The 57671-nt window shown below is 63.1% G+C and carries 51 protein-coding genes (2 of these 51 cut by a window edge); 33 read left to right on the plus strand and 18 right to left on the minus strand.

What is annotated here, in order from left to right; genetic code table 11:
• The 4 genes from glyA to P7F60_RS12525 form a co-directional block, all read right to left on the minus strand.
• On the minus strand, positions 1–902 hold the 5' portion of the coding sequence (glyA, locus tag P7F60_RS12510) for a serine hydroxymethyltransferase (protein ID WP_277918052.1). It extends 391 nt beyond the left edge of the window; only the first 902 of its 1293 coding nucleotides appear in the window; its start codon is at positions 900–902; the stop codon falls past the left edge of the window.
• A gap of 177 nt (positions 903–1079) precedes the next feature.
• Positions 1080–2411, minus strand: a complete 1332-nt coding sequence (locus P7F60_RS12515; RefSeq protein WP_277918053.1) for a L,D-transpeptidase family protein — start codon at positions 2409–2411, stop codon at positions 1080–1082.
• 327 nt (positions 2412–2738) lie between these two features.
• Positions 2739–3248: a MarR family winged helix-turn-helix transcriptional regulator gene (locus P7F60_RS12520; RefSeq protein ID WP_277918054.1), complete on the minus strand. Its 510-nt coding sequence runs from the start codon at positions 3246–3248 to the stop codon at positions 2739–2741.
• Between the two features lie 132 nt (positions 3249–3380).
• Positions 3381–3821, minus strand: a complete 441-nt coding sequence (locus P7F60_RS12525; protein ID WP_277918055.1) for a DUF6163 family protein — start codon at positions 3819–3821, stop codon at positions 3381–3383.
• Positions 3822–3953: 132 nt separating this feature from the next.
• Between P7F60_RS12525 and hemB the strand changes: the two genes are divergently transcribed.
• The 4 genes from hemB to P7F60_RS12545 all read left to right on the plus strand — a co-directional run bounded on the left by hemB (position 3954) and on the right by P7F60_RS12545 (position 7431).
• A complete protein-coding gene (hemB, locus tag P7F60_RS12530; RefSeq protein WP_277918056.1) occupies positions 3954–4970 on the plus strand; it encodes a porphobilinogen synthase in 1017 nt (338 codons plus the stop codon).
• A gap of 102 nt (positions 4971–5072) precedes the next feature.
• Positions 5073–5534 (plus strand): RDD family protein, encoded by a 462-nt coding sequence (locus P7F60_RS12535; RefSeq protein WP_277918057.1) that lies wholly within the window; start codon positions 5073–5075, stop codon positions 5532–5534.
• Positions 5535–5737: 203 nt separating this feature from the next.
• The gene (locus P7F60_RS12540) at positions 5738–6538 is read left to right on the plus strand and encodes an arginyltransferase (protein ID WP_277918058.1); all 801 of its coding nucleotides are present in this window, start codon (positions 5738–5740) and stop codon (positions 6536–6538) included.
• Between the two features lie 2 nt (positions 6539–6540).
• Complete coding sequence (locus tag P7F60_RS12545) at positions 6541–7431, plus strand: DMT family transporter (RefSeq protein WP_277918059.1); 891 nt, start codon at positions 6541–6543, stop codon at positions 7429–7431.
• Between the two features lie 51 nt (positions 7432–7482).
• Here the strand turns inward: P7F60_RS12545 and parC are convergent, their stop codons facing one another.
• Positions 7483–9735: a DNA topoisomerase IV subunit A gene (gene parC, locus P7F60_RS12550; RefSeq protein WP_277918060.1), complete on the minus strand. Its 2253-nt coding sequence runs from the start codon at positions 9733–9735 to the stop codon at positions 7483–7485.
• Positions 9736–10022: 287 nt separating this feature from the next.
• Between parC and P7F60_RS12555 the strand changes: the two genes are divergently transcribed.
• On the plus strand, positions 10023–11216 hold the full coding sequence (locus P7F60_RS12555) for a DUF945 family protein (RefSeq protein ID WP_277918061.1): 1194 nt from the start codon (positions 10023–10025) through the stop codon (positions 11214–11216).
• Positions 11217–11347: 131 nt separating this feature from the next.
• On the opposite strand, the gene aspS is transcribed toward P7F60_RS12555, so the two are convergent.
• A complete protein-coding gene (gene aspS / locus P7F60_RS12560) occupies positions 11348–13135 on the minus strand; it encodes an aspartate--tRNA ligase (RefSeq protein WP_277918062.1) in 1788 nt (595 codons plus the stop codon).
• A gap of 226 nt (positions 13136–13361) precedes the next feature.
• Between aspS and P7F60_RS12565 the strand changes: the two genes are divergently transcribed.
• From P7F60_RS12565 to P7F60_RS12585, 5 genes are all read left to right on the plus strand, one after another.
• Complete coding sequence (locus tag P7F60_RS12565) at positions 13362–14603, plus strand: MFS transporter (RefSeq protein WP_277918063.1); 1242 nt, start codon at positions 13362–13364, stop codon at positions 14601–14603.
• 87 nt (positions 14604–14690) lie between these two features.
• Positions 14691–16082 (plus strand): multicopper oxidase family protein, encoded by a 1392-nt coding sequence (locus P7F60_RS12570; RefSeq protein WP_277918064.1) that lies wholly within the window; start codon positions 14691–14693, stop codon positions 16080–16082.
• A gap of 93 nt (positions 16083–16175) precedes the next feature.
• Positions 16176–17321, plus strand: coding sequence for a ribonuclease D (rnd, locus tag P7F60_RS12575; protein ID WP_277918065.1), 1146 nt, complete (start codon positions 16176–16178; stop codon positions 17319–17321).
• Positions 17322–17434: 113 nt separating this feature from the next.
• Positions 17435–18496, plus strand: coding sequence for an adenylate/guanylate cyclase domain-containing protein (locus P7F60_RS12580; protein ID WP_277918066.1), 1062 nt, complete (start codon positions 17435–17437; stop codon positions 18494–18496).
• 95 nt (positions 18497–18591) lie between these two features.
• The gene (locus tag P7F60_RS12585; RefSeq protein ID WP_277918067.1) at positions 18592–19947 is read left to right on the plus strand and encodes an esterase-like activity of phytase family protein; all 1356 of its coding nucleotides are present in this window, start codon (positions 18592–18594) and stop codon (positions 19945–19947) included.
• A gap of 44 nt (positions 19948–19991) precedes the next feature.
• Here the strand turns inward: P7F60_RS12585 and ppx are convergent, their stop codons facing one another.
• The 4 genes from ppx to P7F60_RS12605 form a co-directional block, all read right to left on the minus strand.
• A complete protein-coding gene (gene ppx, locus P7F60_RS12590; protein ID WP_277918068.1) occupies positions 19992–21515 on the minus strand; it encodes an exopolyphosphatase in 1524 nt (507 codons plus the stop codon).
• An 11-nt stretch (positions 21516–21526) separates the two neighbouring features.
• Positions 21527–23731 carry an RNA degradosome polyphosphate kinase gene (locus P7F60_RS12595; RefSeq protein ID WP_277918069.1) on the minus strand — a complete coding sequence of 735 codons (2205 nt, stop codon included), beginning with the start codon at positions 23729–23731 and terminating at the stop codon, positions 21527–21529.
• A 64-nt stretch (positions 23732–23795) separates the two neighbouring features.
• The gene (hdaA, locus tag P7F60_RS12600) at positions 23796–24506 is read right to left on the minus strand and encodes a DnaA regulatory inactivator HdaA (protein ID WP_277918070.1); all 711 of its coding nucleotides are present in this window, start codon (positions 24504–24506) and stop codon (positions 23796–23798) included.
• On the minus strand, positions 24499–25641 hold the full coding sequence (locus P7F60_RS12605; RefSeq protein ID WP_277918071.1) for an AI-2E family transporter: 1143 nt from the start codon (positions 25639–25641) through the stop codon (positions 24499–24501). Before P7F60_RS12605 ends, hdaA begins: the two co-directional genes overlap by 8 nt.
• Before the next feature lie 249 nt (positions 25642–25890).
• On the opposite strand from P7F60_RS12605, the gene purM reads away from it, so the two are divergent.
• The 3 genes from purM (at position 25891) to P7F60_RS12620 (ending at position 28611) form a co-directional block, all read left to right on the plus strand.
• Positions 25891–26964 (plus strand): phosphoribosylformylglycinamidine cyclo-ligase, encoded by a 1074-nt coding sequence (purM, locus tag P7F60_RS12610; protein ID WP_277918181.1) that lies wholly within the window; start codon positions 25891–25893, stop codon positions 26962–26964.
• Positions 26961–27629, plus strand: coding sequence for a phosphoribosylglycinamide formyltransferase (purN, locus tag P7F60_RS12615; protein ID WP_277918072.1), 669 nt, complete (start codon positions 26961–26963; stop codon positions 27627–27629). The genes purM and purN overlap by 4 nt, the downstream gene beginning before the upstream one ends.
• A 67-nt stretch (positions 27630–27696) precedes the next feature.
• Entirely contained in the window at positions 27697–28611 is a 915-nt protein-coding gene (locus P7F60_RS12620; RefSeq protein WP_277918073.1) for an omptin family outer membrane protease, read from the plus strand.
• Between the two features lie 4 nt (positions 28612–28615).
• Here P7F60_RS12620 and P7F60_RS12625 read toward each other — a convergent pair whose 3' ends face one another.
• On the minus strand, positions 28616–29215 hold the full coding sequence (locus tag P7F60_RS12625) for an NUDIX domain-containing protein (protein ID WP_277918074.1): 600 nt from the start codon (positions 29213–29215) through the stop codon (positions 28616–28618).
• On the minus strand, positions 29212–31347 hold the full coding sequence (locus P7F60_RS12630; RefSeq protein WP_277918075.1) for a molybdopterin oxidoreductase family protein: 2136 nt from the start codon (positions 31345–31347) through the stop codon (positions 29212–29214). Before P7F60_RS12630 ends, P7F60_RS12625 begins: the two co-directional genes overlap by 4 nt.
• A 62-nt stretch (positions 31348–31409) precedes the next feature.
• Between P7F60_RS12630 and P7F60_RS12635 the strand changes: the two genes are divergently transcribed.
• From P7F60_RS12635 to P7F60_RS12645, 3 genes are read left to right on the plus strand one after another with little or no spacing between them, the layout of a single operon-like run.
• Positions 31410–32261, plus strand: coding sequence for a 23S rRNA (adenine(2030)-N(6))-methyltransferase RlmJ (locus P7F60_RS12635; protein WP_277918076.1), 852 nt, complete (start codon positions 31410–31412; stop codon positions 32259–32261).
• A gap of 12 nt (positions 32262–32273) precedes the next feature.
• On the plus strand, positions 32274–33038 hold the full coding sequence (locus P7F60_RS12640) for a ribonuclease (protein WP_277918077.1): 765 nt from the start codon (positions 32274–32276) through the stop codon (positions 33036–33038).
• 16 nt (positions 33039–33054) lie between these two features.
• Positions 33055–33651 carry a glutathione S-transferase gene (locus tag P7F60_RS12645; RefSeq protein WP_277918078.1) on the plus strand — a complete coding sequence of 199 codons (597 nt, stop codon included), beginning with the start codon at positions 33055–33057 and terminating at the stop codon, positions 33649–33651.
• A gap of 81 nt (positions 33652–33732) precedes the next feature.
• On the opposite strand, the gene P7F60_RS12650 is transcribed toward P7F60_RS12645, so the two are convergent.
• The gene (locus tag P7F60_RS12650; RefSeq protein ID WP_277918079.1) at positions 33733–34377 is read right to left on the minus strand and encodes an outer membrane protein; all 645 of its coding nucleotides are present in this window, start codon (positions 34375–34377) and stop codon (positions 33733–33735) included.
• Between the two features lie 353 nt (positions 34378–34730).
• Here P7F60_RS12650 and P7F60_RS12655 point away from each other — a divergent pair, with 353 nt between their 5' ends.
• The 5 genes from P7F60_RS12655 (at position 34731) to P7F60_RS12675 (ending at position 39134) form a co-directional block, all read left to right on the plus strand.
• Positions 34731–35498 carry an SDR family oxidoreductase gene (locus P7F60_RS12655; protein ID WP_277918080.1) on the plus strand — a complete coding sequence of 256 codons (768 nt, stop codon included), beginning with the start codon at positions 34731–34733 and terminating at the stop codon, positions 35496–35498.
• Entirely contained in the window at positions 35495–37528 is a 2034-nt protein-coding gene (gene uvrC / locus P7F60_RS12660; RefSeq protein WP_277918081.1) for an excinuclease ABC subunit UvrC, read from the plus strand. The genes P7F60_RS12655 and uvrC overlap by 4 nt, the downstream gene beginning before the upstream one ends.
• 293 nt (positions 37529–37821) lie before the next feature.
• Positions 37822–38409: a CDP-diacylglycerol--glycerol-3-phosphate 3-phosphatidyltransferase gene (gene pgsA / locus P7F60_RS12665; RefSeq protein WP_277918082.1), complete on the plus strand. Its 588-nt coding sequence runs from the start codon at positions 37822–37824 to the stop codon at positions 38407–38409.
• Between the two features lies 1 nt (position 38410).
• Positions 38411–38665: a molybdopterin converting factor subunit 1 gene (gene moaD, locus P7F60_RS12670; protein WP_277918083.1), complete on the plus strand. Its 255-nt coding sequence runs from the start codon at positions 38411–38413 to the stop codon at positions 38663–38665.
• 4 nt (positions 38666–38669) lie between these two features.
• Positions 38670–39134 carry a molybdenum cofactor biosynthesis protein MoaE gene (locus P7F60_RS12675; protein WP_277918084.1) on the plus strand — a complete coding sequence of 155 codons (465 nt, stop codon included), beginning with the start codon at positions 38670–38672 and terminating at the stop codon, positions 39132–39134.
• On the opposite strand, the gene P7F60_RS12680 is transcribed toward P7F60_RS12675, so the two are convergent.
• Entirely contained in the window at positions 39135–40031 is an 897-nt protein-coding gene (locus tag P7F60_RS12680) for a branched-chain amino acid ABC transporter permease (RefSeq protein ID WP_277918085.1), read from the minus strand. It lies immediately after the preceding gene.
• A gap of 65 nt (positions 40032–40096) precedes the next feature.
• Here P7F60_RS12680 and P7F60_RS12685 point away from each other — a divergent pair, with 65 nt between their 5' ends.
• Both P7F60_RS12685 and P7F60_RS12690 read left to right on the plus strand, forming a co-directional pair.
• Positions 40097–40648 (plus strand): CGNR zinc finger domain-containing protein, encoded by a 552-nt coding sequence (locus P7F60_RS12685; protein ID WP_277918086.1) that lies wholly within the window; start codon positions 40097–40099, stop codon positions 40646–40648.
• Positions 40645–41154, plus strand: coding sequence for a hypothetical protein (locus tag P7F60_RS12690; protein ID WP_277918087.1), 510 nt, complete (start codon positions 40645–40647; stop codon positions 41152–41154). The genes P7F60_RS12685 and P7F60_RS12690 overlap by 4 nt, the downstream gene beginning before the upstream one ends.
• A 71-nt stretch (positions 41155–41225) precedes the next feature.
• Here the strand turns inward: P7F60_RS12690 and ndk are convergent, their stop codons facing one another.
• Both ndk and P7F60_RS12700 read right to left on the minus strand, forming a co-directional pair.
• Positions 41226–41648 (minus strand): nucleoside-diphosphate kinase, encoded by a 423-nt coding sequence (gene ndk / locus P7F60_RS12695; protein ID WP_277918088.1) that lies wholly within the window; start codon positions 41646–41648, stop codon positions 41226–41228.
• 181 nt (positions 41649–41829) lie between these two features.
• Positions 41830–42522: a glutathione S-transferase family protein gene (locus P7F60_RS12700; protein ID WP_277918089.1), complete on the minus strand. Its 693-nt coding sequence runs from the start codon at positions 42520–42522 to the stop codon at positions 41830–41832.
• 132 nt (positions 42523–42654) lie between these two features.
• Between P7F60_RS12700 and P7F60_RS12705 the strand changes: the two genes are divergently transcribed.
• The 6 genes from P7F60_RS12705 (at position 42655) to P7F60_RS12730 (ending at position 50080) form a co-directional block, all read left to right on the plus strand.
• Positions 42655–43182 (plus strand): DinB family protein, encoded by a 528-nt coding sequence (locus P7F60_RS12705; RefSeq protein ID WP_277918182.1) that lies wholly within the window; start codon positions 42655–42657, stop codon positions 43180–43182.
• A 114-nt stretch (positions 43183–43296) separates the two neighbouring features.
• Positions 43297–44346: a GGDEF domain-containing protein gene (locus tag P7F60_RS12710; RefSeq protein WP_277918090.1), complete on the plus strand. Its 1050-nt coding sequence runs from the start codon at positions 43297–43299 to the stop codon at positions 44344–44346.
• A gap of 71 nt (positions 44347–44417) precedes the next feature.
• On the plus strand, positions 44418–46301 hold the full coding sequence (locus tag P7F60_RS12715; RefSeq protein ID WP_277918091.1) for an ABC-F family ATP-binding cassette domain-containing protein: 1884 nt from the start codon (positions 44418–44420) through the stop codon (positions 46299–46301).
• 106 nt (positions 46302–46407) lie between these two features.
• A complete protein-coding gene (locus tag P7F60_RS12720) occupies positions 46408–47253 on the plus strand; it encodes a polysaccharide deacetylase family protein (RefSeq protein ID WP_277918092.1) in 846 nt (281 codons plus the stop codon).
• Between the two features lie 110 nt (positions 47254–47363).
• Complete coding sequence (locus P7F60_RS12725; RefSeq protein WP_277918093.1) at positions 47364–48290, plus strand: Gfo/Idh/MocA family oxidoreductase; 927 nt, start codon at positions 47364–47366, stop codon at positions 48288–48290.
• A gap of 86 nt (positions 48291–48376) precedes the next feature.
• Positions 48377–50080: an alpha/beta-hydrolase family protein gene (locus P7F60_RS12730; RefSeq protein WP_277918094.1), complete on the plus strand. Its 1704-nt coding sequence runs from the start codon at positions 48377–48379 to the stop codon at positions 50078–50080.
• A 33-nt stretch (positions 50081–50113) separates the two neighbouring features.
• On the opposite strand, the gene P7F60_RS12735 is transcribed toward P7F60_RS12730, so the two are convergent.
• Positions 50114–50563 carry a DNA polymerase III subunit chi gene (locus P7F60_RS12735; protein WP_277918095.1) on the minus strand — a complete coding sequence of 150 codons (450 nt, stop codon included), beginning with the start codon at positions 50561–50563 and terminating at the stop codon, positions 50114–50116.
• A 2-nt stretch (positions 50564–50565) separates the two neighbouring features.
• A complete protein-coding gene (locus tag P7F60_RS12740) occupies positions 50566–52056 on the minus strand; it encodes a leucyl aminopeptidase (protein ID WP_277918096.1) in 1491 nt (496 codons plus the stop codon).
• A 227-nt stretch (positions 52057–52283) separates the two neighbouring features.
• Between P7F60_RS12740 and lptF the strand changes: the two genes are divergently transcribed.
• The 4 genes from lptF to P7F60_RS12760 all read left to right on the plus strand — a co-directional run.
• Entirely contained in the window at positions 52284–53456 is a 1173-nt protein-coding gene (gene lptF / locus P7F60_RS12745; protein WP_277918097.1) for an LPS export ABC transporter permease LptF, read from the plus strand.
• Positions 53453–54538 carry an LPS export ABC transporter permease LptG gene (gene lptG / locus P7F60_RS12750; RefSeq protein WP_277918183.1) on the plus strand — a complete coding sequence of 362 codons (1086 nt, stop codon included), beginning with the start codon at positions 53453–53455 and terminating at the stop codon, positions 54536–54538. Before lptF ends, lptG begins: the two co-directional genes overlap by 4 nt.
• Before the next feature lie 56 nt (positions 54539–54594).
• On the plus strand, positions 54595–56868 hold the full coding sequence (locus P7F60_RS12755) for an LPS-assembly protein LptD (protein ID WP_277918098.1): 2274 nt from the start codon (positions 54595–54597) through the stop codon (positions 56866–56868).
• Between the two features lie 188 nt (positions 56869–57056).
• Positions 57057–57671, plus strand: the 5' portion of a protein-coding gene (locus tag P7F60_RS12760) for a peptidylprolyl isomerase (protein WP_277918099.1). It continues 321 nt past the right edge of the window; the window shows 615 of its 936 coding nt (coding positions 1–615); the start codon lies at positions 57057–57059; its stop codon lies off the right edge, out of view.

The raw sequence follows: 57671 nt of genomic DNA on the forward strand, positions 1-57671 counted from the left end.
AGCGTGCGGGCATTCTTGACGATCTGCGCGGCATAATCCTTGAAGTCGGGCTGCAGCGCCTCGCCGAAGGCGACGGCCTTGGCGGCGATGATATGCATCAGCGGGCCGCCCTGCAGGCCGGGGAAGACGGCCGAGTTGATCTTCTTGGCAATATCCTCGTCATTGGTCAGCACGACGCCACCGCGCGGGCCGCGCAGCGACTTATGGGTCGTGGTGGTGGCGACGTGGCAATGCGGGAACGGCGACGGATGCTGGCCACCGGCGACAAGCCCGGCGATGTGGGCCATGTCGACCATCAGATAGGCGCCGACTTCATCGGCGATCTCGCGGAAGCGCTTCCAGTCCCAGATGCGGGAGTAAGCGGTGCCGCCGGCGATGATCAGCTTCGGCTTGTGGGTGCGGGCCTTTTCGGCGACGTCGTCCATATCCAAGAGGTGATCGCTTTCGCGCACGCCGTAGGAAACGACATTGAACCATTTGCCCGACATGTTGACCGGCGAACCATGGGTCAGATGGCCCCCGGAATTCAGGTCGAGGCCCATGAAGGTGTCGCCCGGCTGCAGCAGCGCCAGGAAGACGGCCTGGTTCATCTGCGAACCGGAATTCGGCTGGACGTTGGCGAAATTGACGCCAAACAGCTTCTTGGCGCGTTCGATCGCCAGCTCTTCGGCGATATCCACGAACTGGCAGCCGCCGTAATAGCGCTTGCCCGGATAGCCTTCCGCGTATTTGTTGGTCATGATCGACCCTTGCGCCTCCAGCACGGCGCGGGAGACGATGTTTTCGGAGGCGATCAGCTCGATTTCGTGACGCTGACGGCCGAGTTCCTTCTCGATGGCACCGAAGATATCCGGATCTGTTTCGGCCAGCGGGCGGGTGAAGAAAGCATCGGTGTTCGACATTGCGGAAGGCTCCCTGAACTGGAATGGCGCGCTTGGCGTCTTAGCGGGCCGGCGATGCGAGGGCAATACGACCAGCGACATTTGTAGCGCAAACAACGATCGTGGTCATCGCCGGATGCAAAAAGGCCGGGCGATGGACACCCGGCCTGTCGAAACGCCATGCTGGCGGCCTGCGGCTTATTGCGGCAGGGCATCCTCCTCGGTGGAGAAGGAGCCGGCCGGCTGTTCCTGGCCCGCGGTCGTCTGCAAGGCCAGTTCGGATGCGCCATCCATGTTGTAGATGTCGTCGCGGAACTGCACGACGCCGTCGTCGGCCGACCAGGCGGTGATGTAGACGAAATAGACCGGCAGTTCGACCGCCAACTTGATCGGCGTGTTGACGCGGGCGTTGATCACCTTCTCGATCTGCTGGCGAGACCAGCCGGGGGTGTCCTTGAGAATCCAGGTCGTCAGATCGCGCACGTTCTGCACACGCACACAGCCGGACGATTCGAAACGCATCAGCTTGTTGAACAGGCCCTGCTGCGGCGTGTCGTGCATGTATTCGTTGTTGGGATTGTGGAAGTTGATCTTGGTCGACGCCATGGCGTTGATCTTGCCGGGATCCTGACGGAACATCAGGTTCGGGGCCTTGGGCGCATGCCAGTCCACCGTCTCGGGCGAAACTTCCTGGCCCTGCGCGTCGAACAGGCGGATATTGTTGCGCGACAGATAGGTCGGATCCTTCTGCATCAGCGGCACGATGTCCTTTTCGACGATCGAGCGCGGCGCGGTCCAGTAGGGATTGAGAATGACCTCATAGATCTTCGAATTGAGGATATGGGTCGGGCGGCTGGCGCGGCCGACGACCGCCGTGTGGCGCAATGCAACACGTCCATCCTCGACGGCCTCGATATAGGCGGCCGGGATGTTCACCATCACATAACGGCGACCGAGATCGCCCGACATGGTCTGCAGGCGGATCAGATTGGTATTGAGCTGGCCGAGCCGGGTGGTGGCCGGCACGTTCATCGCCTTCAGCGAATAGTCGCCGAGGACGCCGTCCGCCGGCAGGCCATGGCGCGCCTGAAAGCGCTTGACGGCACTATCGACATAGGAATCGAAGGAATTCGACATGCCGGCAGAGCGCGGCAAGTCGCCTGCCACCATCAGGCGCTGGCGCAACGCCTGAACGGCGGGATCGGAAACACCGATCTGCAGCTTCTGCGCCGACTGCACGGTCGGCCAGCCGCCGCCGGACACGATCTGCTGGTATCGGGAAATCGCCTGCTGGATGTTCGGCACGGCGCCGTTTCCGAGGATGGGATTATTGGACACGGCCGCGTTGGCCGTGCCCGACGCCGCGGCGTCGAACTGGTCGTCCCAGTTGCCGCGGCGCGGCGCATTGATCAAATCATCGAGAGCCGATTGCGCGAATGCCGGAGCCGCCATGGCGGCGGCGCCGACGGTTGCCGCCGAGCGCAGGAAAGCGCGGCGCGAATAAGCTGCAATTTCGGTTTTCTTCGACATTATCCCTACCATCGTTTACGTACAGGCACCGGAAGAACAGGCCATACCATCCCATGGTTAACAAAGCGCCTCACGCGCCCCTGGCCCTGCTGTCCCGCCGCTGACATAGCAATATGGCTCATTTGTGTCGATCAGCACGTGCCGAGCCGCCGCAGCGGCATGCCCAAAAAGGCGTAACTATGCAGGATTATTGACCTTTTGCCGATCAACCGGCTTAACGGGAGATGGCTCAGGCGCGGGGTCACATTGCGCTGACAAAGCCGTGAAACGCGCTGCGGCCGGAAACGCCTGACGCGCCCGGCCGCAGATCGGGAATGGCTCTTTCGCTTACAGACGATACATGATCGTGTCGTTCCAGAAGCGGTCGAGACGCTGGAGGAGCTTGTTCATCTGGGCGAACTCGTCATTGCCGATGCCGCCGACCTTTTCGATGGAGCCGATGTGGCGATCGTAGAGTTTTGCGACGGTCTCGGCGATCTCCTGGCCGGCATCGGTCAGGCTGATGCGGACCGAGCGGCGATCAATGCGCGAGCGCTGGTGGTTGATGAAGCCGAGATCAACCAGTTTTTTCACATTGTAGGATACGTTGGAGCCGAGATAATATCCGCGCGAACGCAGCTCGCCGGCGGTCAGTTCGGAATTCCCGATGTTGAAGAGCAGGAGCGCCTGCACGGCATTGACGTCGTCGCGGCCCTGGCGGTCGAATTCGTCCTTGATGACGTCGAGCAGACGGCGATGCAGGCGTTCGACGAGGTGCAGGGATTCGAGATAGAGCGAGCGGATGGGGTCTTCATGCGCTTCGACGGCAACGGCCTGCGGTTTCACTTTGGTGTTCATGACTGCCTCACTGTTTTGTTTGGCGGTGTTTGTTCGATGTCTTCCCGCCTTGTGAGGTCACCCTATCGAATACCCATAAAATTCTACTTAAACCGCAGCCTTAACAGCGCCTTACCGTTTGCCACCCTTGTCTCAGGGTAAATCAACTCCTACCAGCCTCTGGCGTCCGCGGCGTTTTTCGCGCCACAAGACGATGCGGAAAACCGTATAGAGAAGCGCCACCAGCAGGTGCAGGACGACCACGACGAGGTTCTTCCCGAAGATGTCCGGCCAGACCGAATACATCAGGATCTGGCCGCCTGCCGCACTCGCCCAGATCACCGGTCCCCAGGAGACCGTCAGCCACAAGCCAAGTGCGGCGACCGGAAAAGCGATGGCGAGGCCGGTCGCGGCCGCCCTCCAGGGCAGAGTCAACAGGTCGAAGCGGCCATGGCCGGCGAGCGAATAGCCCGTCAGCATCGCCCAGTATTGCAGCCCGAACCAGAAGCAGGAGATCGCGATCAGCCGCAGGAAGATCACGAACAGCAACTGCGCCAGCGTGCGGTGCGGCACGGAGGTGGAATCACGATTCATGGCCGCGAGAATACGGCTCCGGGACGATTTGTCACCTCTTCCGTGTTGGGCAAGCAGGGGTTAGCCGGTATACAAGGCATCGAGACAGCCGTCAGTGACGGTGCGACGAACGGAATGCGAACAGAGGCGATCATGCAGGACAAGACTCATCTGGTGGACCAGATCACGGGGCATCGGCGGATGCGGCGCAACCGCAAGGCCGACTGGACGCGGCGCATGGTGCAGGAAAACCGGCTGACCGCCGACGACCTGATCTGGCCGATCTTCCTCGTTCCGGGCAACGGCATCGTCGATCCCATCCCCGCGATGCCCGGCGTCAACCGCATGAGCATCGACAAGGCGGTCGAGGCGGTGAAGGAAGCCGCCGATCTCGGCATCCCCGCAATCGCCACCTTCCCCAATATCGAGATGGACCTGCGCGACGAGACCGGCTCCAACAGCCTCGCCGCCAACAATCTCATCAACCAGGCGACCGCCGCCATCAAGAAGGCGGTGCCCAACATCGGCATCATCACCGATGTGGCGCTCGACCCTTTCACCAGCCATGGCCATGACGGCATCCTGCGCGGCGAAGAAATCGTCAACGACGAAACGGTCGAGCAGGTGGTGCGCGCCGCCGTCATGCAGGCCGATGCCGGCGCCGACATCATCGCGCCCTCGGAAATGATGGACGGGCGCATCGGCGCCATTCGCCGCGGACTGGACGCCGCCGGTCACCAATCGGTCGGAATCATGTCCTATGCGACGAAGTTCTCCTCCGGCTTCTACGGTCCGTATCGCGAGGCGATCTGTACCGGCGGCCTGCTGAAGGGCGACAAGAACAGCTATTACATCAACCCCGCCAACGGAACCGAAGCGCTGCGCGACGCCGCCCTCGACGTCGAGGAAGGTGCCGACATGATGATGGTCAAGCCCGGCCTTGCCTATCTCGACATCTGCTGGCGCATCAAGGAGGCCTTCGGCCTGCCGACCTTCGCCTATCAGGTCTCGGGTGAATACACCCAGATCAAGGCCGCCGCCCTGAACGGCTGGATCGACGGCGAGCGGGTGATGATGGAAACCCTGCTCTGTTTCAAGCGCGCCGGCTGTGACGGCGTGCTCACCTATTTCGCCGTCGAGGTGGCGAAAAAACTGGCGCGGCAAGGTTAAGGCCTTCCGGCCCCTTTGCATTTTCGCGCCGCCACACCATATCAGGGAAAGACACACTTTTCGGCGAAGCCGCCGCCAGCGGCTTTCCACAGGAGACCAGGAATGAGCGTCAATCCCAACCCGCCTCTTGCCGCACCGGAAGACTGGCGCGCCTATAGTGGCGTGCTGAGCCGGCGCGTCTTCGCCTTCGTTCTCGATTACATCGCGGTTGCGCTGCTGTGCATTCCCGCTGCTGTCGTCGTGTTCTTCCTCGGCCTGGTGACGCTGGGGCTCGGCTTCTATCTCTATCCCATTCTGTTCTTCGTCGTCGCGGCCCTCTATTTCGGCCTGACCGTCGGCGGGGAGGCGCAGGCTTCGCCCGGCATGCGCTTCATGGGACTGGCGATGATCCGACTCGACGGCCAGCGCATCGATTTCCTGACCGCGCTGGTGCATCTGGTGCTGTTCTGGATCCTCAATTCAGTGTTGACGCCGCTCATCCTGCTGGCCGGCCTGTTTACCGAGCGTTCGCGCCTTGTCCATGACCTGCTGATCGGCACAGCCGTCATCCGCCGGTCCTATTGAGGACCGTCGGAACGGCCGGCGCGGTTCATTCCGTGCCGGCAGGCGGCCTCAGTCATAATTTCAGCGCGAAACTGTTGCTTTCTGGCACGAGGGCGGGAGCGGAATGCCTCGCTTCGCAATCTTTCATGGCGCATGGTTGACGTTTTTTAATCTTAGGCCATGGTATTAGAGATCAGACAATTCCAGGAGCCTTTTCTGCTGCAATGAATACCCAGGCCGCCCCTTCTCCGCAGTTCTACCTGACGGCGCCGGCTGCCTGTCCCTATTTGCCGCACGAAATGGAGCGCAAGGTCTTTACCCATCTCGTCGGCCCACGCGCGGCCGAGATGAACGACCTGCTGACGCAGGGCGGTTTCCGCCGTTCCCAGAACATCGCCTATCGCCCTGCCTGCGAGGCCTGTCGCGCCTGCATCTCCGTGCGCATCCTCGCCGACGAATTTTCGCCGACTCGCTCCATGCGGAGGGTGCTGACGCTGAACGAGGATCTGGTCGCCACCGATTACCCAGCCCAGCCGTCGACCGAACAATATGCGCTGTTCCGCCGCTATCTCGACAGCCGCCACCAGCGCGGCGGCATGTCGGACATGTCGGCGCTCGATTATGCGATCATGGTCGAGGACACCCATGTCAACACCCGCATCATCGAATATCGCGTGCGCGCCGAAGGCGCCGGCGTCAATCCGCTGGCGCGCGGCGAACTGGTCGCGGCGGCGCTGACCGACATGATGAGCGACGGACTGTCGATGGTCTATTCCTATTTCAATCCGACGCTCGGCCACCGATCGCTCGGCACGCTGATGATCCTCGATCATATCCGCCGCACCCGCCAGCTCGGCCTGCCGCATGTTTATCTCGGCTACTGGGTCAAGGGGTCGCACAAGATGGATTACAAGACCCGTTTCCTGCCGCAGGAGCATCTGTTGTCACGCGGCTGGGAACGCTATATCCCCGAAGACAACAGGCCAGACGACAGACGGCCGGAAACCAGCCGGATGGGCGACTGACCATGACAAACGCATCTTCCTCCAGCCATGCCAAAGGCGTGGCCCTGACGGCTCTTGGCGGCATCGTTCTCTCGGTCGATGCGCCGCTGATGCGACTCGGCAATGGCGATGCCTGGTCGGTGCTGGCGCTACGCGGCCTGCTGACGGTGCTGACCGCGCTGCTGATCTGGGTATTGGTGCGCCTCGCCTCGGGCAAATCGATTCCGCTGGTGCCGGGCTGGCGCGCGGCTGCCGCCGGGCTGTTCTACGGCGTTTCCTCCAGCCTGTTCGTCGCCGCCGTCTTCCATACCGCAACTGCCAACGTGGTGTTCATCATCGCCTTCACGCCGATGTTCGCCGCCCTGCTCTCCTGGATTTTCCTCGGCGAACGACCGGGCATCGCGACCCTGGTCACCATGTCGATCATGATCTTCGGCGTCGGCCTGATCGTGCAGGGCGGGTTGACCAGCGGCCATCTTTCCGGCGACCTGATGGCGGCGGCTGCCTCCTTCTGCATCGGCGCGGCGATCACCATCGGCCGTTCGGCGCGCCGCGACATCGGCTTCGTGCCGCTGATCGGCGCGATCATTCCGGCGGCCTGCGCCTTCATCGCGCTGTATCCGCAGGGCATCGCCATCGAAAATCCGTTCTGGATCTTCCTCGATGGCGCCATCGTTCTGCCGCTGGCCTTTTGGTGCCTGGCCACAGGCCCGCGCTATCTGCCGGCTTCGGAAGTCGGCATGTTCTATCTGCTGGAAACGATTCTGGCGCCGATCTGGGTGTGGTTCGTGTTTTCCGAAGTGCCCTCGGCGCAGACGCTGACCGGCGGCGCCATCCTGATCGGAGCGCTGATCGGCTTTTCGCTGTGGCAGATGCGGGCGAAATCGCGCGAGGCGATCGCCGGCTGCTCCTAGTCGGCATACTGAAGGAAGAAGGGGCGTCCGATCCGGCCGCCCCTCTTTTCGTTATCCGCTGAACTTGCCGCTACGCGGAAAACCCTTGGGCAGCGTATGTCCGGCATCCGCACGGTTGCCGAGCCATTCGATCAGTTCGTCCTTCGACTTCATGAAGCTGCGGCCGGCGGTGTCGACCCAGGTCAGGCCGTCGGCGATGGCGAAGCAGCGGATGTCGGAAATGCCGCCATCCTTGAATTTTTGCAGGCGTACGCCCTTGCCACGGCTCATTTCCGGCACCTGCGCCAGCGGGAAGACCACCATCTTGCGATTTTCGCCGACGACGGCGACATGATCGCCGGAGACGGGCACCACGAGCTTGGCCTCATCCGGCATGGTGACGTTCATGATCTGCTTGCCCTTGCGGGTATTGGCGATCATTTCGCTCTCGGGCACCACGAAGCCGTTGCCGGCAGTCGAGGCGATCAGCAGCTTGCGGGCGGGGTCGTGGACGAAGGCGGTCAGCACGTCCTGGTCGTTTTCCATGTCGACCATGATGCGCAGCGGCTCGCCATGGCCGCGCCCGCCCGGCAGCTTGTCGGCGCCGAGCGTATAGGCCTTGCCGCCGGTGGTGACCAGCAGCAGGCGGTCGGTGGTCTGGGCCGGGAAGGCCAGCCGCAGGGCGTCGCCTTCCTTGAAGTTCAGCGCCGAGGTGTCGGCGATATGGCCCTTGAGCGCTCGGATCCAGCCCTTTTCGGAAATGACGATGGTGACCGGTTCCTTCTCGATCATCGCCTGCTGGATGGCCGCATCGTCGGCCTCCGGCGCTTCCGAGAACTGGGTGCGGCGGCGGCCGAGTTCGGTCGCCTTGGCGTATTTTTTCTTCACCTCGCCGATTTCGCGCGCGACGGTCTGCCACTGGCGCTCATCGGAGGCGAGCAGCGCCTCGATATCGGCCTTCTCCTTGGTGAGATCCTCGTGTTCTTTACGGATCTCGAATTCTTCGAGCTTGCGCAAATTGCGCAGCCGCATGTTGAGGATGGCTTCTGCCTGCACGTCGGTCAGCGTGAAGCGGGCGATCATCACCTGCTTCGGCTCGTCCTCCTCGCGGATGATGCGGATCACCTCGTCGAGGTTGAGATAGGCGATCAGCAGGCCGCCGAGGATTTCCAGCCGCCGGTCTATGGCCGCCAGGCGATGGCGCGAGCGGCGTACCAGCACGTCCTTGCGATGCGCCAGCCATTCCAGCAGCACCTCGTTCAGCGCCATGACCTTGGGCACCTTGCCCATGGACAGGACGTTCATGTTGAGCGCCAGCCGGCTTTCCAGCTCGGTCAGCTTGAACAGCGATTCCATCAGCAGCGTCGCATCGACGGTGCGGTTCTTCGGCACCACCACGACGCGGATATCCTCGGCAGATTCGTCGCGGATATCTTCGAGCAGCGGCAGCCTGCGGGCGATCAGCAGTTCGGCGATCTTCTCGATCAGCCGCGATTTCTGCACCTGGAAGGGAATTTCGGTGATGACGATCTGATAGCCGCCACGGCCGAGATCCTCGATCTCCCACTTGGCGCGCACGCGAAAACCGCCGCGGCCGGTCTTGTAGGCCTCGACGATGGTGGCGTGGTCGTCGATGATGATGCCACCGGTCGGAAGGTCGGGGCCGGGAATGAACTCGACCAGCTTCTCGACCGTCGCCTGCGGATGCTTGATGAGATTGAGCGCCGCATCGCATAGCTCATGGGCATTGTGCGGCGGGATCGACGTTGCCATGCCGACGGCGATGCCGGAGGCGCCGTTGGCCAGCAGGTTCGGGAAGGCGCCGGGCAGCACGACCGGCTCGGAATTGGATTCGTCGTAGGTCTCGCGGAAATCGACCGCATCCTCGCCGATGCCTTCGAGCAGAAGCTCGGCCACCGCCGTCATCTTCGATTCGGTGTAACGCATGGCGGCGGGGCTGTCGCCGTCGATATTGCCGAAATTGCCCTGGCCGTTGACCAGCGGATAGCGCAGCGAGAAATCCTGCGCCAGGCGCGCCAGCGCGTCATAGATCGCCTGGTCGCCATGGGGATGGTAGTTACCCATGACCTCGCCGACGATCTTGGCGCATTTGCGGAAAGCGGCGTTGGGGCGCAGACCCATCTCGCTCATGGCGTAGACGATGCGGCGATGCACCGGCTTCAGCCCATCGCGCACATCCGGCAGCGCGCGATGCATGATGGTCGATAGCGCATAGGCAAGGTAGCGCTCTTCCAGCGCCGCCTTGAGGTCGACCGGTACGATGTTGTCGTCTCCGCCAGACGGCGGCGAAATATCCTGTCCCATAGGGCTTGACTAGACCACACCGCGATTCCCGGCAAGGAATCCCGGCGAAGCGCCTGTGGATAGCGCCTTTAGCCTTGGCTTTTCGGCAATTTTTCCACGGCCGGTTGCGATTTGCCGCGACTAAGCCGCAAGCCGGTGGCACATGCGTCCTGACACCGATTCGTTTGGTGTTTCGTCGCAAATATTGAAATATTTCTGAAGCCGATGAATAAAACAGTAATGCAGCACGTCTATTTTCGCGTCGCTCAGCCCCGCCGAGGCGAGTGATTCACAAAAAAGGAACCGTCATGAAGAATATCCGCTCCCTCCGCTATGCCCTGGCCGCAGCCACTGTGCTCGGTTTCGGCGGCAATGCTTTCGCGCTCGACGGCAACGATCTCGTCGCCAAGATCAATGCCGGCCTGCAAAGCGCCAAGCTGACCCCCGCCTCGGTCGAGGTCAGCGGCTCGACCGTGACGCTGAAGGGCGTGAAGGTCCAGCCATTGGAAGGCGCGTCGGAAGGCGGCGCCATTGGCGACGTGGTGCTGAACAACGTGGAGGAAGACGGCAGCGGCGGTTACACGATCGAGAAGGCCGCCTTCAACAATGTCGACATGACCAATGACGGGGTCACCCTCACCGCCTCGGATATCGCGCTGAACAACATCTCCATTCCCGGCGACGTCAGCAAGCCTTCGCTCGATTCGATGATCTTCTACGAGACCGGCCATGTCGGCCCGGCCAAGATCGTCAAGGGCGGCGCGGAAGTGCTGACCCTGGCTTCGACCGACTTCTCGATGAGCAAGATGGACGACAATGCCGGCCTCGAATTCGAATTCGGCGCCACCGGGCTTAAGGCCGATCTCTCCAAGGTCGAGGATCCCAAGGCCAAGGAGACGCTTGAAAAGATCAAGCTGACCTCGCTCGACGGCGAAATCCACATGGCCGGCAGCTGGGAAACCGCCAGCGGCACCATCGACCTCGATTCGATCAACGTCGACTTCAAGGATGTCGGCGCGCTGTCGCTGGCCTTCAATCTCTCCGGCTATACGCTGGAGCTGGTGAAGTCGCTGCAAGAGCAGATGAAGGCGCTGGAGTCCAATCCGAACAAGGAAGCCGCCCAGCAGGCTGCCGGCCTCGCCATGATGGGCCTTGCCCAGCAGCTCACCTTCAACAGCGCCTCGATCAGCTTCGACGACGCCTCGATCACCTCGCGCGTGCTGGATTACGTCGGCTCCGAGCAGGGCATGTCGGGCCGCCAGTTCGCCCAGTCGCTGAAGGGCATGGTGCCGATCATGGTGGCGCAGCTCAACATTCCCGACCTGCAGAACGCCATTACCGAGGCCGTCAACACCTATCTCGACGATCCGAAGAACCTGACGATCTCGGCAGAGCCGGAAAAGGGCGTGCCCTTCCCGCAGATCATCGGCGCCGCCATGGGCGCGCCGCAGACCCTGCCGAAGGTTCTGGGCGTCACCGTCACGGCCAACGACGCCGACTGAGCCCGGCAAGACCTTTCAAAATGCGAGCCCGGCGGACCAGTTCCGCCGGGCTTTTTGCTGCGATCAACGATCCCCGGAACGAAAAACGGCGGCCGAGGCCGCCGTTCATGCTCACCAAGATGATCTCGCGATCAATCCTTCTTCTGCGGAACCACCCGCAGCGCCAGTTCGCGAAGCTGCGTCGGGGTCGCTTCCGAAGGCGCGTTCATCAGCAGATCCTGGGCCTGCTGGTTCATCGGGAACAGCGAGATCTCGCGCAGGTTCTTGGCGCCGACCAGGAGCATGACCACGCGGTCGATGCCAAACGCACAGCCGCCATGCGGAGGAGCACCGTACTGGAAGGCGCGGTACATGCCGCCGAAACGTTCCTCGACGTCTGCCTGGCTGAGGCCAACCAGTTCGAAGGCCTTGACCATCAGCTCGGGCGACTGGTTACGGATCGAGCCGGAGGCGATTTCGAAGCCGTTGCAGACCGCGTCATACTGATAGGCCTTGATCGACAGCGGATCGGAACCGTTCAGCGCGTCGAGGCCGCCCTGCGGCATCGAGAAGGGGTTGTGGGCGAAATCGACCTTCTTCTCGTCCTCGTTCCACTCGTAGAAGGGGAAGTCGACGATCCAGCACATTTCGAAGCGGTCGCGGTCCACGAGGTTCAGTTCCTCGGCGGCGCGGGTGCGGGCTTCGCCGGCGAACTTGTAGAACTTGGCGGGATCGCCGGCGACGAAGAAGCAGGCGTCGCCGTCTTCGAGGCCGAGCTGGGTGCGGATCGCATCGGTGCGCTCCTCGCCGATATTCTTGGCGAGGGGACCTGCGCCCTCCAGCTTCTCGCCTTCCTTGCGCCAGAAGATATAGCCGAGGCCCGGCTGGCCTTGCGACTGCGCCCAGGCGTTCATGCGGTCGCAGAAGGCGCGGCTGCCGCCGGTCTTGGCCGGGATCGCCCAGACTTCGACCTTGGGGTTCGAGGCGATCATGTTGGCGAACACCTTGAAGCCGGAGCCGGCGAAATGCTCGGTCACAGCTTCCATGACGATCGGGTTGCGCAGGTCCGGCTTGTCGGAGCCGTATTTGCGGATGGCGACGTCATAGGGGATGCGCGGCCATTCCTTGGTGACCGGCTTGCCTTCGGCAAACTGCTCGAAGACTGACGTCATCATCGGTTCCATCGTCTGCCAGACGTCTTCCTGGGTGACGAAGCTCATCTCGACATCGAGCTGGTAGAATTCGCCCGGCAGGCGGTCGGCGCGCGGGTCTTCGTCACGGAAGCACGGCGCGATCTGGAAATAGCGGTCGAAGCCGGCGACCATCAGCAGCTGCTTATACTGCTGCGGCGCCTGCGGCAGGGCGAAAAACTTGCCCTGATGGATACGGGACGGCACGAGGAAGTCACGCGCGCCTTCCGGCGACGAGGCGGTCAGGATCGGCGTCGTGTATTCGGCAAAACCGGCCGCGCCCATTCCCTGGCGCATGGCCGAGATGATCTGGGTGCGCTTGACGATGTTCCTGTGCAGCGTCTCGCGGCGCAGGTCGATGAAGCGGTACTTCAGGCGCACGTCTTCGGGATATTCCGGCTCGCCGAACACCGGCAGCGGCAATTCCCTGGCGGCCGAGAGTACCTCGATCTCCTGCGCATACAGCTCGATCTCGCCGGTCGGCATGGTTTTGTTGACGGTGTCCTCGGTGCGGGCCTTGACCACGCCGTCGATGCGGATCACCCACTCGCCGCGCACGGTCTCGGCGGTCTTGAAGGCCGGGCTGTCGGGATCGCAGACCACCTGGGTCATGCCGTAATGGTCGCGAAGGTCGACGAAGAGGACGCCGCCGTGGTCGCGGACACGGTGGACCCAGCCGGACAGGCGGACGGTCGAGCCGACATCCGACTTGGTCAGAGCGGCACAGGTGTGGCTGCGGTAACGATGCATGGTCAATATCCTGGGCTTCGTGAGGCGGCAGCGAAGACACGGCTAAACGCGGCTTTCAAGCTGCCGATGAAAATCGGGCGGAAAAGCGCATGCCCTGCCGGTTTTGTCAAGACTCGACGGCCGGACGGCACGTTTAACGCTGTCAATGCAAGCAACGCTTGGCTAAAACATGTGCTTCGCGCGGCTTACCTTTCGAGTCGCGTGCCCACCAGACAGGCACTTCCCCATGAGCCAGATCCGACCGCTGATTCCGCTCCTCGTCACCGCAGGCATCCTGATCGGCGGCAACGGGCTGCAGGGCACTTTCATCTCGCTGCGGGCGCTCAGCGAAGGGTTTTCGCCCTCGGTCATCGGCATCGTCGGCACCGGCTACAATCTCGGCTTCGCCATCGGCTGCGTCTACATCACCCGCATCATCCGGTCGATCGGGCATATCCGCGCCTTTTCCGCCTTGGCGGCCATTGCCTCGGCGGCGTCGCTCGCCATGGTCCTGCTCATTCATCCGGCCTTCTGGTTCGCCATGCGTCTCATCCAGGGCATCTGTTTCGCCGGCCTGTTCGCGGTGGTGGAAAGCTGGTTGAACGCCCGCGTCACCAATGCCACCCGCGCCCGCACCCTCTCCGTCTATCGTTTCGTCGATCTCGGCTCGGTGACGCTGACGCAATACCTGATCCCGACCGTCGGCATCGACGGCTTCCAGCTCTTCGCCATCATTTCAATGGCGCTGACGCTGTCGCTGGTGCCGATCTCGTTCGCCGACCGCTCCAGCCCGAGCGCGCCGGAAGCGGTGCGTTTCGACGTGCGCACGCTGTGGCAGATCTCGCCGCTGGCGACCATCGGCTGCGTGGTGGTGGGGCTGACCAATTCCGTGTTCCGCTCGCTTGGGCCGATCTATGCCGAGGGCATCGGCATGTCGATCACCGCCATCGCCACCTTCATGAGCGTCGGCATCTTCGCCGGCGTCGTCCTGCAATATCCGCTCGGCCATTATTCCGACAAGCTCGACCGCCGCTTCATTATCCTGATCGCCACCGGCGGCGCGCTGGTCGCCGGCCTGTTCATCGTGCTGGTCGCCGGCACCAACGAATGGCTGAATTTCATCGGCATCTTCCTGTTCGGCGCCTTCGCCATGCCGCTCTATTCGCTCTGTTCGGCCCATGCCAACGACCATGCCGCCGAGGGGCAGCATGCGCTGGTCTCGGCCGGCACATTGTTCTTCTGGTCGTGCGGGGCGGTCATCGGGCCGCTGTTCGCCTCCTTCATGCTGGATATCTTCGGGCCGCATGCGTTGTTCATCTACATGGCCTGCGTGCTCAGCGTCTTCGTGCTCTATACGCTGCAGCGCATGACGGTGCGCGAGGGCGTGCCGACCGAGCGGCGGCGCATGGGTTTCCGCAACCTGCTGCGCACGTCCACCTTCTTCAACAAGCTGGCGGCACCGACCGAGGAAGACGACCGCCGCAAGTAAGATGCGGCAAGATGACATCCGCCGCTGGATTGATGATCGCCATATTCAACTTTAAAACCGAAGGCGAGATCACCGGAGCCCGCCCTCATGCCATCCATCGACCGCCGCACGCTTCTGAAGGCATCCGCCCTGTTTGCCGGGGCTTACAGCGTCGGCCTTGCAGCCGCCTCGCGGTTCCCGGCCTTCGCCAGCCCGCAGCCGATCATGCTCGAAGCGCTGCGCACCGATGCGCAACTGGCCGAAGCCGCTCCGACCAAGGGCATCATGACCTATGGGCGCGACGGGATGCCGCCGATCCTGCGGGCGAAAAAGGGCCAGCCGTTCTTCGCCCAACTGAAGAATGCGCTGGACGAGCCGACCACCATCCACTGGCATGGGGTGCGCGTGCCCAATGCCATGGATGGCGTACCCTTTCTCACCCAGCCCTATATCTATACCGGCGACAGCTTCGATTATCGCTTCGCGCCACCGGACGCCGGCACCTTCTGGTATCACCCGCATTGCAATACGCTGGAGCAGATGGGGCGCGGCATGACCGGCCTGCTGATCGTCGAGGACCCCGACGATCCCGCCTTTGATGCCGAGATCGCCGTCAACCTGCGCGACTGGCGGCTGGGCGGCGACGGCCAATTCATCGAGCAGTTCAAGCCGCGCGACGCCGCCAAGAGCGGCACCTACGGCACGCTTCGCACCGTCAACTGGCAACGGGAGCCGCAATACGATGCGCCGGCCGGCGGCCTCGCACGCCTGCGCCTGGTCGTCACCGATGTCACCCGCATTTTCACATTCAAGCTGGAGGGGGCCGAGGCACAGGTGATCGCCATCGACGGCAATCCGGTGCCGCAGCGTTTCGCGCTCGATACGCTGATGATCGGCCCTGGCCAGCGGCTCGATCTGGCGGTCCGCATGCCGGATACGGAAGGGGCCGCCGCGACGCTCATCGACGTTCGTGGCTCGACACCGAAGACCGTCCTGACCCTGCGCGCCACCGGCGCGTCGCTGAAGCGGGCGTTCGGCGATCTCGGGCCGCTCGCCGCCAATCCAGTGGCCGCAGCCGACCTCTCGGCGGCGGAGGAAATACCGCTGGCGCTCAGCGCCACGGCCGAAAACCGCAAGCCGAGCGGCTTCTGCGGCGATATCGGCTATACGTTCTGGGCGATCAACAGGACGCCGTGGTCGGGCGACTCGCCCGATCCGACCGCGCCGCTGGCGGAGATGAAGCTCGGCAAAAGCTATGTCCTCAACCTCGCCAATCCGACGCCGCACCTGCATCCCATCCATCTGCACGGCATGAGTTTCACGGTCGTCTCCTCCTCCATTGGACCGGTGCAGCCCTTCGTCACCGACACCTATCTGATCCGTCCCGACGAGAAGGTGAAACTGGCTCTCGTCGCCGACAATCCCGGCGACTGGGTGTTCCATTGCCATGTCATCGAACACCAGAAGACGGGCATGGCCGGCTATTTCCGGGTAACATAGCGCAGAAAGAGGCTCCGATTTTGCGTTGACATCCGGCCACGAAAGGAGAAGGAAGGGTGATTAACCTTTTCCCTGCCCAACGAACGAATAGAGATGATCGTCAACACAACGGACCTTCGCGCCGCCTGCGCCGAACTCGCCAAATCCGAATTCATCACCATCGATACCGAATTCCTGCGCGAGACGACGTTCTGGCCGGAGCTGTGCCTTATCCAGATGGCGAGTCCTACGGTCGAGGTCTTGGTCGATCCGCTGGCAAAGGGGCTCGACCTCGCTCCCTTCTTCGAACTGATGGCCAATCCGGCCGTGTTGAAGGTATTCCACGCCGCGCGGCAGGATATCGAAATCATCCACCATCTCGGCGGGCTGATCCCGCATCCGATCTTCGATACCCAGGTGGCCGCCATGGTTTGCGGCTTCGGCGATTCGGTCTCCTACGACCAGCTCGTGCAGCGGGTGAAGGGCGTGCAGATCGACAAGTCGTCACGCTTCACCGACTGGAGCCGCCGGCCGCTCTCCGACAAGCAGCTGGAATATGCGCTGGCCGACGTCACCCATCTGCGTGACGTCTACCTGGCGCTGAAGGCGCAGCTCGAACGCGAGGGCCGCGCCTCCTGGCTGCGCGAGGAGATGGATATTCTCGAAGCGCCCCATACCTACGACTTGCATCCGGACGATGCCTGGCAGCGGCTGAAGATGCGGCTGAAGAAGCCGCAGGAACTGGCCGTGCTGAAATTCGTCGCCGCCTGGCGCGAGCGCGAGGCGCGCGCCCGCAACGTGCCGCGCTCCCGAATCATCAAGGACGACACGATCTACGAGATCGCCCAGCAGCAACCGAAGGATAGCGAGGCGCTGTCGCGCTTGCGCACCGTGCCCAAGGGCTGGGAGCGTTCGGCCAACGGCGCCGCCCTGCTGGAAGCGGTGAACGCGGCGCTCGCCTTGCCGAAATCGGACATGCCGGCGGTGCCGCGCCACGCTCCAGTGCCGGAAGGGGCCGCTGCCGCCACCGAACTGCTGAAGGTGCTTCTGAAACTCACCGCCGAGAAGCATGGCGTCGCCGCCAAGGTGCTCGCCAACACCGACGACCTGGAAAAGATCGCCATGGCCGGCGAGGAGGCCGATGTCGCAGCGCTTTCCGGCTGGCGGCGCGACCTGTTCGGCGAAACGGCGCTTGAACTGATCCGCGGCAATGTCGCCCTGCGCTTCGTCGGAAAGCGTGTCGAAGCGGTCACGCTCTGATTCATTCCGCCGCCGTTGGGCCGCATGCCGCAACTTGGCCGGGATTGGGTGAGACATGCGTCGCGATGGCGCGTGACGGGCGCCGCCAGAGTTGACCGGGACGGGATTGCAGAATGTTGAAACGGGGGACGATCGTTCAGTGGCTCGTCCTGCTCACGGTCGTGGCGCTGAGCGGGGTGCTTTACAGCCTCGTCGTCTATGGCGAAAGACCGCTGATCGGCGCCATATTCTCCCTGTCGATCTGCATGCCGCTGGTCGCGCTGGAACGGCGGATGATCTTTCCGCGCTTCTACAACTGGCTGCATGGCCTGTCGACGCCCGCCTATCTGGCCATGTCGCTGCTCGTCTATTACGTCACGATCTTCATCGGTTTCGCAGCAGCCGGCGCATTTCTGAAGAGTGCAGGCATCATTCGCGAGCCTTGGATCAAGACGCTGATTCTGCCGTGGGAGGTGGTGGTCTACAGTTTCGCGGTCGGCAGCGGCATCAACTTCGTGCTGCGGGTGCGAGAGCTTCTCGGCCGGGATATCTTCGTGAGCCTGCTCACCGGCCGTTACCGCAAGCCGGTGCGCGAGGAGCGCGTCTTCCTGTTCATCGATCTCGTCGGCTCAACCTCGTTTGCGGAAAAATACGGCGACCTGCGCACCCAGCAATATCTCGGCACGCTGTTCAACGTGCTGGCCGAGCCGGTGCGGCGCCATGACGGCGCAATCGACGATTATATCGGCGACGCCGTGATCATCACCTGGCCGCTGAAGCGAGGCCTGCGCGACGCCCGCTGCGTGCGCTGTGTCTTCGACATCATAGCCGAGATCGAGAAGCGCTCCGCCCTGTGGCTCGGCACTTTCGGGCAGATGCCGCGCTTGCGCGCCGCCCTGCATGGCGGCGAGATCATTACCGCCGAGATCGGCGTCGATCACCATAAGATCGCCTATTTCGGCGATACGGTGAACACAACGGCGCGACTGGAAAGCCTGTGCCGCACCTTGGGACATCCGGTGCTGATCTCGCAGGAACTGGCGACACGGATGACCCTGCCCGACGATATCAGGGCCGAATATCTCGGCGACCACGCGGTGCGCGGCCGCGGCCAGCCGCTCGGCGTCATGGCGCTGACGAGCATGCGCCAGACGCAACCTTCCAATATCTTGCCTCTCGCCCGGCCGGCCGAGTGAGCGCGCGTCACGAAAGCTTCACCACCGCGTAATTCTCCAGACATCTTCGCCGCTTAACCGCTTTTGTCGTTATCCCCCATCGCACAGGTGAAACGATGAAAAACCTTCTTTTGACATCCGTCGCCCTCGGCCTGCTGGCAGGCCAGGCTTTCGCGGACGAAACCGAATTCAAGGCGAAACTCGTCGGCCAGGTGATCATCCCGGCCAATTCCATCATCGCCGCACCGGCCGATGCGCCCGATTTCCTCAAGCATGCCGGCAAGTTCACCACGCCCGACCGCAAACGCACTGAAGCGCTGGGCACGGTCGAGGGCAAGGACGGCGTGCGCGTCACTGACATCAACCTGCCCTTCGACGGCCAGGCGATGCAGGGCTTCTCCGGCATCAAGACCATGGATGACGGCAGCTTCTGGACGCTCTCCGACAACGGCTTCGGCACGAAGCTGAATTCGCCGGATGCGGCCTTGATGCTGCACAATGTCAAATTCGACTGGGAGAACGGCAAGACCGAGGTCGTCAAGCACATCTTCCTCTCCGATCCCGACAAGAAGGCTCCCTTCCCGATCGTTCTGGAAGGTGCGGAGAAACGTTATCTCACCGGCGCCGATTTCGACATCGAATCGATCCAGCCAGTCGCCGACGGCTTCTGGATCGGCGAGGAATTCGGTCCCTACCTGCTGAAGGTCGACACCGAGGGCCGCCTCACCGACGTGATCCCGACGCTGGTCGACGGCAAACCGGTGACCTCGCCGGACAATCCGACGATCACCGTTCCCGGCAACCCGACGCAAAAGCTTCCCGCCTTCAACCTGAAGCGCTCCGGCGGCTTCGAAGGCCTGGCGATGAGCAAGGACGGCGCGAAACTCTACGGCCTGCTCGAAGGCCCGCTCTACCTCGAAGACGGCTCGACCGAAAAAGCCGGCGACCGCACCGCCACCCGCATCATCGAGTTCGACGTCGCCTCGAAGGCGTGGACCGGCCGCAGCTGGCTCTATCCGCTCGATCCGCAGGGCGCCGCCATCGGCGATTTCAACATGCTGGACGAGACCACCGCGCTGGTCATCGAGCGTGATAACGGCGCCGGCACCGCCGACAAGGCCTGCGCCGACGTCAAGCAGCCGAAGCCGGATTGCTTCGCCCCGCCAGCCGTGCTCAAGCGCATCTACAAGATCGAGTTCAACGACGCCAATGTCGGCCAGGCCGCCCGCAAGATCGGCTATATCGACCTGCTGAAGATCGAGGATCCCGACAATAAAAAGAAGGCGGGCTCGATCGCCGGCATCTACGACATGCCCTTCGTGACGATCGAGAATGTCGACCGCGTCGATGCCACGCATATCATCGTCGGCAACGACAACAACCTGCCCTTCTCGGCCGGTCGCGCGCTGGACAAGGCTGACGACAACGAGTTCAGCTTGCTCGAAGTCGGCGATTTCCTCAACGCGAAGTAAAGCCTGGAAACGAAAGCGCCCTCTCCTTCGCGGAGAGGGCGTTTTTATTCGAAAACGAAGGTCAGCCGCTTGCCGGTCAGCTTGGCCAGTTGTTGCAGGCGGCCTTCCAGCCGCTCGCCGGCAAAGTCGTGATAGGGATGCGGCACGACGAATTCGAGATCGAGATCGGGCTTGTCCGACGTGCGGAAGGCCAGGTTACCGACCACGCCCGGCATCGAGGCCGAGAACAGGTAGACGACGCGCAACAGCCCCCCGAGCAGCTTGGCCCGGTCAAGGAAATGCGGGGTGGCGATAGTCGCCAGCGGTCCGGTCGCTCCGTCGTCGCGCAGTCCTTCGAAGCGGTAGTAATTGGTCAGCGCGATGTAGGCGCGGCCGGGATGAGTGATGCCGATGAACGAGGAGTGAGCGATGATGTTCAACGCCTGCAGCCCGCGATAATCGGGATGCGCGCGCCAGCTTATGTCTGCCAGCAGGCAGGCGGCCTGCCGGTAGCGGCTTTCTTCCTCGGTTTCCTCGATGCCGAAGAACGGCATCATCCGGCCGGTCCATTCAGCCAGTTCGCGCGCGTGTTCGGGTGAGCGCGCGCGCAGGATCGCCAGTTCGTCCGCGGCCGTCAGCAGCGGATCGTTCGCCTGCTCCTGTGACGACAGCAGCGAATAGAGATAGCCTTCGCGCACGCCCTGCGCCGAGAAGCAGACACGGGCGGGCCTCATGACTTCCAGCACTTCCTTCATGGCGACCGCACCGAAGGGCAGCAGCGCCCGGCGGCTCTTGGAAACGGCGGCAAAGGCGGGGTTCTTCGAATCGCGCGACTGGATCACCTCTTCGAGGAAGCGAAGCGCCTCGTCGAGCGGCACCTCGTAGCCCTGCATCATGTGCAGCGGATATTGGCGCATTTCCATGTGCAGCTTGGCGATGTTGCGCCAGGTGCCGCCGACCGCATAGAAGGTCCGCCCCGCCCCCGCCTTCAACAACTCGGCAGCGCGGCGCACCTGCTTGCGCGCGAAGACGCGCGCCTTGTCGATGGAATTGCCGGAATATTCGGAAAGACGCAGGCCACCGAGCGGCAGCGTAACGCCCTTGCCGAAGGCCTTGCCCTCGATATCGATCAGTTCCAGCGAGCCGCCACCGAGATCGCCGGCGATGCCATCGGCGTGGAAAAAGCCGCTGATGATGCCGAGCGCCGAAAACTTCGCCTCTTCCTCGCCGGTCAGCACGCGCACGGGCTGGCCGAGGATTTCCTCCGCCTGGCAGATGAAATCCGGCCCGTTCTGCGATTCGCGCGCCGCAGCCGTCGCCAGCACATACATGGTGCGGGCGCGCGCCTGCACGGAAAGCGCTCGGAAACGGTGAAGCGCGGCCAAAGCCCGCTCGACTGCCTGTTCGTCCATGCGGCCGGTGAGCGCGATGCCCCTGCCGAGGCCGCAAAGCACTTTTTCGTTGAAGAGAATTGCGGGCGACCGCGACAAGCCTTCGTATACAACCAGACGAATGGAGTTCGATCCGATATCCACGACGGAGACGGGCGCTATGCCAGGCAAACGCCCCTGAGCTTCCGATTCAACCATGCAATTCCAGTTTATCTCTTCTTGCCGGAGACCCAGCCCGCAATCAGCTTGGGCGCGCTGGAGTTCAATGCTTCACCGCGGCCGGAAAGGCTCGGGTTGGTCATGAAATAGTGCTGCGCATTGAAGGGTTCTTCCCCTTCGCGGACGTCCATGCGCCTGGAGGTTCCATCGGGGAGTATCTCGTAGCTCTGCTGGTTGTCAATGAGATTGCCCAGCATGATCTGCGAAAGAACCTGCGCGTGCACGGTCGGGTTGGTGAGCGGCACCAGCGTCTCGACGCGGCGGTCGAGGTTGCGCGGCATCATGTCGGCCGAGCCGATATAGACGAGCGATTTCTCCGAGGGCAGGCCGTGGCCGTTGCCGAAGCAGAAGATGCGGCTGTGCTCCAGGAAGCGCCCGACGATGGATTTGACGCGGATGTTTTCCGAAAGCCCAGGCACCTGCGGGCGCAGGCAGCAGATGCCGCGCACCACCAGGTCGATCTCGACGCCGGCATTGCTGGCGGCATAGAGCGCATCGATGATCTCGGGATCGACCAGCGAATTCATCTTCATCCAGATCGCCGCCGGCCGGCCGTTGCGGGCATGCTCGGTTTCTTCGGCGATATGGGTGAGAATGCGGGTGCGCAGCGTATAGGGCGAGACAGCCAGCTTCATGCTGGCTTCCGGCTCGCCATATCCGGTGATGAAGTTGAAGATGTTCGCCATGTCATGGGCGATCTTCGGGTTGCAGGTGAAGAAGGACAGGTCGGTGTAGATCTTGGCGGTGATCGGGTGATAGTTGCCGGTACCGAGGTGGCAATAGGTGCGCAGCTTGCCATCCTCGCGGCGCACGACCATCGACATCTTGGCATGGGTCTTCAGCTCGATGAAGCCGAAGACCACCTGCACGCCGGCGCGCTCCAGGTCGCGCGCCCAGCGGATATTGGCTTCCTCGTCGAAGCGGGCCTTGAGCTCCACCAGCGCGGTCACCGACTTGCCGGCTTCGGCCGCATCGATCAGGGCGCGCACGATCGGGCTGTCGTTGGAGGTGCGGTACAGCGTCTGCTTTATCGCCAGAACGTCAGGATCGCGCGCAGCCTGGAGCAGAAACTGGACCACCACGTCGAAGGACTCATAAGGGTGGTGGACGACCATGTCCTTTTCGCGGATGGCGGCAAGGCAGTCGCCGGCATGGTCGCGGACGCGTTCGGGAAAGCGGGCGTTGTAGGGTTGAAATCGCAAGTCTTCACGCGGCGCCTTGGTGATTTCCGAGAGCGTGTTGAGCGCGAGAAGGCCGGGCAGAACGGCGACGCGGTTTTCCGGCACGCCGAGTTCCTGCACCACGAACTGGCGCAGCGACACCGGCATTTCCGAATCGGTCTCGATGCGGATGACTGAGCCGCGACGGCGCCGCTTCAGCGCGGTCTCGAAGTAGCGCACCAGATCTTCGGCTTCTTCCTCGACCTCGATATCGCTGTCGCGGATGAGGCGGAAAGTGCCGTAGCCCTTCACCTCATAGCCGGGGTAAAGGCGGTGGATGAACATGCCGACCACGTCTTCCAGCGTGATGTAGCGGATGACGTTGCCGAGATCGGGCAGACGCACGAAGCGATCGAGTGCGGTCGGCAGGCGCAGAAGCGCCGTCATCGGCTCGCGATCGTTGCGGCTGACCAGCTGCAAACCCATGGAGAAGCCGAGATTGGGGATGAAGGGGAATGGATGCGCCGGATCGATCGACAGCGGCGTCAGCACCGGGAAGATCGACTGCTCGAATTCTGTTGCCAGCCAGGTGCGATCGTCTTCCGACAGCGCCGCCGGGCGGACGATGAGGATGTCTTCCTTGGCCAGATATTGCTGCAGCACGGCGAGCGAAGCCTGCTGCTCCATCTGCAGATTGTCGATCTCCTTGAGGATATCCTCCATCTGCTCGGCCGGCGTCTTGCCGTCGGGGGAACGCATGGCGATGCCCTGGCGCACCTGGCCTTCGAGACCGGCGACGCGGACCATGAAGAATTCGTCGAGATTGGCTGCCGAGATCGACAGGAAGCGGACGCGCTCCAGAAGCGGATGCGCGGTGTTCAGCGTTTCCTCGAGCACACGGCGATTGAACTGAAGCCAGGAAAACTCACGGTTGATGAAACGCGCCGGGCTGGAGAGGATATCGTTTTCGGGCGCAGTCGGCGGAGAAACCGTTCCCGCAGTCCCGACTTTTGCCGTGGTGAGCCCGGAATCCATAGTCTTCGCCTTTCCTTTAACTTCGCATCCGCCGTATAACAGTTTGACGACGGTTCTGTGACAGTCAATCGTTCGTCGCGTCATTTCCAAGACTATGAAGCACTTCCGCGGCCAGCGGCCGGGTGATGCGGGTGCCGCGCGCTAGCGCTAGCCGATCGAGGCGCTCAACGATCGTTTGCGCCGCCTCCATGGAACGCTCCATCCGCTGAACGATATAGGCGACGAGTTTGTCATCTATGTAAAGCTGGCGGTCGGCGAACAGCTTGACGATCACCTGGCTCAGCAATTCCTCGTCGGGCTCGCCAATCTCCACCGTGGTCGCCGCCTTGAGGCGCGATTTCAGATCGGGCAGCGTCACCGGCCAGGACATCGGCCACAGCCGCGAGGTCATCAGCAGGTGATGGCCATGCTGACGCACGCTGTTGATGACGTGGAACAGCTCCGTCTCGTCGAAAGCGATGCGGTCGGCGTCCTCGAAAATGACAGGGCCTTGCGCCGCCAGGCGCGGCGCCTCCTCCCCCTGCCGCGGCAGGATATCGGCAGCGCCGCTCAACTCCCGCCAGATGCTGGCCAGATGCGATTTTCCCGAACCGGCCGGACCGGCGAGGATGACGACCGGCGACGGCCAGCGCGGCCAGTCGTCTATCAACGAGACGGCCGCCGCCAAGGGATCGGCGACCAGCAGATCGTCGCGGCTGCTGGATGTATCATGGGCAAACCGCAAGGGCAGTTGCTCGGCGCCCTTGCGTGTCGGATTGGTCTTCTGCTCAGTCATTGTCGATTGCCCGGGGGGAAACCTTTTCGTCCTGCTCGATGAACGGCGCCTCGACGGCGCTGCCGAAATAGAGGTCGCTTTCCAGATAGCGGTTGAGCGCAAAGCGGACCAGCACGCCGATGGCGGCCGCCGCCGGCACCGCCACCAGCAGGCCGACGAAGCCGAACAGTGCGCCGAAGGCGAACAGCGCGAACATCAGCCATACCGGATGCAGGCCCACACTCTGGCCGACCAGCTTCGGTTGCAGGATATTGCCCTCGATGAACTGGCCGCTGAAGAAGACGGCCAGCACCAGGCCGATCCACACCGGATCGGCGCCGAACTGCACCAGCGCCACGCCGACCGACAGCACGAGGCCGATCATGGAGCCGACATAGGGGATGAAGCTGATCATGCCGGAGAACAGGCCGATCAGCAGCCCGAAATTCAGCCCGACCAGCGACAGGCCGGCCGCGTAGTAGATGCCGAGGATGAGGCAGAGCGAGCCCTGGCCACGTATGAAGCCCGCGACAGCCTGGTCGATCTCGCGGGCGATCTGGCGCACGCTGCCGACATAATCGCGCGGGATCCAGCGGTCGACCTTGGCGATCATGTGGTCCCAGTCGAGCAGGATGTAGAAGGCGACGACCGGGGTGACGATCAACAGCGAGATGACGTCGACGATCGCCTTGCCGGAATTCCAGATCTGGCTGAACAGCCCGGTCAGGAAGGCGACGCCTTCCGACATGATGCCGGAGAAATTGTTCTTGATATTGCCGATCTGGCCCTTCACCCAGCCGGGCAGCATGGAATTCTGGGCATCGACGACGAAGGCGCGCAGCTTTTCGATATATTCCGGCAGGCGCTGGGCGAAATCGTTGAGCTGGCCGACGAGGACCGGGATGACCACCATCAGCGACAAGGCGATGATGACGATGAAACCGATGAGGATGACCAGCGTCGCCATGGTGCGGCTCAGCCCAAGGCGCTCCAGCCTGTCAGCCACCGGATCGAGGAAATAGGCGATCGCCATGCCGGCCAGGAAAGGCAGCAGGATCGAACTGAACACATACAGAAAGACGATGAACCCGACGAGGAAGGCCAGCCAGAAAAATATCTGACGCTTGAGAAGGCTGCCGCTGATATGATGTCGCATGGGTTTCTCGCTGCCGGGATCGCTGTTCGCAAGACATCAGATGGGCCCCGCGCGTTGCGATGTCCATAATGGTGATGCCGAAAGGCGGTCAAGCCTGCCGGCGAAAGGCGCGCAGGCTTCCGTGAATTTCGGGCATTCACCCACGCAATCCCTTGCATAATGGGGATTGTCATGCAATTGCGACCAGCGAATGACGATGTGCGACCACAGGATCAAGGGCGAGCGGAGACACCCATGAGCGAAACTGGCATGAGCGAAACGGGCAAGAACGGTCTGACCTATAGCGATGCCGGCGTCGACATCGATGCCGGCAATCTTCTGGTCGAGAAGATCAAGCCGGCGGTGCGCTCCACACGCCGCCCGGGCGCGGATGGCGAGATCGGCGGCTTCGGCGGTCTCTTCGACCTGAAGGCCGCCGGCTTTACCGATCCGATCCTGGTCGCCGCAAACGACGGCGTCGGCACCAAGCTGAAGATCGCCATCGACGCCGGCAAGCACGACACTGTTGGCATCGACCTCGTCGCCATGTGCGTCAACGATCTCGTCGTGCAGGGCGCCGAGCCCTTGCTGTTCCTCGATTATTTCGCCACCGGCAAGCTCGATCCCGACCAGGGCGCCGCCATCGTCGGCGGTATCGCCGATGGCTGCCGCCAGGCCGGCTGCGCGCTGATCGGCGGAGAGACCGCCGAAATGCCCGGCATGTATGCTGGCGGCGATTACGACCTCGCCGGCTTTGCGGTGGGTGCGGCCGAACGCGGCAAGCTGCTGCCCTCCGGCGACGTTGCCGAAGGCGACGTCATTCTCGGCCTCGCCTCCTCCGGCGTGCATTCGAACGGCTATTCGCTGGTGCGCAAGATCGTCGGCATTTCCGGCCTCGCCTGGGATGCTCCGGCCCCCTTTGCAGACGGCAAGACGCTCGGCGAAGCGCTGCTGGAGCCGACCCGCATCTATGTGAAGCCGCTGCTCTCCGCCATCCGCAAGACCGGCGCGATCAAGGCGCTGGCGCATATCACCGGCGGCGGTTTCCCGGAAAACATTCCGCGCGTGCTGCCCAAGCACCTTGCCGCCGAGATCGACCTCTCCGCCTTCGCCGTCCCGGCCGTCTTCTCGTGGCTGGCTGAGACCGGCGGCGTGGAAGCGAAGGAAATGCTGCGCACCTTCAATTGCGGCATCGGCATGATCGCCGTCGTTTCGGCCGGTGACGCGGAAACCGTGCGCGCCGCGCTCGCCGCCGAGGGAGAACAGGTCGTCACACTCGGCCGCATGGTGGCCCGCGCCGAAGGCGCCGCCGGCACCGTCTATACTGGCACGCTCGCCCTATGACATCTGCCCCGCGCAAACGCGTCGCGGTCTTCATTTCCGGCGGCGGTTCGAACATGCTGGCGCTGGCGAAAGCCTGCGAGGCGGCGGATTTTCCGGCCGAAATCGTCGCCGTGCTCTCCGACAAACCGGAAGCCGGCGGGCTTGCCAAGGCGAAAGCGCTCGGCATTCCGGCGCTCGCCTTCGAGCGCCGCGCCTATGGCTCGAAGGCCGAGCACGAGGCGGCGATCCTCGCCGCCCTTGCCGAGATCAAGCCGGATATCATCTGTCTTGCCGGCTATATGCGCCTCGTCAGCGCCGATTTCATTCGCCCCTATGAGGGCCGGATGATCAATATCCATCCCTCGCTGCTGCCGAATTTTCCCGGCCTGCATACCCACCAGCGGGCGCTGGAGGCCGGCCATGCGCAAGCCGGCTGCACCGTGCATTTCGTCACCGAAGGCATGGACGAAGGCCCGGTCATCGTGCAGATGACGGTGCCGGTCGAGGCCGGCGACACCGCCGAGACGCTCGCCGCACGCGTGCTGACCGTCGAGCACCGGGCCTATCCGCTGGCGCTGAAGCTGCTCGCCGAGGGCCGGGTTGCCATGGTCGAGGGCCGCACGCGTTTTGCCGACGAGGCCGCCGCACGCGCCGCGAACGGCCGCCTGAGCGATCTCAACCAATAATTTACCAAACTTCGCGATTGTGAAGATCGGCCCTTGACGGCCGCTCGCAAACATCCGGAGTTCGTCCATGACCGCCACGAGACATGCTTTCCTGCCGCTGACGGCCGGGCTTCTCGCCTTTTCCTGCGGCATGGCACTAGCCAATGACGAGCGGGTGGGGGCTTCGATCGGCGTCGGGCTCGCCAATATTCGTGCACATGAGACGGTGTTTTCCGGAGATCACAAGCTCAGCCAGCTCGAATGGCAATCGAAGGCGGTTCAGGTGCTGCGCGGCAGCCTCGATATCGATGTCGGCTCCGGCTGGTCGGTAAAGCTGGAAGGCAAGACCGGCATCAACGGCAACGGCCACATGGTCGATTACGACTGGCTCGTGCCGGGCGCCGACTGGACCCATCGCTCCGAGCATGACGACACCGGCCTCGACCACTATTACAATGGCAGCGTCGAGGTGAACCGATTGCTGTTCGGCGACAGCCTGCAAAATCTCTCCGTCGGCATCGGCGGTCGCTACACCGATGTCAAATGGACCGCGCGCGGCGGCGATTTCGTCTACAGCGTCGACAGTTTCCGCGACACGATCGGCTCCTTTACCAGCGGTGTCGCCGGCATCAGCTACCAGCAGAAAATCCCGGTTCTCTATGCGACGCTGAACGGCGAGCAGACCATGGGCCGCTTCCGCCTGACCGGCGCGCTGGAAGTGGGCGCCGTCATCCGCAATCGCAGCGGCGACGACCACTGGCTGCGCAACCTGCGCGTGGACGACAGTTTCAAGCTGTCGCCGATGTTCGGCGCCAAGGCAGGCATCGAATATTCGCTGACGCAGAACATCGCGCTCTATCTCGACGGATCCTTCGAGGCGACGAAATTCCGGCGCGGCGATGCGGAATATGCCGACACGACCGGCAACACCTATTACGAAGATGGCGCCGGCGGCGGCTTTGCCGCCGGGTATATCGGCACGGGCGTGCGCGGCTCGTTCTGAGGGGTCACACCGCCGTCAGCTCCGACCGATGGATTAACGCCCACTGGATCAGCATGATCGTCTTGGCGTCGCAGATCTCGCCGCTGTCGATCATCGCCGAGGCCCGGTCGAGGCCGATTTCCAGCACCTCGATATCCTCGTGCTCGCTGTCCAGCCCGCCGCCATCGGTCTGGCGTTCGCCGGCATCGATCAGCGCCACGAAGAAATGGATGATTTCCGTCACCGCGCCCGGCGACATGAAGCTGCGGAAGATCGGCCTGATATCATGGACGACATAGCCGGTCTCCTCCATCACCTCGCGGCGGATGGCTTCAGTCGGGTGGTCGCCGTCGAGCAGGCCGGCCGGCGTCTCGATCATCCAGCCGCTATGGTGGTTCAGATACGCCGGCATGCGGAACTGGCGCACCAGCACGACGGTCTGCCGCTTTGGATCGAACAGCAAGATGGTCGCGCCGTTGCCGCGATCGTAGACCTCGCGCTTCAGCCGCACGGTCTCGCCGGTCGAGCCGGTATAATCGAAAGTGACGTTACGCAGGTGATACCAGTTCTTCGATAGCGTCTCGTCCTTGACGATGTCGATGCGGGCCTTGTCGAACTTGCTCATGCCATCTCCTTGGCCACATCCCTGCGCAGCCAGACTTTCGTGTCATGCACCGCCGCACCGCCATAGGGCGCGACCTGGTCGGCGCCGGTCAGCACGTTGATGCCCTCGCCGTCGAGATGCGCTTTGTTCGGCCAGATGCCCTCGGCGACCAGCACGCCGGGCTTGACCGTTTCCGTCACCTTCGCATGCAGGCGCACGCTGCCGCGGGAATTGCCGAGCACGACGATCTCGCCGCCGGCAATGCCGGCGGCTTCCGCATCCCTCGGATTGACCATCACCTCGGGGCGATTTTCCTTCTGAAGCGAGGTTTTTGTCTCCGTAAAGCTCGAATTCAGAAAATTGCGCGCCGGCGAGGTGGCGAGGCGGAAGGGATGTTCGGCATCCGCCGTCTCGATCAGGTCGACGTGATCGGGGAAGACCGGCAGCGCTTGATGCGGCCCGAGCGCGCCCAGCGATTCCGGCGGGCGCGTCAGGGCCGGCGTGCCGGTCCAGTCCGGCTTGAAGCGGAATTTTCCGTCGGCGAAACCGAAGCCGTTGAGGTAATGCGCCTCCTCGAAAGCCGGGGCGGCGTCGATCCATTTGTGTTCCAGCAGGTAATCGAAGCCGGGACGGCCGCTTTTCGCCATCATCCGGTCGATCGTCTCGCGTTCAGTGAGGCCGAAGCCGGGGCGGTCGGCGACGCCGAGGCGCTTGGCCAGTTCCTCGATGACGAAGAGATTGGTGCGCACGGTTTCCGGCGGCTCGATCACTTTCGGCCCAAGCAGGATATGGCTCTGGCCGCCGCCGCGATAGATGTCGTCATGCTCGACGAACATGGTGGCCGGCAGCACGATATCGGCCATGTCGGCGGTGTCGGTCATGAAATGCTCATGCACCGCCACGAACAGGTCGTCGCGGGCAAAACCCTGCCGCACCCGGCGCTGCTCCGGCATCACCGTCATCGGGTTCGTGTTCTGGATCAGCATCGCCGTGACCGGCCCACGTCCGCGCAGGGCCTCGCGGTCGCCGGTGAGGATGCGGCCGATCTGCGACTGGTCGAGCACGCGGATATCCGGGTCGACGAAGGCGGTGCCCATCAGCTCGGACTTGTCCATGGCGAAGACGCCGCTGTTGGAATGGAAGGCGCCGCCGCCTTCATATTGCCATGAGCCGAGCACGGTGGCGATGGAGGCGGCAGCATGCATCGCCACCGAGCCGTTGCGCTGGCGGGTAAACCCGTAGCCGAGCCGGAAAAAGGTCTTTTTCGTCTGGCCGACGAGGCGGGCGAAGGCCTCGATCTCCTCGACCGTCAGGCCGGTGATGGCGGCGGCCCATTCCGGCGTGCGCGTCTGCAGATGCGCCTCAAGTCCTTCGGGATCGTCGGCGAAGCGGGCCATGTAGGTGTGGTCGGCATAACCGTCGCGGAAGGCGACATGCATGACGGCGCAGGCGAGCGCGGCATCCGTGCCCGGCCGCACCACCAGCCCGAGATCGGCCTGCTTCATCGTCGCATTGTCATAGACGTCGATGACGACGATCTTGGCGCCGCGCTCCTTGCGGGCCTTGATCGCATGGGTCATGACATTGACCTGGGTGACGACTGCATTGGTGCCCCAGATGACCACGCAATCCGACACCGCCATCTCGCGCGGATCCGGCCCGCGCAGCGCGCCGGTGCCCATCATGTAGCCGGTCCAGGCCATGTTGACGCAGATCGTGTCGAAGAAGCCGGAATATTTCTTCACATGCCGCAGCCGCTCGATACTGTCGCGCTGCACCAGCCCCATCGTGCCGGCATAGAAATAGGGCCAGATCGCCTCACTGCCATGCGCCGCTTCCGCCTTGAGGAAGGCTTCGGCGATCTCGTCCAGCGCGTCATCCCAGCCGATCTCCTGCCAGGAACCGCCGCCTTTCACGCCCTTGCGGCGCTTCGGCGCCAGCAGACGGTCGGGATGGTAGACGCGCTCGGCATAGCGGGCCACCTTGGCGCAGATGACGCCGGCCGTGTAGGAATTGGCATCGCTGCCGCGCACGCGGCCGAGGCGTCCCGTGGCGTCGATGTCGATATCCAGCGCACAGGTCGAGGGACAGTCGTGCGGACAGGCCGAATGGCCGATGCGGGATTTGGCGGAAATGGGGGTCGCAATGTTCATGGCATTTCTATATGCCAAACGGCATAATCTCAAAAGCTCCAAAACGTGATCGCGGTCCCCCCATGAACTATCGGCATATCTACCACGCGGGCAATTTCGCCGACGTTCTCAAGCATGCGGTGCTGGCGCGCCTCATCCGCTACGCGCAGAACAAGGACGCCGCCTTCCGCCTGCTCGACACCCATGCGGGCATCGGGCTCTACGATCTCGGCTCGGAAGAGGCCCAAAAAACCGGCGAATGGCAGGAGGGCATCGGCAAGCTGATCGACGCGGATCTGCCGGAGCCGGCCGCCACGCTGCTCGCGCCCTATCTCAATGCGGTGAGGGAACTGAACCCGGAGGGCGGCGTGCGCCGCTATCCCGGCTCGCCGAAGCTGGCGCGCATGCTGTTTCGTCCGCAGGACCGCCTGTCGGCCATGGAACTGCACCCCGACGATTGCGGCGTGCTGCAACGGCTGTTCGAGGGCGATTACCAGGTGCGTGTCACCCATCTCGACGGCTGGCTGGCGCTCGGCGCGCATCTGCCGCCCAAGGAAAAACGCGGCATCGTGCTGGTCGATCCGCCCTTCGAGGCGGCCAACGAATATGAGCGCATGGTCGACGGCCTCGCCCGCGCCTATCGCCGCTTTTCCGGCGGCACCTATTGCCTGTGGTATCCGATGAAGAAGGGCGCGCCGATCGCGAACTTTTATGAGGCGCTGAAGGCGCTGGAGATCCCGAAGATGCTCTGCGCCGAGCTGACGGTGAGGAGCGACCGCGAGACCGCCGGCCTCAACGGCTCCGGCCTTGTTATCGTCAACCCGCCCTATGTGCTGAAGGACGAGTTGCACGCCCTGCTGCCAGTCCTGAAGGAAAAGCTGGCGCAGGATCGTTACGCCTCGCAGCGCGCCTTCTGGCTGCGCGGCGAGGAATAGGACAGGCCCCGGATGCGCCGCTATACCGGTTTCGTCGCGCTGGCCCTGATGATGGTGCTGTCGCTGTGGTTCGGGCTCGGCGAAAAGGGCGGCAATCGCCTTACCCCGCCGCCGGCGACGCAACAGCAGCCGGCGCCGACCGCCCAGCCGAAACCCGCGCGACCAGCGGAAAAACCGGTGCAGAAGACATCCCTGCCGGCGACGGAGCAGGGTTTCGATTATTACGTGCTGTCGCTCTCCTGGTCGCCGAGCTATTGCCAGAGCGACGAGGGCGCGGGTAATCGCCAGCAATGCGGGTCCAATCGCGACCTATCCCTGGTCGTCCACGGGTTCTGGCCGCAATTCGTCGACGGCTATCCGCAATTCTGCGGCAGCAGCGAGCCGGAGCGAGTGCCTGACGATCTCGCCCGCCGCCAGCTCGATCTCTTGCCGACCGTCGGCCTCGTCGGCCATCAATGGCGCAAGCATGGCACCTGCTCGAACCTGTCGCAGCGCGCCTATTTTGCAAAGCTGCGCGCCGCCTGGAACCAGCTCAAACTGCCGTCCGACCTGTCCAGTGCCGGCCAGCAGAAGACGCTGAGCACCGACCGGATCGTCTCGCAACTGACCGCTGCCAATCCCGGCCTGATCGCGTCCGCCATCGACGTCACCTGCGACGGCTCCAAACTCGATGAAATCCGCATCTGCCTGAACAAGGATCTGAGCTATCGCGAATGCAGCGGCGATAACCGCCGTGTCTGCCGCCGCGATCGCCTCGTCCTGCCCGCCGCTCCCTGATCGAGGAGGAACATCCATGAAACTGCTCTACGCCCCAGCCTCGCCCTATTCCGCCAAGGTGCGGATGGCCGCGCGCCATCTCGGCATCGCGTTGGAGGAACAGGTGGTCGACACCAATGCCGCGCCGCCGGAACTGACCGGCCCCAATCCGCTCGGCAAGATTCCCGTGCTGATCCGCAAGGATGGCGGCGCCGTTTTCGACAGCCGGGCGATCATGCTGTTCCTGCACCGCGAATCGGGCAAGAAGCTCTATCCCAAGGGCGAAGCCGGCACGCAGGCGCAGGTGCTGGAAGCCCTGTGCGACGGCATCACCGACAGCCTGCTGTCGGTTGTCTACGAGCGGCGCTTCCGCCCCGCCGAGATGGTCTACCAGCCCTGGATCGACCGCCAGTGGGACAAGGTGTCCCGCGGCCTCGCCTATCTCGAAGCCGACCTCCCCGACCCGGAAAAATCCCTGCATGGCGGCATTTTCGCACTGGCGGCGATGAGCGGCTATCTCGCGCTGCGCTTCGAAGGCCTCTGGGAGGCCGATCATCCGAAGCTCGCCGCCTGGCCAAAACGCTTCGCCAAGGCCTTCAACGCCTATGGCAAGCTGGCGCCGTGCGCCGCCTGATTGGCTTTTTCAGACTTCCCGAACGCAAAAAAGCCGGGGCGCGAACCCCGGCTTTTTCGTAAGGCTTAGACTTGGCGCGGATCAGAACTTGACGCCGAGACCGACCTTGACGGAATGCTCGTTGTAGTCGCGGTTTGCGAGGCCGCTGTTCAGCGAGAAGTCCTTGTCCTGATAGTCGGTGTAGCGATATTCGGCGCGTGCGGTGATGTTGTTGGTCACCAGGGTTTCGACGCCGGCGCCGACGGTCAGGCCGGCAGCGGTGCGCTTGTCGGACGAGGTGGCGTCGGATGCCTTGCTCTGCTGGACGGCGACACCGGCGGTGCCGTAAACCAGGACCGGGTTCAGATCGTAGCCGACGCGGCCACGGATCGAGCCGTTGACGCCCTGCTTGCTGCGGATGCCGTTGTTGACGTCGTCATTGCCGGAGTAGCCGATGTCGGCTTCGGCACCGTAGACGATCTGGCCGTTCTGCATGTTGTAGCCGCCGTAAACCTGGCCGCCGAGCTGACGTGCGTCATAATCGCCCTTGTTGAAACGGCCGAAATTGTAGGTGCCGGCGCCACCGAGGTAGGCGCCCGACCAGTCGCCGGCCGGCTGGGCCATTTCGACGGCAGCAGGCGCTTCCGGGATCTGGTCGACGGCGTCGGCAGCCTGGGCGACGCTGAAGCCAAGCAGCGCGGTGGAAGCCATGGAAGTGGCGATGAGAGTCTTGATGAGGGTACGCATGTCTTTCTCCTTTCAGCCGTTCCGCGCCGGTTTCGACCGGGGTTGCGGAACGGAAATGCTAGTTTTCCCTGCCCGGTTGAGGAGAAATTGATCTGTAATTGAGGAATTGGAAGAGCCAAAATGTGAAATCATTGTGGCAAAACCGCGCCGTATTTTTGACGTTGCTTAATGGCAACAGGACATTTATTAACCATAACGAATGGTTACTGAACTTAAATTCGAATATACATGGTTAAAAAACAACTAATACTTAAGAAGAAAAAAATGGAATCGTCTAAAACCTGACTATTTAACCCCGGCGCCGGTGGACCTATATGGTAACGGCGGATTGCGGATCGCAGATAAGGACTGTCTTGAAGTATCAATCGAAAAAGACGGCGCTCGTGACCGGCGCAGCGAAAAGAATTGGCCGGGCAATTGCCGAGGATCTGGCCGAGCAAGGCTTCGCCGTGGCCATCCATGCCAATACGTCACTTGGCGATGCGGAAGATCTTGCCGCGACCCTGCGGAAAAAAGGTCATGTCGCACAAGCCTTTAAGGCTGATCTTCGCGAAACGGCGCAAACAACCGCCCTGATCGGCGAGGTCAATGCCGCCTTCGGACCACTGGGCCTTCTCGTCAACAACGCATCCGTCTTTCGCCATGATTCGGTCGACGTCTTCGACGCCGAGATCTGGGATGCACATTTTTCATTGCATCTGCGCGCATCCTCGCTTCTGGCGGCGGAATTCGCCCGGCAGTTGCCTGTGGACGCTGGCGGCCTGATCGTCAATATCGTCGACCAGCGGGTGATGGCGCTCAATCCGCGGTTCTATTCTTATACATTGTCGAAATCGGCATTGTGGACGGCGACGCAGACCATGGCGCAAAGCCTTGCCCCGCGCATCCGCGTCAATGCCATCGGCCCCGGCCCGTCGATGCCGAGCCCGCGGCAAACAATGGCCGATTTTCAGGCCCAGATTGACGGGCTGATTCTGAAGGCCGGGCCGCAACCCGCTGAATTCGGGAGGACGATCCGCTTTCTGTTCGACACGCCGTCGATTACAGGGCAGATGATCGCGCTCGACGGCGGCCAGCATCTCGCCTGGCAAACGCCCGATGTCGCGGAGATAGCCGAATGAACGGACAGAAGCTGCCGGAAGGCGGCGTCCTTTACGATGAAAACGAGGACGACGAAGACGAGATCGTAGAGGGCGGCGGCGATGCCGGCCGCGATTTGCCCTCCGCTATCGACTGGAACGAAGGCTGGAAGAACGAGACCGGCCTCAAGGGCCAGGATCTGATCGGCGAATTCGTCAAGCGCCTGCCCAACAGTCCCGGCGTCTACCGCATGTTCAACGAGGCGGGTGACGTGCTCTATGTCGGCAAGGCCCGCAGCCTGAAGAAGCGCGTCGGCAACTACGCGCAGGGGCGCGTGCATTCCAATCGCATCGCCCGTATGGTGCGCGAGACGGCGAACATGGAATTCGTCACCACCCGCACCGAGGTCGAGGCGCTGCTGCTCGAGGCCAACCTCATCAAGCGGTTGCGACCGCGCTTCAATGTGCTGCTGCGCGACGACAAGTCGTTTCCCTATATCCTGATCACCGGCGACCACCGGGCGCCCGCCATCTTCAAGCATCGCGGCGCGCGCGCGCGCAAGGGCGATTATTTCGGCCCCTTCGCCTCGGCCAGCGCCGTCGGGCGCACCATCAATTCGCTGCAGCGCGCTTTTCTCATCCGCACCTGTACCGACAGCGCCTTCGAGACCCGCACCCGCCCCTGTCTGCTCTACCAGATCAAGCGCTGTTCCGGGCCCTGCACCCATGAGGTCAGCGACGCCGCCTATGCCGAACTGGTGACCGAGGCCAAGGATTTCCTCTCCGGCAAGAGCCAGAACGTCAAGGCGGCCATGGCGAGCGCGATGGGCCAGGCTGCCGAGGAACTGGATTTCGAACGCGCTGCCATCTATCGCGACCGCCTGGCGGCGCTCTCGCATGTGCAGAGCCACCAAGGCATCAATCCGGCCAGCGTCGAGGAGGCGGATGTCTTCGCCATCCATCACGAGGGCGGTGTCTCCTGCATCCAGGTGTTCTTCTTCCGCACCGGGCAGAACTGGGGCAACCGCGCCTATTTCCCCAGAGCCGATCCGTCGCTCTCCAGCGCCGAGGTGTTGAGCGCCTTCCTGGCGCAGTTTTATGACGACAAGCCGGTGCCGCGCCATATTCTCCTGTCCGAGACGGTCGAGGAATTGGAACTGCTGACCGCCGCCTTCACCGAGAAGGCCGGCCACAAGGTTCAGGTGCTGGTGCCGCAACGCGGCGACAAGAAGGACGTGGTCGACCATGTGCTCGCCAATGCCCGCGAGGCGCATGGTCGCAAGCTGGCCGAAACCTCGTCGCAGGCGCGGCTGCTGCAGGGTTTTGCCGAAACCTTCGCCCTGCCCTTTACGCCGCGCCGCATCGAGATCTACGACAACTCGCATATCATGGGCACAAACGCGGTCGGCGGCATGGTGGTGGCGGGGCCGGAAGGCTTCGTGAAGAACCAGTATCGAAAATTCAATATCAAATCGACCGACATCACCCCCGGCGACGATTTCGGCATGATGCGCGAGGTGATGACCCGCCGCTTCAGCCGGCTGATCAAGGAGGAAGGCATTCCGGATCGCTCGGCGCCGGTCGCCCCGGAAGATCTGGCCGATGCGCCCTTCCCCGCCTGGCCCGACGTCATCCTCATCGACGGCGGCCAGGGCCAGATGACGGCGGTGCGCGCCATCCTATCCGAACTCGGCATCACCGATAGCGTCGTCGCCATCGGCGTCGCCAAGGGCGCCGACCGCGAGGCCGGGCGCGAGCGTTTCTTCCCGCCGGGCCGCGATGGCTTCACCCTGCCGCCGCGCGATCCCGTGCTCTATTTCATCCAGCGGATGCGCGACGAGGCGCACCGCTTCGCCATCGGCTCGCACCGGGCGCGGCGCAAGAAGGAAATGGTGAAGAACCCGCTGGACGAGATCGCCGGCATCGGCCCGACCCGCAAGCGGGCGCTGCTGCAGCATTTCGGCACCGCCAAGGCGGTCTCGCGCGCCGGGATTTCCGACCTGATGGCGGTGGAAGGCATTTCAGAGGCGGTCGCGAAACTGGTCTACGATCATTTTCATGATACGGCCTGACGCATGTCGCGCAAAAGTGTGCAGCGGTTTTGCGAGAACGACATGCGAAAAAAAGACCCTAAAGCGCAAGGAGCGCATCTGAAAGATCGCGACGCGCTTTAGGCGCAAACGGGAATCGATTGAAGGCATTGCGCCCTCTTCTTAACGTATCGCACGGACCTTTTCACGCGATACGGGAAAGTGATCGGATTTGCCGCAAAATGCGCACAAACGGCGTGGATTGCGAGGTTTGACAATTGACGGGCTCGATCCGAGACCGTCAATTACCGGCAGGAATTCAAAGGCAGGACGACATGGCTTCGCGTGCGTACAACATCCCGAACATTCTCACCTATGGGCGCATTCTCTGCGTGCCGCTCATCGTGGTCTGCTTCTTTGTGGAAGGCCGCCTGCAAAGCTCCGATTTCGCCCGTTGGGCCGCTGTCTGGATCTTCGTCATCGCCTCGGTGACGGATTTCTTCGACGGCTATCTGGCGCGCATCTGGAACCAGACCTCGAATATCGGGCGCATGCTCGATCCGATCGCCGACAAGCTGCTGATCGCCTCCATCCTGCTGCTGGTGGCCGCCGACGGCACCATCGCCGGCTGGTCGCTCTGGGCGGCGATCATCATCCTGTGCCGCGAGATCCTCGTTTCGGGCCTGCGCGAATACCTGGCCGAGCTGAAGGTCAGCGTGCCGGTGACGCGCATCGCCAAGTGGAAGACGACGGTGCAGATGGTCGCCATCGCCTTCCTGCTGGCCGGCCCCGCCGGCGACAAGGTTCTGCCCTACACCACCGAAATGGGCATCGGCCTTTTGTGGATCGCGGCGCTGCTGACCATGTATACCGGCTATGATTATTTCCGCGCCGGCGCCAAGCACATCATCGACGAGGAATGAGATGACGCGGCTCGTCTATTTCGCCTGGGTGCGGGAGCGGATCGGCAAGGCCGAGGAGGACATCGTCCTGCCTGCCAACGTGCGCACCGTTTCCGATCTGCTCAGCCACCTGACCTCGCTCGGCGAGGAATACGAGGCGGCGCTGCAGTTTCCCGAGGTCATCCGCGTCGCCATCGACCAGGAACATGTCGAGCATGACGAGCCGATTGCCGGCGCGTGCGAGATCGGCCTGTTCCCGCCGATGACCGGCGGCTGAAACCGTGTCCGCCGCCCCGGTCACCATCCGCGTTCAGGCGGAGGATTTCGATCTCCAAAGAGAGATCGACCTGCTGACCGCAGGGCGTGGCGAGATCGGCGCGGTCGTCACTTTCAGCGGCCTGTGCCGCGACGAAGGCGGGCGGCTGGAAGCGCTGGAACTCGAGCATTATCCCGGCATGGCCGAGGCGGAAATGACCCGCATCGCGCAAGCCGCTGTCGAGCGTTTCTCCCTGAAAGGCATCACCGCCATCCACCGCTACGGCCGCATCGGCGTCGGCGAAAACATCGTGCTGGTCATCGCCACCGCCTCGCACCGCCAGGCCGCCTTCGACGGCGCCAATTTCATGATGGATTTTCTGAAGACCGCCGCCCCCTTCTGGAAGAAGGAACACGGGGCCAGCGGCCAGGCCGGCGACTGGATCGCCGCCCGCGATGCCGACGATGCGGCACGCGACAAGTGGAAATGACTAAGGCACGACTTTCTCCCGCCGGGTCATGACCACGATCACCACCAGCAGCGAAAACAGGAAGAGGTCGCGCCAGACGATAGGCGCGAAGGAGCTCCAGACGGTTTCGGTCAAGCCCAGCAGCGCCGCCCCCAGCGCCGAGCGCAGGGGATCACTGACGCCGCCGATGGAGGCGATCATCACCACCTTGAGGCTGAAGATCAGGCCGGCGCCGAAATCCATGGTGCCGTAATAGGACGTCGCCATAAGCCCGGCGACCGCTGCGATCATCGCCGCCGCGAGATAGGCGACGAGGAAGACGCTGTTTGCATCGACGCCGCAGAATTCGGCGGCGCGGGCATCGTCCGCCACCGCCCGCCAGACCCGCCCGGCGCGGGTGCGCGCCAGCACCAGCGTGCCGAGCGCGATCAGGCCGATCATGACCGCGACATTGACGAGCTGGATCGCCGTCAGCGTCACCGCAATGCCGCCGACATGCCAGAGCGCCATCGTCTGATTGAGGAAAGGCGGCAGCCACAGGCTGCGGGTGTCCGAGGCCAGCCGCGCCGTTTCCATCAGCACGATCAGGCAGCCGAGCCCAGCGACGATTACCGTATTGGGAGCCGAAAAGGCGAAGCGCGCCATGATCCCGCGCCCGATGACGGCGGCGGCGAGCGCGCTGTATGCCAGCGCCGCGACGATCCCGAAGCCCAGCGCCGCCGGCAGTACCAGCCACAGCCGGTTCCAGCCGACATCGACGAACAGCACATACATCTGCCCGGAAAAGGCAAACAGCGCGCCATAGGTCAGGTCCGCCCGCTTGGTCACCGCAAAGGCAATCGCATAGCCGAAGGCCAGCAGCGCATAAAGCGCCGCCAGCGGCAGGGCATTGGCGATCTGTTGCGACAGATAGAGCATGAAGCGGCCTTTCTTCCGCCTCAAGAATAACTGGTAAAATTCCTTTTGCCAGTTATAATTTGTCCATGAGTTTTGCCTGGACCCCGCATCGTTTTTCCGGTGGCGCTTTGGCGCTGGATGTCGCCAACAGCGTCGTGCTGCGCTTCGACCCGGCGCGGCGTATCGACCGTTTTGCCCTGCGCGAACATCTGGACGCCTTTCCGCAGGCGGCGGCGCGCCTCAGCAGCGAGCCCGGGCTACCGGCGGCGATGACGCCGCCGGGCCATGCGAACGAAGCGGATTTCCTGGCCTTGCGCGATGCCATCGACCGCTATTTTCGCACCCGGGTCGAGGGAGATGACAGCCGCGCCTTGCTGGCCGATTTGCTCGCCTCGGCGGCGGCCTGCCTGCGGGGGGCGGCATCGGAGGACGACCTCGGGGCACAGACGGCGCGTTCGGCGCTGCGGCTCGTCGCTCTGCCCGATGACGGGCGCATGAAGATCTGCGGCAATTGCGGCTGGCTGTTCCTGGATCGCAGCAAGAATAAAAGCCGCGCCTGGTGCGACATGGCCGTCTGCGGCAATCGCGTCAAGGCCAGCCGCCATTACCGGCGCAAGACGAAAGGAGCCGATGCATGAAACGCCTTCTGCTTGCCGCCCCCCTTCTGGCGTCGGCCCTCATGCTTTGCGCCTGCCAGCGCGAGGCCAAGGACGGCATCACCGAAATCTCGGGAAAGATGTTCGTCTTCAATTATCGCATCGCCACCGCCACCTATATGCTGACGCTGGCGCGCAAGGCGCCGCTGCCGGAAAACGGCAGCGTCGAGACCGAATACGAGAACCCGGCCGGCGGCGCGCCGATCGTCGAGGTCTCGAAAATCTATCCCTTCTGGGAAAAGATCGTGCTGGAAAGCCCGCCGGTGCATTGCGTGGTCAAGGACAAGCGCTACGGCGTCAAGATCCGCATCCTCGATGCCGACCACAAGCTGCTGCAATCGCTGGAAACCACCGTGGTCTCCGATATCGACCAGACGATCCTGCCGGCCAAGCCGCTGGTCGTCGGCCCGGCCTATACGAAAAACCCGGACCTGCAGAAACCGGACGGCACCACCGATTATTCGCCGGAAACCGGCTGCCCGGCATGAAAAAAGCCGGGGCGTTGACCGCCCCGGCTTTTCAATTCAATTCGGCTTTCTCCTGACGGAGAAGGCCTGGATCAGCCGACGATTTCGGTATCGGAGAACCAGTACTTGATTTCCTGGGCAGCGGTCTCCGGGGCGTCCGAGCCGTGAACGGAATTTTCGCCGATCGACAGGGCGTGCGTCTTGCGGATGGTGCCTTCGGCGGCCTGCGCCGGGTTGGTGGCGCCCATGATTTCGCGGTTCTTCAGGATGGCGTTTTCGCCTTCGAGAACCTGGACGACGGTCGGGCCGGAGGTCATGGTCTCGACGAGTTCGCCGAAGAAGGGACGCTCCTTGTGAACGGCGTAGAAGCCTTCGGCTTCGCGCTTGCTCATCCAGACGCGCTTGGAAGCGACGACCGACAGGCCGGCTTCTTCAAGCATCTTGGTGATGGCGCCGGTCAGGTTGCGCTTGGTGGCGTCCGGCTTGATCATCGAAAACGTGCGTTCAATCGCCATGTTCATGTCCTCTTGAAAATCGGGGAAAGTGGGCGGTGTTTACCCGCCTCACCGCCCGAAAACAAGGGGGAGCCAGAACGCTTCTGCGTTTCTTCAAATCGCAAAAGCGCTCTAGTTGTTTGTTTTTGCGCATTTCCGGACGGAAAACCGCTTCGCGTTTTTCCTGGAAATGCTTAAAGTTTCACGCCGCTGTCACATGCCGACCGCGCCCTTCGAAAAGATCGAGGCAGCGACCGAACCACTCCATCGCCGGATCGTCGGCACTGAGCGGCAGGCTGCCGCTCGTCACCCGCGCCCATTGCAGCGCGCCGAAGAGGATGTAATCGGCAAACAGCGGGCTGTCGCCACCGAGATAAGGCTGGAATTTCAGCATATGGCGCAGCGGCTCCAGCTTGCCCGGAAACGCCGCCTTCTCCGCCTCGGCGCGGGTGGCGACCACCTCCTCCAGCGGTCTGCCCAGCCGCGCCTCGCGGCTTTCCCGGAAATAGGCCTTGTCCTTCTCGGGCAGGATATCGTGAATGCTCATCACGATGATCGGCATCAGCGCCGCCTGCAATACGGTCTGGGTATAGCCTTCGACGAAACGCGCCATCGCCTTGCCGCCCTCACCCTTGAACAGCGAGGGACGATCCGGATAGGTGTCCTCCAGATAGAGCGCGATGGCAAAGCTGTCACTGACCAGATGGCCGTTGTCGTTGAGGATCGGCACGGTGCGGGAGAATCCGTTTTCCAGCGCCGGAATTTCGGTGAACGGCACCGGTCGCTCGACGAAATCCAGCCCTTTGTGCGACAGCGCCATCACCGCCTTCCAGCAATGCGGCGAAAAGGGGCGCTTCGTATCCGTGCCGCACAGCGAATGCAGAATGATGGTCATGGCGTTCTCCTTGAATGTGTTGCATCAAAGCCGCGAATGCGGGCGGAATCAAATCAGGAAATTTCATGATTTCCATCATGCCGTTTGACGCATCGACGGCGTAAGATGGAGACCGCATCGGAGGGCAAGGCCATGATCGACCACTATCGCATGTTTGCGGACTACAATCGCTGGGCCAACGAACGCATCTACACGGCAGCGGCCGAGCTTTCGGAAGCGGATTACCGGGCGCACAAGGGCGCCTTCTTCGGCTCGTTGCATGGCACGCTGAACCATCTTCTTGTCGCGGACCGCGTCTGGATGCAGCGCTTCACCGGCCATGGCGAGCCGGTATCGACCCTCGACCAGGTCCTGCATGAGGATCTCGCCGGCCTGCGCGAAGCGCGGCGGCTGGAGGATGCCCGCATCGCCTCCTGGATCGATACGCTTGCCGAAGCCGATTTCGGGCGGATCATTTCCTATACGCCGCTCACCAACCCGCAGCCGATCACCCATCCGCTCGGCCCGGCGCTGGCGCATTTCTTCAACCACCAGACCCACCATCGCGGCCAGTGCCACACGATTCTGACCGGACTTGGCAGGCCAAGCGTCACGCTCGACCTCATCTATTTCCTGCGCTCCGAGGGCAGCCGCTGGATGGGGCCGGCAATCGCCCATTAACCGCAAACGTCAAGAAAGCCCGGACAAGCCGTGGTTTTCAACGCGCGTTAAACGGTAGCGCGCCTATGGGTTTACGCAGCCGCGGACAAGAATGCGCGGGGAAGCGAGGGGCGCGTGCGACAATTTCAGACGATGGCTCTGGCGGTGGCGAAACCGAACGGCCAATCCAACCTGCCGGAAACGATGCTTACCATCGCCGAGGCCATGGCGAAGCTCGAGATTGAGCCGCTGCCGCGCAATTACGAATTGCTGCACGAGATGCTGAGGGGCGGCAATGCCGATCTGCAACGCGATTTCGCGGCCCTTGGACCCCGGCCTCGCCAGGCGGATCTGGACGATCTCGGCCTGCATTATCGCCTTGCCGGCCATTGCGGCCTTGCCGCCAGCCGTTGCCAGTCGGAAGCCGCGCGCCTGTTGGGCGGGCTGAAGGAACAGCTTGCGCTCGGCATCACCGGCAAACAGGCCTTCTCCCGCTCGCTGGAGGCTACCACGCGGGCGCTCGCCGCCCCCGGCACCAGCCTGGCCGACAGCCTTCGGGCCGTCGATGCGTTGCAAGCCGGCCTTGCCGAACTGATCGTGGCCGAAACCGCCATCGGCCAGGCGCTCAACCAAGGGGTGATCCGCCTGGAGCGGATCGATCGCGGCCTCGACGCCCTCGATGCCGCAGCGCTTCAGGACAAGCTGACCCATCTTCCCAACCGCCTCGCTTTCCTGCGCAGGCTGGAGGACATGTACCGGCCGGAAGCGACACCGCCGCGCGGCGCGCTGCTGCTGATCGACATCGACGATTTCAGTCGCATCAACCAGACGTTCGGCGAGCGCGCCGGCGACCGGTTGTTGAAACGTCTCGCGACCTATCTGCGCAAATCGATCAAGAAGAGCGATTTCGTCGCCCGTATCGCCGGTGACGATTTCGCCTTCCTGTTCGACGATATCGACCAGCCGGATGCCGTGATCATCGCCGGTCGGTTGCGCGCCGGCATCGCCGAACAACTGGCCTTCGCAACGTCGGAGCCCGGCGAACGCGATCACCTCACCGTGTCCATCGGCATTGTCCTCACCGGCCACGTCGCAAGCGCGGCCGAGTTGCAGGCAAGGGCGCAGGCGGCCCTTGCCGCCGCAAAAGCCGATACGCGCCAGCCGATCAAGGTTTCCCTGGGCTAAGACTTCCGCCGGAATGACGCCAGAGCGCCTCTCTCTTGCCTTCGCCGCCGGATTCGGCCAAAACGCCGGGCATGATCACGCTCACCAATCTTTCGGCGCGCATCGCCGGCCGGCTGCTTATCGAAAACGCCAACCTCTCCCTGCCGGAAGGCACGAAGGCGGGTCTGGTGGGACGCAACGGTGCCGGCAAATCCACCCTGTTCCGCATCATCACCGGCGACATGGAAAGCGAAAGCGGTTCCGTCTCGCTGCCGCGCAATGCGCGCATCGGCCAGGTGGCGCAGGAAGCGCCGGGCACCGAGGAGCCGCTGATCGAGATCGTGCTGAAGGCCGACAAGGAGCGCGAGGCGTTGATGGCGGAAGCCGCGACCGCCACCGATCCGCACCGCATCGCCGAGATACAGACGCGTCTCGCCGACATCCAGGCGCATTCTGCCGAAGCCCGCGCCGCCAGCATCCTCTCGGGCCTCGGCTTCGACCACGAGGCGCAACTGCGCCCAGCATCGAGCTTTTCCGGCGGCTGGCGGATGCGCGTGGCGCTTGCCGCCGTCCTGTTTTCCGAGCCGGATCTGCTGCTGCTCGACGAGCCGACCAACTATCTCGACCTTGAGGGCACGCTGTGGCTGGAGGATTACATCCGCCGCTATCCGCATACGGTCATCATCATCAGCCACGACCGCGACCTGCTCAACACCGCCGTCAACGCCATCGTCCATCTCGACCAGAAGAAGCTGACCTTCTATCGCGGCTCCTACGACCAGTTCGAGCGCCAGAAGGCGGAAGCCGACGAATTGCAGATGAAGGCGAAAGCCAAGAACGACGCGGCCCGCAAGCATCTGCAGAGCTTCATCGACCGCTTCCGCGCCAAGGCGACCAAGGCCCGCCAGGCCCAGAGCCGCATCAAGGCGCTGGAGCGCATGGGCACGGTCGCGGCGGTCATCGAGGATCATGTGCAGGGCTTCTCTTTCCCCGAACCGGAAAAACAGCCCGCCTCGCCCATTATCGCCATCCAGGGCGGGTCGGTCGGCTACGAGCCCGGCAAGCCGATCCTGTCGCGCATCAACCTGCGTATCGACAATGACGACCGCATCGCCCTCCTCGGCTCCAACGGCAACGGCAAGTCGACCTTCGCGAAATTTATCTCCGGCCGGCTGCAGGCCCAATCCGGCGAGATCAAGACCGCGCCGAACCTCTCCATCGGCTTCTTCGCCCAGCATCAGCTCGACGATCTCGTGCCGAAGGACAGTGCCGTCGAGCACGTGCGCCGGCTGATGCCGGAAGCGCCGGAGGCCAAGGTGCGCGCCCGCGTCGCCCAGATGGGTCTGGCGACCGAGAAGATGGACACGCCCGCCAAGGATCTCTCCGGCGGCGAGAAAGCACGCCTTTTGATGGGCATGGCCGCCTTCGAAGCGCCGAACCTGCTGATTCTCGACGAGCCGACCAACCATCTCGATATCGACAGCCGCAATGCGCTGATCCAGGCGCTGAACGATTATCCCGGCGCCGTCATCCTCATCTCGCACGACCGCCACCTGATCGAGGCGACCGTCGACCGTCTGTGGCTGGTGCGCGACGGCACGGTGACCGCCTATGACGGCGACCTCGAAGACTATCGCAGCCTGATCGTCGCCACGCCCAAGGGCAAGCAGGCGGCCAAGACGCCGATCGAGGACAGCAAGAACAAGGCCGACCAGCGCAAGCTCGCCGCCGAGCGGCGTTCGGCACTGGCGCCGCTCAAGAAAAAGATCAACGATCTCGAATCCTTGACCGGCAAACTGCAGAAACTGATTCAGGCCCTGGACAAGGAACTTGAAGACCCCGCGCTTTACGAGAAATCGCCTGACAAGGCCGTGACCAAGGCCAAGGAACGCGCCGGCGCGCTGGCGAAGCTCAACGAGGCTGAGGAGCAGTGGCTGGAGCTTTCCACCGAATACGAGGATGCGATGGCGGGGTGATCCCCGCTATTTGACGACATTAACTTTTCGCCGGACGGACGAAAGGATTCGTTAACCATAATCGACAAAAATCACCCGGCATTATCGATTTGTTGAGTGATTTTTCATGTCGTTTCGTTCCTTGCTCGCCGCAGGCCTTTGCCTTGCCGCCCTTTCCGGCTGCGCCAACCGTCAAGCCATCCATACCGGCTCCATCAAGACCGCCTATGCCTATGGCATGGAGGGCGAGCAGCCGCTGGCGACCAGCGCACCGGCGAAGGAAGACACCGTCGCCTGGATGCGCACCGTGCATCCGAACGCGCTGGCCGGGCGCACGCTGGCGGTCGGCTCGCTGCACGACATCCGCCTGCGCGAGCGCGAGGTGGTGCTGACCTTCGACGACGGCCCGATGCCCGGCAAAACGGAAAAAGTGCTCGATACGCTCGATGCCTTCGGCGTCAAGGCGACCTTCCTGATGGTCGGCCAGATGGCCGAGACCTATCCGTCCATCGCCCGTAGCGTCGTGGCGCGCGGCCATTCCATCGGAAGCCACACCTATCGCCACCGCAATCTCGCCTCGATGAGCTTCGACAGCGCACTCTCGGAAATCCAGCGCGGCGAGAAGGCGGTGCAGAAGGCGACCGCCACCGATGCCGCCTTCTTCCGCTTCCCCTATCTCTCCGACACACGCCGGCTGCGCTCGGCCCTCACCGCCCGTGGCGAGGTGATCATGGATGTCGACGTCGATTCGAAGGATTACTTCAAGGACGGTCCCGCAAAAGTCGCCGAGCGCACCATGGCGGCGCTCAACAGGCGCGGGCGTGGTATCATCCTGATGCACGACATCCACAAGCGCACCGCGACCATGCTGCCGGCGATGCTGAACGAACTGAAGGCACAGGGCTACAAGGTGGTGGCGCTGCGCTACAAGCGCAGCCGCATGCCGGAGCAGATGATCGCCTCTGCGGAATAAAGCCGGATCCGATGCGAACCGCTTGGACCGGTGGCGGACTTGTCGGCCGGCGACATTCTGTTACAACCTCACGCCACCAAGACCCATTCGTCAACAGAGCAGCATCGACCATGGCCCCCATCAAGCTCGCAATCGTCGGCGTCGGCAAGATCGTCCGCGACCAGCATCTTCCCTCCATCGCCAAGATTGCCGATTACGAGCTGGTCGCCACGGCAAGCCGCCATGGCACGGTCGAGGGCGTGCCGGCCTTCACCACCATCCAGGCGATGCTGGAAGCCGTGCCGGAAATCACCGCCGTGTCGCTGTGCATGCCGCCGCAGTTCCGCTACGAGGCGGCGCATGCGGCGCTGAATGCCGGCAAGCATGTCTTCCTCGAAAAACCGCCGGGCGCGACCTTGAGCGAAGTGCAGGATCTCGTCCGCCTCGCCGCCGGGAAGAAAGTGTCGCTGTTCGCAAGCTGGCACTCGCGCTATGCGCCAGCCGTCGAAGCCGCGAAAACCTTCCTTGCCGGAACCCGCATCCGCAACATGCAGGTGATCTGGAAAGAGGACGTGCGCCACTGGCATCCGAACCAGGACTGGATCTGGCAGGCCGGCGGCCTCGGCATCTTCGATCCCGGCATCAATGCGCTGTCGATCGTCACCCATATCCTGCCGAACGCCATTTTCCTGACCAAGGCGAGCCTGGAATTCCCGGAAAACCGCGACGCGCCGATTGCCGCAGACCTGCGCTTCTGCGATGCGGCCGGCCTCGAGGTCCACGCCGAATTCGACTGGCGCCAGACCGGCAAGCAGAGCTGGGACATCATTGCCGACACCGATGCCGGCCAGATGGTCCTCTCCGAAGGCGGAGCAAAGCTCTCGGTCGACGGCGCCCTGACCTTCTCCGAGCCGGAGAAGGAGTATTTCGAGCTGTACAAACGCTTCGCCGCGATCATCGCCAATGGCACCTTGGATGTCGATCTCGCGCCGCTCACCCATGTCGCCGATGCCTTCATGCTCGGCCGGCGCAAATTCGTCGATTCCTTCTTCGATTGACAACCGCCTTCTGGCCTTGGCCTGCCGCAGGCATATCGCTATGATTGCAGCGTGACATGCGGACAGCCGGGCCGGGAGGAAGTTTCTTGTATGCGTTCGATGGCCTGATTTCCAGCATCCGCAGGCATTTCTTCTCGCTCTCCGGCATCGGCATCACGCTCGGAACCCTGTTCTTCGCGGCGGCGCTGACGCCGACGCTTGTGCCACGCACCGCCCTGACGCAAGGGGCGCTGGCTGGCGCCTGCTTTGCCATCGGTTATGGCGCGGGCGTGCTGTTTCGCTGGGTCTGGCGCTATCTCGAATTGCCCGAACCGCCGCTGCGCCTGCGGCTGCGCACCAACGCGGCGATCATGGCGCTGGCAGCGGCGATTGCCCTCGGTTTCCTTTGGCATGCGGCGGCCTGGCAGAATTCCATCCGCGCGGTGATGGGCATGGCACAGGTGGAGACGGCGCATCCGTTCAAGGTTTGCGCCGTCGCGTTCGCGGCCTTCATCGTGTTGCTGCTGATCGGGCGGTTCTTCGCCTTTATCGCCGGGCGGATCGGGGCTTTCGTGCGCCGCTTCCTGCCGCGGCGCGTCGCCAATGCGGTCGGTGTGGCGCTGGCCGTGCTGGTGTTCTGGACGCTGGCCAACGATCTCGTCGTGCGCCGCGTGTTCACCATGCTCGACGCCTCCTATCGGGACTATGACGCGCTGATCGAGCCGGAACGGCCGCAGCCGACGGCGCCGGGCAAGGCCGGCAGCCCCGCCTCGCTGGTCAAATGGGACGAACTCGGCCGCGCCGGCCGCGAATTCGTGGCGACCGGGCCGGATGCGGGGCAGATCGGCGCGCTGACCGGGCGACCGGCGAAGGAGCCGATTCGCGTCTATGTCGGCCTGCGCGCCGCCGAGACGGCTCCGGCGCGCGCAAGACTGGCACTGGAGGAATTGAAGCGCGAGGGCGGTTTCGAGCGCTCGATCCTGATCGTCATCACGCCGACCGGCACCGGCTGGGTCGATCCCGCCGCCATGGACAGCGTCGAGGTGCTGCACGACGGCGACGTCGCCAGCGTCGCCTTGCAATATTCCTATCTCAGCAGCCCGCTATCGCTGCTGGCCCAGCCGGAATACGGGGCGGAGGCGGCGCAGGCGCTGTTTGCGGAAATCTACGGTTACTGGACCAGCCTGCCGAAAGACCAGCGGCCAAGGCTTTACCTGCATGGACTCAGCCTCGGCGCGATGAATTCCGAACGCTCGGCGGAGATTTTCACCCTGATCGGCGACCCCATCGCCGGCGCGCTGTGGAGCGGCCCGCCCTTCGAAAGCCGTATCTGGCGCTCGGTCACCGACAGGCGCAATGCCGGCACGCCGCAATGGCTGCCACAATTCCGCGACGGCAGCATCGTGCGCTTCTTGAACCAGCAGGGCTCCCCCGTCCCCATGGACCGGCCATGGGGACCGATGCGGATCGTCTACCTGCAATATGCCAGCGACCCTATCGTCTTCTTCAATTACCGCGATCTCTATCGCCGCCCGGATTGGCTGAAGCAGCCTCGCGGGCCGGATGTTTCGCCTGATCTGCGCTGGTATCCCGTCGTCACCATGCTGCAGATCGCCCTCGACATGGCCGTCGCCACCACGACGCCGATGGGCCACGGCCATGTCTATGCGCCGGAGGATTATGTCGATGCCTGGGTAGCGGTGACCGACGTCACAGGCTGGACGCCGGAGGCGCTGGCTGGCCTGAAACAGCATTTCAGGACAGCCTTCCCGCGCGGCGACGTCAAGGACGACAGCGCGCGCGGCGGATAACGGACCTTTCGTTTCCGTTTTCCTGGAAATGGCCTACGCCTTCTTCTCCCAGCGCCCCTCGGCGTTCTGCTGCCAATAGGTCAGCATATGCCCCTCGGCCTTCAGGCTTTTCCATTGGGCACGCGCCGCCTCGAGCTGCAGCTGGTCGTAGCCGTCGAACATGAAGACGACACGCTCATAGGCGTCGAGCGGCGGCGGCTCGGCGGCTTCGATGAGGAAACGCACCGTCGCATTGTTGGCATTATCGCCGCCGGTGGTCAGCAGCACCGGTTGTTCCTCCGGCATCGGGCCGTCATCGGCTCCATGCGGCAAAAAGCTATCCTCGCGAAACGTCCAGAGATGCTGGTCCAGCTTCTCCTTCATCGCCGCCTCGCGCATCTGCACCACCACCCGCCATCCCCGGTCGAGGCTGCGCTCGAGCAGGGGCGGCAGGGCGTCTTCCAGCCGGCTTTCGGTCAGGTGGTAGAAAAGGATCTCGGTCACGATCAGCTTTCGTAGTTCGTCCGCACAAGTTGATCCAGCAGCCGAACGCCAAAACCGGAGGCCCAGGACTGGTTGATCTCGTTCGACGGCGAGGACATGGCCGTGCCGGCGATATCGAGATGCGCCCAGGGTGTATCGCCGACGAAACGCTTGAGGAAATGCGCCGCCGTGATCGAGCCGGCATAACGCCCGCCGGTGTTCTTCATGTCGGCAAACTTGCTGTCGATCATCTTGTCGTAGTCTTTTCCGAGCGGCATGCGCCACAGCTTCTCGTCGGTGGCGAGCCCGGCCTCGGTCAGGCGTGCCGACAGCGCATCGTCATTGGAAAACAGGCCGGCATGGACGCTGCCGAGCGCCACCATGATCGCGCCGGTGAGCGTCGCCAGGTTGACCATGAATTCCGGCTTGAAACGTTCCTTGCAATACCAGAGCGCATCGCAGAGCACGAGGCGTCCCTCGGCATCGGTGTTGATCACCTCGATGGTCTGGCCGGACATGGACGTGACGATGTCGCCGGGGCGCTGGGCATTGCCGTCCGGCATGTTTTCCACAAGGCCGATGATGCCGATGACGTTCGCCTTGGCCTTGCGCGCCGCCAGCACATGCATCAGGCCGGTGACGGCGGCCGCGCCGCCCATGTCGCCTTTCATCTCCTCCATTCCGGCGGCTGGCTTGATGGAGATGCCGCCGGTATCGAAGACCACGCCCTTGCCGATGAAGGCGAGCGGCTTTTCGTTCTTGCCGCCGTTCCAGCGCATGATGGCGAGACGCGGCGGCCGCACCGAGCCTTGCGAAACGCCGAGCAGCGCGCCCATGCCGAGCTCGCCCATCTCCTTCTCGGTGAGAATCTCGACCTCGACGCCGAGCGATTCGAGCGCCCTGGCGCGGGCGGCGAATTCGACAGGGCCAAGCACGTTGGCCGGCTCGTTGACGAGATCGCGCGCCAGGCAAACGCCCTCGGCCACCGCCTTCGCCGCCGTATAGGCGGCGGTCGCGGCGCTTGCGGCAGTGGTGACGATGGTCACCTTGACGGTCTTTTCGGCCGGCTTGTCGTCCTCGTCCTTCTTTTTCGTCTTGTAGGCGTCGAAGGCATAGCCGCGCAGATGCAGGCCAAGCGCGAAATCGGCGGCCTGTTCGCCGGTCACGGTCAAGCCCGGCGCATCAAGGAAGATGGCGGCCGACGTCGCCTTGCCAAGCCTGGAGGCAGCGATGCCGCCGGCGCGCAGCCAGTCATGGGCGGTCAGATCGGCGCCCTTTCCGAGGCCGACGACCAGCAGCCTGTCAACCGGCGAGCCCTGCGGCGCGATGATATCCAGCACACCCATGGATTTCGCCTTGAAGCGCGCGACCTCGGCCGCCTTGGCGTAAACGCCGGCCGGATCGACGGCGCTCGCGGCGGCCGGCGCCGGGCCGTCGGCCAGTTTCAGGGCAATCGCCGTCTCACCGTTGAGGGCTGCGGACGGGGCAAAATTCACGTCGAAAGTCACGGACATCGATTCTCCACCGGGATGGGCCATAAGATTGTGCCCGATCTTTGCGGGCAATGCCGGCACAAGGCAAGCCTCATACGAGCATGACCGAATTGGCACACCGTCAAAATATCGTGGGCCGTGACGGAAATTTGACCAGGGGCCTGTCGCCATTCCCTTTCGAAGCGCGTAGAGAGAGGGCGTCGCGACAGCGGCCTTTGGATGGCTTGGACAAACATATAAAGACAGGCATGAAGCTTCTCGAGTCCTATATAATGCGTCGGGTGATCCAGATGTTCCTGGTAGCGTTGCTGCCGGTGCTGGCGATCATCTGGACGACGCAGGTGCTCAACCGAATCAACCTGGTGACCGACAACGGTCAGTCGGTCGGTTCGTTCATGAAGCTCGCCACGCTGATCCTGCCGACCATCATTCCCATCGTGCTGCCCTTCGCGGCCGTCATCGGCGTCAGCCAGACGCTGACTTCGATGAACAACGATTCCGAGCTGACGGTCATCGAGGCGGCCGGCGCCTCGCGCTGGACGATCATCCGGCCGGTGATCATCCTGGCCGGCGTGCTCAGCCTCTTTTCCTTCACCATCGACAACCTAATCGAGCCGAAGGTGCGCGTCGCCGCCCGCGAGATGGTGGCGGCCACCTATGCGGATCTGCTTTCTTCCGTCATCGAGGAAAAGACCTTCCGCCGCGTCGAGGACGGTCTCTACATCCAGATTTCCGAGCGTCATTCCGGCCGCGTCCTGAAGGGCCTGCTGGTCGCCGATTCGCGCGATCCGGCCTTCGATCTCATTTATTATGCGCGCGAGGGCGCGGTGAATGCCGAGGGCACGGCGCTGATCATGCATGACGGCGAGGTCCACCGCAAAATCCCCGGCGGCAACGTCTCGATCATCCGCTTCGACTCCTATTCCTTCGATCTTTCGGACCTGACGCAGAGCCGCGGCCAGACGACACTGAGGCCGGGCGACCGTAGCCTGGCCTATCTGCTCAATCCCGACCCCGACGACAAGAACGTGCGGGAAGATCCCGGCGCCTATCGCGCCGAGTTGCATCGACGCTTGACGGAATGGAGCTTTCCGCTGCTGTTCAGCCTCGTGGCGCTGGTGATCGCCGGCGATGCACGCTCGCATCGCGACGCGCGCCTGCATCCGCTGATCTCGGCGCTCAGCATCAGCTTCCTGTTGCGCTGGGCCTCGTTCTACAGCGCCAACCAGGCGGAAAGCCGGCCGTTCTTCATTCTCGTCATGTATGCGGTGCCGCTGATCGCTGGCGGTTGTCTCATCTATCTCCTGATGGCGCATCGCAAGTTGAAGATTCCCGCGAGCGTGACCCGCCTCAGCTCCGAAGCCTGGCAGCAGGCACTCAAGCTGCGCAAGGACGATGCCGCCAAGGGAGGCCAGTCGTGATCCTCTCGACCCTCGGGCGCTATTTTCTGAAGCGCTATCTGCTGACCATGTTCTGGTTCCTGATCGGCGTCGCCTCGATCGTCTTCCTGATCGACTTCTCCGAGACCTCGGGCCGCATGTCTGGGCTGACCGGCTACAGCCTGTTCGGCGTCTTCCTGATGACGCTGCTGCGCCTGCCGCTCATCCTGCAGCAGACGATCCCGTTCATTGCACTGTTCGTCGGCATGACGGTGCTGATCAGCCTCAACCGCCGCTACGAACTGGTGGTGACGCGCGCCGCCGGCGCCTCCGTCTGGCAGTTCATGTCGCCCTTCGTGGTCGGGGCGCTGCTCACCGGCCTTGCCACCACCTTCGCGCTGAACCCGCTTGCGGCCTGGGGCCAGCGGAAAGCGCTGGCGGTCGAAGCGGAATGGCGCACGCGCTCTGGCTCGCCCGCCGCATCAGCCCTGCCCTGGATCCGCCAGATCAGCGACGGCGACGATACCGTGATCGGCGGACGAGTCATCCTGGAGGACGGAACGCTGCTGGTCGATGCCGTGGTTCTGCACTTCGGCGCCGATGGCCGGATCGTCTCTCGGCAGGACGCAAGCTCGGCAAAATTGCAAGATGGTTACTGGTTGCTTAAGGACGTGACGGAGACGCGGCCGGGCGAAATCTCAACCCGGCACAGCACTGCCCAGGTTCGAACCAATCTCAAGCCGGAATTCGTTCAGCAACGGATGACGCAGCCGGAAACCGTTGCTTTTTATGATCTTTCTAACAAAATTTCAGTTGCGCGCGCCTTCGGCGTTTCAACCAAGGCGCTCGAAACCCAGTTTCACTCGCTCTTGTCGATGCCGCTGCTTCTGGTGGCGATGACAATGATCGCTGCAACCGTTTCGCTCAAGTTCAGCCGTTTCGCACAATCGCGTTCGGTGATTCTGGGTGGAATCATTTCAGGCTTCGTGCTTTATGTTGTGACCGTGCTTGTGAAAGCTTTCGGAAGCAGCGGGGTGGTGCCTCCGTTCATCGCGGCCTGGATTCCGGTTGTCGTGGCGCTGGCACTCGGGGCAACGATTCTGCTGCATCAGGAGGATGGCTAGTGGCGGTAAGCAACCGCAAAACGATCAGGCGGCTCACGGCTGTCCTGCTGACAGGTGTGTCCGTATGTGCGTATCTGAGCACCACGGCTTACACAGCCTATGCACAGTCGCGTCTTCAATCGCTTGAACCCAATATCCCGGCCGACTCCAAGCTGATGCTCTCGGCCAACGAACTCGTCTACGACAAGGATGCGGAGCGGATTTCCGCCGTCGGCGGCGTGCAGATCAATTATGCCGGCTACAAGATGGTCTCGCAGCGCGTCGAGTACAATCAGAAGACCGGCCGCATGACCGCCATCGGCAATATCGAGCTGGTAGAGCCCAACGGCACGCGGCTTTATGCCGAGACGCTCGACGTCACCGACAATTTCGCCAACGGCTTCCTCAATGCGCTGCGCATCGAGACGACCGACAATACGCGCCTGGCCGCCGAGAGCGCCGAGCGGATCGACGGCCGCGACATGGTGCTGAACAACGGCGTCTACACCGCCTGCCTGCCCTGCGCCAAACACCCGGAACGGGCACCCTTCTGGCAGGTGAAGGCCCAGCGCATGGTGCAGAACGGCGAAAAACATACGATTCGCCTGGAGCATGCCCGCTTCGAACTGCTCGGCCACCCGATCGCCTGGATTCCGGTGCTGGAAGTGCCGGACCAGACAGTGAAGCGCAAATCCGGCTTCCTGTTCCCGCGCATGTCGCAGGCCCAGAACCTCGGCTTCGGCCTGACGGTCCCCTATTATTACGTCATTTCCAACAGCCAGGATCTGACGGTCAGCGGCACCGGCTATACCAAGCAGGGTTTCCTGCTCGACGCCGAATATCGCCAACGGCTGGAAAACGGCACCTTCTCGGTGCGCGCCGCCGGCATCAGCCAGATGAACGAGGACACCTTCTCTCCCGGCACCTCGGATTCGGAAGTGCGCAGCCGCGGCCTGATCCAGTCGAAGGGCGCGTTTCAGATCAATCCGCGCTGGGCTTTCGGCTGGGACGTCATGGCGCAGACCGACAACAATTTTTCGCGCACCTACGAGTTGAACGGCGATGAATACGTTCACACCAGCACCGCCTATCTGACCGGTCTCGGCAAGCGCAACAGTTTCGACATGCGCGCCTTTTACTTCGACATCCAGGATGCGTCGCTGACGAGCGCGGATGAAGAGAAGCAGGCGATCGCCGCGCCGGTCATCGACTACAGCTATTATGCGCCGCAGCCGGTCCTCGGCGGCGAGTTGTCGATCGACATGAACTTCACCAACATCTATCGCAATCGCGCCGATGTCTACTCGGTCGACGGCTTCGATCGCTTCCGCGGTCTCGACGGGCGCATGGCGCGCATGTCGACGGAAGCGGAATGGAAACGCACCTTCGTCACCCCCGGCGGGTTGTTGCTGACGCCGATCCTGGCGCTGCGCGGCGATGTCATGAACGTCGACATGACCGCGCCGAACCTGATCGACCCCGCGAATTATGTCTATACCGGCGGTTTCGAGGGCAGCGATGCCAATACGCGCGGCATGGCCACGGCGGGCCTGGAAGCGCGCTATCCCTTCCTGATCTCGACCAGCAACAGCACGCATGTGATCGAACCCATCGCCCAGATCTTCATGCGCCCTGACGAACCTCTGGCCGGCATGCTGCCGAACGAGGATGCGCAGAGCTTCGTCTTCGACGCCACCAACCTGTTCGAGCGTGACAAGTTCTCCGGCTTCGATCGCATCGAGGGCGGCACGCGCGCCAATATCGGCCTGCGCTATACCGGCAGCTTCGACAACGGCTATACGCTGAACGGCATTTTCGGCCAGTCGTACCAGCTTGGCGGCAAGAACTCGTTCGCCACCGACGATCTCGTCTACGCCGGCGCCAATTCCGGCCTGGAAGACGATGTTTCCGACTTCGTCGGCATGATCGGCGCCACCACGCCCTTCGGCCTGTCGCTTGCCGCCACCAGCCGCTTCGACAAGGACAATTTCGAGCCGATGCGCACCGGCACGACCATCGGCTATGGCAACGATCGCTTCCAGACGAGCCTGACCTACACCCATATCGAGCCGCAGCCGAAATACGGCTCGACGGAAGTCAACTCGGAACTGCAGACATCCGGCAGGGTCAAGCTGACCCAATATGTCTCGGTTTACGGCTCCCTGACCTGGGATCTGAACAACGACGTCGTCAGCCGCCGCAGCGTCGGCTTCACCTATGAAGACGAATGCACGATCTTCTCGCTCGGCTTTACCGGCAAGAGCGACGTTGCCAACACCGCCGCCAACGACTGGACCGTCGCGGCAAGGCTCAGCTTCCGCACGCTCGGCGACATCCGCATCGGCGACTGATCCGCCATTCCGACCTGAATTGCGCGACGGGCCCGCTCGGGGCCCGTTTGCGTTCGGCTATGAAAATGCCGCGCCGGTCATTGTTTTGCCGCGAGGATTGCGCATGTGACCCCGTATATTGTAAAGTCCCGCCAAAATTTCGGGGGGCTGCGACAGCATCTGTCCACCCGCAGAAGCGAGGAAAATTCATGATATCCGCATGCAAACCGATGCGCGCCCTGATGTTCGGCGCCGCGGCCCTGGCTCTGGCCGTGGTGGCAGATCCGGCGCCGCGCGCGGCCTTCGCCGCCACCAGCCAGGTCAGCATCACGGTCAACAAGGCCGTCATCACCAATGGCGACATCGCCCGGCGCGTCGCGTTCCTGCGTCTGCAGCGTCAGAAGGGCGATCTGAACAAGCTGGCCAAGGAGCAACTCGTCGAGGAATCGCTCAAGCGCCAGGAAATCGCCCGCGCCGGCATGTCGGTTTCGACCCAGGACGTCGATGCCGCCTTCGCCCGGTTTGCGGCCAGCAATAAGCTGTCCGTGCCGCAGATGACGCAGATCATCGAAAAGGCCGGCGTCGGCGTCGACCATTTCAAGGCGTATATCGCGGTGTCGATGAGCTGGCCGCGCGTGCTCAACAGCCGCTCCAGCGGTGGCATGTCGAACCAGGAAGCCGTAACCCGCATGCTGCAGAGCAAGGAAAAGCCGGTTACCACCGAATATGTGCTGCAGCAGGTGATCTTCGTCGTGCCCGCCTCCAAGAAGGGCATAACCGGCAAGCGCAAGGCGGAGGCGGAAGCCTCGCGCGCCAAGTTCCCC

The organism is Rhizobium sp. YJ-22, assembly GCF_029601685.1.
Taxonomy (GTDB): Bacteria; Pseudomonadota; Alphaproteobacteria; order Rhizobiales; family Rhizobiaceae; genus Metarhizobium.

What these genes read in the sequence shown, in the direction of transcription:
- P7F60_RS12515 (WP_277918053.1), bottom strand. Translation starts at nt 2,411, where the DNA reads ATGTCGAAGAAAACCGAAATTGCAGCTTATTCGCGCCGCGCTTTCCTG.
- P7F60_RS12520 (WP_277918054.1), bottom strand. Translation starts at nt 3,248, where the DNA reads ATGAACACCAAAGTGAAACCGCAGGCCGTTGCCGTCGAAGCGCATGAA.
- P7F60_RS12525 (WP_277918055.1), bottom strand. Translation starts at nt 3,821, where the DNA reads ATGAATCGTGATTCCACCTCCGTGCCGCACCGCACGCTGGCGCAGTTG.
- hemB (WP_277918056.1), top strand. Translation starts at nt 3,954, where the DNA reads ATGCAGGACAAGACTCATCTGGTGGACCAGATCACGGGGCATCGGCGG.
- P7F60_RS12535 (WP_277918057.1), top strand. Translation starts at nt 5,073, where the DNA reads ATGAGCGTCAATCCCAACCCGCCTCTTGCCGCACCGGAAGACTGGCGC.
- P7F60_RS12540 (WP_277918058.1), top strand. Translation starts at nt 5,738, where the DNA reads ATGAATACCCAGGCCGCCCCTTCTCCGCAGTTCTACCTGACGGCGCCG.
- P7F60_RS12545 (WP_277918059.1), top strand. Translation starts at nt 6,541, where the DNA reads ATGACAAACGCATCTTCCTCCAGCCATGCCAAAGGCGTGGCCCTGACG.
- parC (WP_277918060.1), bottom strand. Translation starts at nt 9,735, where the DNA reads ATGGGACAGGATATTTCGCCGCCGTCTGGCGGAGACGACAACATCGTA.
- P7F60_RS12555 (WP_277918061.1), top strand. Translation starts at nt 10,023, where the DNA reads ATGAAGAATATCCGCTCCCTCCGCTATGCCCTGGCCGCAGCCACTGTG.
- aspS (WP_277918062.1), bottom strand. Translation starts at nt 13,135, where the DNA reads ATGCATCGTTACCGCAGCCACACCTGTGCCGCTCTGACCAAGTCGGAT.
- P7F60_RS12565 (WP_277918063.1), top strand. Translation starts at nt 13,362, where the DNA reads ATGAGCCAGATCCGACCGCTGATTCCGCTCCTCGTCACCGCAGGCATC.
- P7F60_RS12570 (WP_277918064.1), top strand. Translation starts at nt 14,691, where the DNA reads ATGCCATCCATCGACCGCCGCACGCTTCTGAAGGCATCCGCCCTGTTT.
- rnd (WP_277918065.1), top strand. Translation starts at nt 16,176, where the DNA reads ATGATCGTCAACACAACGGACCTTCGCGCCGCCTGCGCCGAACTCGCC.
- P7F60_RS12580 (WP_277918066.1), top strand. Translation starts at nt 17,435, where the DNA reads ATGTTGAAACGGGGGACGATCGTTCAGTGGCTCGTCCTGCTCACGGTC.
- P7F60_RS12585 (WP_277918067.1), top strand. Translation starts at nt 18,592, where the DNA reads ATGAAAAACCTTCTTTTGACATCCGTCGCCCTCGGCCTGCTGGCAGGC.
- ppx (WP_277918068.1), bottom strand. Translation starts at nt 21,515, where the DNA reads ATGGTTGAATCGGAAGCTCAGGGGCGTTTGCCTGGCATAGCGCCCGTC.
- P7F60_RS12595 (WP_277918069.1), bottom strand. Translation starts at nt 23,731, where the DNA reads ATGGATTCCGGGCTCACCACGGCAAAAGTCGGGACTGCGGGAACGGTT.
- hdaA (WP_277918070.1), bottom strand. Translation starts at nt 24,506, where the DNA reads ATGACTGAGCAGAAGACCAATCCGACACGCAAGGGCGCCGAGCAACTG.
- P7F60_RS12605 (WP_277918071.1), bottom strand. Translation starts at nt 25,641, where the DNA reads ATGCGACATCATATCAGCGGCAGCCTTCTCAAGCGTCAGATATTTTTC.
- purM (WP_277918181.1), top strand. Translation starts at nt 25,891, where the DNA reads ATGAGCGAAACGGGCAAGAACGGTCTGACCTATAGCGATGCCGGCGTC.
- purN (WP_277918072.1), top strand. Translation starts at nt 26,961, where the DNA reads ATGACATCTGCCCCGCGCAAACGCGTCGCGGTCTTCATTTCCGGCGGC.
- P7F60_RS12620 (WP_277918073.1), top strand. Translation starts at nt 27,697, where the DNA reads ATGACCGCCACGAGACATGCTTTCCTGCCGCTGACGGCCGGGCTTCTC.
- P7F60_RS12625 (WP_277918074.1), bottom strand. Translation starts at nt 29,215, where the DNA reads ATGAGCAAGTTCGACAAGGCCCGCATCGACATCGTCAAGGACGAGACG.
- P7F60_RS12630 (WP_277918075.1), bottom strand. Translation starts at nt 31,347, where the DNA reads ATGAACATTGCGACCCCCATTTCCGCCAAATCCCGCATCGGCCATTCG.
- P7F60_RS12635 (WP_277918076.1), top strand. Translation starts at nt 31,410, where the DNA reads ATGAACTATCGGCATATCTACCACGCGGGCAATTTCGCCGACGTTCTC.
- P7F60_RS12640 (WP_277918077.1), top strand. Translation starts at nt 32,274, where the DNA reads ATGCGCCGCTATACCGGTTTCGTCGCGCTGGCCCTGATGATGGTGCTG.
- P7F60_RS12645 (WP_277918078.1), top strand. Translation starts at nt 33,055, where the DNA reads ATGAAACTGCTCTACGCCCCAGCCTCGCCCTATTCCGCCAAGGTGCGG.
- P7F60_RS12650 (WP_277918079.1), bottom strand. Translation starts at nt 34,377, where the DNA reads ATGCGTACCCTCATCAAGACTCTCATCGCCACTTCCATGGCTTCCACC.
- uvrC (WP_277918081.1), top strand. Translation starts at nt 35,495, where the DNA reads ATGAACGGACAGAAGCTGCCGGAAGGCGGCGTCCTTTACGATGAAAAC.
- pgsA (WP_277918082.1), top strand. Translation starts at nt 37,822, where the DNA reads ATGGCTTCGCGTGCGTACAACATCCCGAACATTCTCACCTATGGGCGC.
- moaD (WP_277918083.1), top strand. Translation starts at nt 38,411, where the DNA reads ATGACGCGGCTCGTCTATTTCGCCTGGGTGCGGGAGCGGATCGGCAAG.
- P7F60_RS12680 (WP_277918085.1), bottom strand. Translation starts at nt 40,031, where the DNA reads ATGCTCTATCTGTCGCAACAGATCGCCAATGCCCTGCCGCTGGCGGCG.
- P7F60_RS12685 (WP_277918086.1), top strand. Translation starts at nt 40,097, where the DNA reads ATGAGTTTTGCCTGGACCCCGCATCGTTTTTCCGGTGGCGCTTTGGCG.
- P7F60_RS12690 (WP_277918087.1), top strand. Translation starts at nt 40,645, where the DNA reads ATGAAACGCCTTCTGCTTGCCGCCCCCCTTCTGGCGTCGGCCCTCATG.
- ndk (WP_277918088.1), bottom strand. Translation starts at nt 41,648, where the DNA reads ATGGCGATTGAACGCACGTTTTCGATGATCAAGCCGGACGCCACCAAG.
- P7F60_RS12700 (WP_277918089.1), bottom strand. Translation starts at nt 42,522, where the DNA reads ATGACCATCATTCTGCATTCGCTGTGCGGCACGGATACGAAGCGCCCC.
- P7F60_RS12705 (WP_277918182.1), top strand. Translation starts at nt 42,655, where the DNA reads ATGATCGACCACTATCGCATGTTTGCGGACTACAATCGCTGGGCCAAC.
- P7F60_RS12715 (WP_277918091.1), top strand. Translation starts at nt 44,418, where the DNA reads ATGATCACGCTCACCAATCTTTCGGCGCGCATCGCCGGCCGGCTGCTT.
- P7F60_RS12720 (WP_277918092.1), top strand. Translation starts at nt 46,408, where the DNA reads ATGTCGTTTCGTTCCTTGCTCGCCGCAGGCCTTTGCCTTGCCGCCCTT.
- P7F60_RS12725 (WP_277918093.1), top strand. Translation starts at nt 47,364, where the DNA reads ATGGCCCCCATCAAGCTCGCAATCGTCGGCGTCGGCAAGATCGTCCGC.
- P7F60_RS12740 (WP_277918096.1), bottom strand. Translation starts at nt 52,056, where the DNA reads ATGTCCGTGACTTTCGACGTGAATTTTGCCCCGTCCGCAGCCCTCAAC.
- lptF (WP_277918097.1), top strand. Translation starts at nt 52,284, where the DNA reads ATGAAGCTTCTCGAGTCCTATATAATGCGTCGGGTGATCCAGATGTTC.